The organism is Citrobacter sp. wls615 (genome assembly GCF_005281355.1).
Classification (GTDB): Bacteria; Pseudomonadota; Gammaproteobacteria; order Enterobacterales; family Enterobacteriaceae; genus Citrobacter; species Citrobacter werkmanii.
The window spans coordinates 1-45,361 of the sequence record NZ_SZXM01000021.1 but is presented as its reverse complement, the minus strand read 5'-3'; the positions used below and the strand labels follow the sequence as shown (position 1 = coordinate 45,361).

Sequence of the window (45,361 nt, the reverse complement as noted above, 5' to 3'; positions counted from 1 at the left end):
CTCCGGCTATGCCGGAGGATATTTATTGTCTGTCATTTCATTCTTCGGCGCGGGTTCCTGAAATATTGCAACGCGCTGCAACGCGTCAAATATTCCTCGTAGCTCGCCGTAGAAACCGAATTTCCCGCTCGTTATTCATTTTCCTCGCGCCATACTGGCGGCATGAAAAAACAACAAGGCTACACGCTTCTCGAAACCCTGATTGCGATGCTGATTGTCGCGGCGCTAGGCGCGTCCGGGTTGTATGGTTGGCAGTACTGGCAACAGCAACAGCGCCTGTGGCAGACCGCCTGTCAGGTGCGGGATTACCTGCTGCAACTGCGTGAAGATGCTAACTGGCGTAACCGCGATCACGTCATCAGCGTGATGCGGGATGGCACATCCTGGTGTCTGGTCAGTTCTGCGGCTTCACAAGGCGGGTGTAAACCGACTTCACCGCTGGTGTTTGCACCGCTATGGGACGATGTCGAAATGGCAGAGATAACGCCTTCACTGGCATTTTTTGGACTGCGTAATACGGCATGGGCTGGGCATATTCGCCTGAAAAATGCGACAGGGGAATGGCGCGTGGTGGTGTCAGGCTGGGGGCGAATCAGACTTTGCGAACGCGATGAGGCCAGGCCATGTCAGTAAACGAGCGGGGTTTTTCACTGCTGGAGGTGCTCATTGCTATGGCGATCACCAGCATTTTACTGCTTAGCGCTGCGCGATTTTTACCCGCTCTGCAGCGAGAGATCCTGCGCAATACGCGCCAGTTAGCGCTGGAAGATGAAATATGGCAGCGGGTTTATACCGTGGCAAAACATCTTCAGCGGGCAGGGTATTGCCGGGGAACCTGTGTCGGAGAGGGACTGGTGATGTCGGCTAAGGGCGACTGTGTCATTGCCCGTTGGGATGCCAACGGTAACGGCGTTTGGGAGAATAGTCCCGCGAAAGAGGCTGATGTCATCGGATTTCGTTTACAGGACAAAGTACTGGAGACCCTGCGGGGAGCAACTGGTTGTAATGGAAAAGGGTGGGAGAAAATGACCGATCCGGCCACCATTCAGATTGAGGCATTTCAGGTTGAGCGCGTGAATATTCGCGGATTTCAACCACTCCTTACGTTGCGTTTGCGTGGAGTGAGCAACGTCGAACCACAAAAAGTCATTGAAGCCTTTTACAGTGTGACAGGTTTCAACCTGTGAATAGTGAGCGAGGTGTTTCATCACTGGCGATGGTTCTGCTATTGCTGGTGCTCGGCAGCCTGTTACTGCAGGGTGTTAGCCGACAAGAAGCGAGCTTCGCATCGCGTGTTACATCGGAAAGTCGGTCTTTGCAGCGGCAGGCGGTAGTGCAATCGGCTATCGAATGGGGACGCATGCAGCCCTGGGGCTTACAACCGACGGTACAGTGTCGGCGTTATACCGGGCAGGATGTCGCGGTTTGCCTGCGACGACTTACTGAAAACTCCGTGCTGCTTATCGCTCATTATGAAGAGGTATCGCTATGGCGTCAGGGAGAGGTTATCGATGGCAATATCAAATTTTCGCCGCATGGCTGGAGCGATTTTTGTCCGTTAAAGGCGGTAGCGTTATGCCAGATCCCCTGAACAGACAACGTGGTTTTAGCCTGCCGGAAGTGATGTTGGCAATGGTGCTGATGATCATGGTTGTGACCGCACTATCGGGATACCAGCGGGCGTCGATGAACAGTTTTATCGTCAGAAACCAGTATCAGCAACTCTGGCATCACGCCTGGCAACAAACCCAGCTGTATCCGTTTTCACCACCTGTGAACTGGCAGGTTAACCGAATGCAGACAACGGGAGCAGGATGTGTCAGCATCAGCGTTAAAATTTCTTCACCCCTGGGCAGGCAAGGTCAAATGACACGTCTGCATTGCCCGAACCGTCAGTAGTCAGGAGCCGCTATGTTAAGGGTCTATCACTCCAATCGTCTGGATGTGCTGGAAGCGTTAATGGAGTTTATTGTTGAGCGCGAGCGGTTGGACGACCCCTTTGAACCGGAAATGATCCTGGTGCAAAGTACCGGTATGGCGCAGTGGCTACAGATGACCCTTGCACAGAAATTTGGTATCGCCGCCAACATCGATTTCCCGCTGCCCGCGAGTTTTATCTGGGATATGTTTGTGCGCGTGTTGCCGGATATCCCGAAAGAGAGCGCGTTCAGCAAACAGAGCATGAGTTGGAAGTTAATGACTCTGCTGCCGCAGTTGCTGGATAACGATGACTTCGCACTGCTGCGACACTATCTGACGGACGACACCGATAAACGTAAGCTGTTTCAACTCTCTGCACGCGCGGCGGACCTTTTCGATCAGTATTTAGTTTATCGCCCTGACTGGTTAACTCAGTGGGAAGCGGGGCGCCAGATTGAAGGACTCGGCGAGGCTCAGGCATGGCAGGCACCGTTGTGGAAAGCACTGGTGGAATACACCGCTGAACTGGGCCAACCGCGCTGGCATCGTGCCAATTTATATCAGCGATTTATTCACACCCTGGAAAATGCGTCTGAATGTCCGCAGGGGCTGCCTTCTCGCGTCTTTATTTGCGGAATTTCGGCGCTACCGCCGGTTTACCTGCAGGCATTGCAGGCGTTGGGTAAGCATATTGATATTCATCTGCTATTTACCAACCCTTGTCGCTACTATTGGGGCGACATTAAAGATCCCACCTGGCTGGCAAAGCTGCTGGCGCGTCAGCGTCGGCACAGTTTTGAAGAACGTCACCTGCCGCTGTTTCGTGATACTGAGAATGCGGCAGGATTGTTTAACAGTGATGGTGAGCAGGATGTAGGCAACCCGATGTTGGCCTCGTGGGGCAAATTGGGACGTGATTATATTTATCTGCTTTCAGAACTGGAAAACAGCCAGGAGCTGGATGCGTTTGTCGATATAACCCCAGACAATCTTTTGCATAACATTCAGTCGGATATTCTCGAGTTACAAAGCCGGGCCGTGGCGGGCGTTACGCTGGACGAGTATTCCCGGAGCGACAACAAACGACTGCTTGATGCGAACGACACCAGCGTGACTTTCCATGTCTGCCATAGCCCTCAGCGTGAAGTGGAAATTCTTCATGACCGACTGCTGGCAATGCTGGAAGCAGATCCCACGCTGACGCCGCGCGACATTATCGTGATGGTGGCGGATATCGACAGCTACAGCCCGTTCATTCAGGCGGTTTTTGGCAGCGCGCCAGCCGACCGTTACTTACCCTATGCGATTTCCGACCGTCGGGCGCGTCAGTCTCATCCCGTCTTGCAGGCCTTTATCAGTCTGCTGTCGCTGCCGGATAGCCGTTTTGTCTCTGAGGATGTGCTGGCATTACTGGATGTACCCGTGCTGGCGGCACGTTTCAATATTGATGAAGAAGGTCTGCGCTATCTTCGTTTGTGGGTCAATGAATCAGGTATTCGCTGGGGAATTGACGACGATAACGTGCGCGAGCTGGAACTGCCGCCAACGGGTCAGCATACCTGGCAATTTGGTTTAACGCGCATGCTGCTCGGCTATGCGATGGAAAGCGCCCAGGGCGAGTGGCAATCGGTATTGCCCTACGATGAGTCGAGCGGTTTGATTGCCGAGCTGGTAGGGCATCTGGCCTCGTTGCTGATGCAGCTTAATCTCTGGCGTCGTGGACTGGCGCAGGAGCGCCCGCTGGAAGAGTGGCTACCCGTTTGTCGGGACATGCTTAATGATTTCTTCCTGCCGGATGCGGATACCGAAGCGGCGATGACGCTGATTGAACAGCAGTGGCAGGCAATTATTAGTGAAGGACTGGGGGCTGAGTATGGTGATGCCGTACCGCTTTCCTTGCTACGTGATGAGCTGGCGCAGCGTCTCGACCAGGAACGCATTAGCCAGCGCTTCCTGGCGGGGCCTGTTAACATTTGTACGTTGATGCCGATGCGCTCCATTCCTTTTAAGGTTGTGTGTCTGCTGGGTATGAACGATGGCGTTTATCCGCGTCAGCTTGCGCCGCTGGGCTTTGATCTGATGAGCCAAAAACCGATGCGGGGCGATCGCAGCCGTCGCGATGATGACCGTTATCTGTTCCTCGAAGCGTTAATTTCGGCGCAGCAAACGCTCTACATCAGCTACATTGGCCGCTCGATTCAGGATAACAGCGAACGCTTCCCGTCGGTATTGGTGCAGGAACTGATAGATTACATCGGGCAAAGCCATTATCTGCCGGGCGATGAATCGTTGACCTGCGATCAAAGCGAGGCCCGGGTAAAAGCGCACATTACCCGTCTGCATACCCGTATGCCTTTTGACGCACAAAACTATCAGCCCGGCGAACAGCAAAGCTACGCCCGGGAGTGGCTGCCTGCGGCGAGCCTGTCAGGAAAAGCGCACACGGATTTTGTGCAACCTCTCCCCTTTGAAATGCCCGCCACGATAACGCTGGAAACGCTACAGCGTTTTTGGGCTCATCCGGTACGGGCCTTTTTCCAGATGCGTTTGCAGGTCAACTTTCGCGCTGAAGAAAGTGAGATCCCGGATACAGAACCTTTTGTTCTGGAAGGATTAACTCGCTATCAGCTTAATCAGCAATTGCTTAATACGCTGGTTGAAGAGAACGATGCTGAACAACTGTTTCGCCGTTTTCGTGCGGCAGGTGTGCTGCCCTATGGGCCGTTTGGTGAAATTCTGTGGGATACGCAGCGTCAGGAGATGCAGTCGCTGGCTGAACGCATTATCGCCTGTCGTCAGCCCTGTCAGAGTATGGAGATCGATCTTAACTGTAACGGCGTGCAAATCACCGGTTGGCTGCCGCAGGTGCAAGAGGACGGTTTGTTGCGCTGGCGCCCATCTTTGATAAGCATTGCGCAGGGAGTGCAACTTTGGCTGGAACATCTTGTCTATTGTGCCAGTGGCGGTACGGGAGAGAGTCGGCTGTTCCTGCGTAAAGACGGAGAATGGCGTTTTCCGCCACTGGCGGAAAAACAGGCGCAGCTGTATTTGTCGCAACTCATTGAGGGATATCGGGAAGGCATGTCATCGCCATTGTTGGTATTACCGGAAAGCGGCGGCGCATGGATAAAAACCTGTTATGACGCTGCAAATGATGCCATGTTAGATGACGACGATACGCTGCAAAAAGCGCGCAGTAAGTTTTTGCAGGCTTATGAAGGCAACATGATGGTTCGTGGCGAAGGCGATGATATCTGGTATCAGCGCCTGTGGCGTCAACTGGATGCCGAGACGCTGGAACGCATTGTTTTACAGTCACAGCGCTATCTGTTACCGATTTTTCGCTTTAACCAGTCCTGATAGCTGTATAAAAATTGCGCAATTCGATAGCTTCCACTATGATGCGCATTCTGTCACGGACTGATTCTTACAAAGAGAAGATGCTGACTTGTTCAGCACAAAGTCTTGCCCTGTTCAGGCCACGTATTGATACGTGGTTTGCAGTGAACAGGTGAATACGTTAATGATGAGGTTTGTGAATGCCCCGCAGCACCTGGTTCAGCGCATTATTGTTGTTCGTCGCCCTTTGGGTTCCCGTAAGTCAGGCAGATACCGGTTGGCAGCCTTTAGCTGAAACCATCCGTAAAAGCGATAAAGATACCCGTCAGTATCAGGCCGTGCGCCTTGATAACGGCATGGTTGTGTTGCTGGTATCCGATCCTCAGGCCGTGAAATCCCTTTCAGCACTGGTGGTGCCTGTTGGCTCGCTGGAAGATCCGGACGATCATCAGGGGCTGGCGCATTATCTTGAACACATGTGTCTGATGGGTTCGAAAAAATACCCGCAGCCTGATAGCCTGGCTGAGTTCCTGAAAATGCATGGCGGCAGCCACAACGCCAGCACAGCGCCTTACCGGACCGCTTTCTATCTTGAAGTCGAAAATGACGCGCTGGTGGGGGCGGTGGATCGACTGGCGGACGCGATCGCCGATCCGTTGCTGGATAAAAAATATGCCGATCGCGAGCGTAACGCGGTGAACTCCGAGCTGACGCTGGCGCGTACCCGGGATGGGATGCGTATGGCGCAGGTCAGCGCTGAGACGATCAACCCGGCGCACCCAGGCTCGCGTTTCTCCGGCGGAAATCTGGAGACATTAAGCGATAAACCGGGTAACCCGGTGGTGCTGGCCTTACAAAAATTTCATGAAAAATACTACTCCGCGAACCTAATGAAGGCGGTGATTTATAGCAATAAACCATTGCCAGAGCTGGCGCGGATAGCCGCTGATACTTTCGGCCGCGTACCGAACAGAAATATCGAAAAACCGGAAATTACCGTACCGGTTGTCACCGACGCGCAGAAAGGCATCATCATCCACTATGTGCCGGCAATGCCGCGTAAAGTCTTGCGCGTCGAGTTTCGTATCGATAACAACAGCGCAAAGTTTCGCAGTAAAACGGATGAACTGATAACCTACCTGATTGGCAATCGTAGCCCTGGTACGCTGTCCGACTGGCTGCAAAAACAGGGGCTGGTGGAGGGCATTCGTGCCGATTCCGACCCGGTTGTTAATGGTAACAGCGGGGTGTTAGCCATTTCTGCGACGTTAACCGACAAAGGGTTGGCGAACCGCGATGAAGTTGTCGCGGCCATCTTTAGCTATCTCAATCTGTTACGTGAGAAAGGCGTCGATAAACGCTACTTTAACGAACTGGCGCACGTGCTGGATCTCGATTTCCGTTATCCTTCAATCACTCGTGATATGGACTACGTGGAATGGTTGGCTGATACCATGATCCGCGTTCCCGTCGAGCATACGTTGGATGCGGTGAATATTGCCGACCAATATGATGCGCAAGCCATTGCGCAACGTCTGGCAATGATGACGCCGCAGAATGCGCGTATCTGGTATATCAGCGCGAAAGAACCGCATAATAAAACCGCTTATTTTGTCGATGCGCCTTATCAGGTGGACAAAATCAGCGACAAAACCTTTGCTGACTGGCAGCAAAAAGCACAGGGCATTGCGCTGTCTTTGCCAGAGCTGAACCCCTACATTCCGGATGATTTCACGCTGATCAAAGCGGATAAAAAATACGCTCACCCGGAACTGATCGTCGATGAGCCGGATTTGCGCGTGGTGTATGCGCCGAGCCAGTATTTTGCCAGCGAGCCGAAGGCTGATGTCAGCGTGATCCTGCGTAACCCGAAAGCGATGGACAGCGCGCGCAACCAGGTATTATTCGCCCTGAACGATTACCTGGCGGGAATCGCGCTCGATCAGTTAAGCAACCAAGCATCGGTGGGTGGAATAGGTTTTTCGACCAACGCTAACAATGGTCTGATGCTTAACGCTAATGGCTACACTCAACGTCTGCCGCAGCTTTTTCAGGCTTTATTGAGCGGTTATTTCAGCTACACCTCAACGGATGAACAACTGGCACAGGCGAAATCCTGGTACGCTCAGATGATGGACTCTGCGGAAAAAGGTAAAGCCTACGATCAGGCGATTATGCCGGTGCAAATGCTGTCTCAGGTGCCCTATTTCCCACGCGATGAACGTCGCGCGTTATTGCCATCCATTACGTTGAAAGAGGTGATGTCCTACCGCGATGCTTTAAAAGCGGGGGCGCGGCCTGAATTCCTGGTGGTAGGTAATATGAGCAAAGCTCAGGCTACAACCATGGCGCAGGATATTCAGAAACAGCTTGGCGCGAATGGTTCGCAGTGGTGCCGGAACAAAGAAGTGGTCGTGGACAAGAAGCAGTCCGTCATCTTTGAGAAAGCGGGCAGCAGCACGGATTCTGCGCTGGCGGCGGTATTTGTGCCAACTGGCTATGACGAATACAGCAGTTCAGCCTACAGCGCCATGTTAGGGCAAATTGTTCAGCCGTGGTTCTACAATCAACTGCGTACTGAAGAGCAGTTAGGCTACGCCGTATTTGCTTTCCCGATGAGCGTTGGTCGTCAGTGGGGTATGGGGTTCCTGTTACAAAGTAGTGATAAGCAACCGTCTTACCTCTGGGAGCGTTATAAAGCATTTTTCCCGACGGCGGAAGCGAAGCTGCGGGCAATGAAACCTGAAGAGTTTGCACAAATTCAGCAGGCGATCATTGCGCAAATGCTACAGGCGCCGCAAACGCTGGGGGAAGAAGCCTCACAGTTAAGCAAAGATTTTGATCGCGGCAATATGCGCTTCGATTCACGTGATAAAATAGTGGCTCAGATTAAACTGCTGACGCCGCAAAAACTTGCCGACTTCTTCCATCAGGCGGTGGTTGAGCCGCAAGGCATGGCGATACTGTCACAGGTTTCCGGCAGTCAGAACGGGAAAGCAGAATACGTGCGCCCGGAAGGCTGGAAAGTGTGGCAGACCGTCAGCGCGTTGCAGCAAACCTTACCCCTGATGAGTGACAAGAATGAATGATGCCGCTGAGTCCCTTGATCCACTGCGCTTGCCCCTGACGGGCGAGCGCCTGATTGAAGCCTCTGCGGGCACCGGTAAAACCTTTACCATCGCCGCCCTGTATTTACGTTTACTGCTTGGACTGGGCGGCTCTGCCGCCTTTCCACGTCCTCTGACCGTCGAAGAACTGCTCGTGGTCACCTTCACCGAGGCGGCCACCGAAGAGCTGCGTGGCCGAATTCGTAGCAACATTCACGAGCTGCGCATTGCCTGTCTGCGCGAAACCACCGACAACCCGCTATATGCTCGTTTGTTAGACGAAATAGCCGATAAAAAACAGGCCGCCCAGTGGCTGCTATTAGCTGAGAGACAGATGGATGAAGCGGCGGTGTTTACCATTCACGGTTTTTGTCAGCGCATGCTCAGCCTCAACGCCTTTGAGTCAGGCATGCTGTTTGAACAGCAACTGATTGAAGACGAATCACTGCTGCGTTATCAGGCGTGCGCGGACTTCTGGCGGCGGCATTGCTATCCGTTGTCCCGCGACATTGCGCAGGTTATTTTTGAAACGTGGAAAGGTCCTCAGGCGCTATTGAGTGATATCAATCGCTATCTGCAGGGGGAAGCGCCGGTAATCAAGGCTCCGCCGCCAGATGACGAAACGCTGGCCTCCCGGCACGAACAAATTCTCGTCCGCATTAACCTGATTAAGCAGCAATGGCGTGATTCCGTTGATGAGCTTGACGGTCTGCTGGAAGCCTCAGGGATCGACCGGCGTAAATTTAATCGCGGTAACCAGGGTAAGTGGATCGAAAAGATCAGCGCATGGGCGCAGGAAGAAACCCAGAGTTACCAGCTTCCTGACGCACTGGAGAAATTTTCACAGCGTTTTCTGCAAGAGCGCACCAAAACGGGTGGCGTAACGCCTCAGCACTCGCTTTTCGTCGCCATTGATGAACTGCTTAGCGAACCGTTAACTCTCCGCGATCTGGTGATTACCCGGGCGCTGGCGGAAATCCGCACCGCGGTTGCCGAAGAGAAGCGCCGACGCGGCGAGCTTGGCTTTGACGATATGCTCAGCCGTCTGGATGCGGCGTTGCGCAGTGAAAGCGGCGATGCGCTGGCGGCGGCTATCCGTACCCGTTTCCCGGTCGCGATGATCGATGAATTTCAGGATACCGATCCGCAGCAGTACCGCATATTCCGCCGGATCTGGCAGCATCAGCCAGAGACCGCGCTGCTGCTGATTGGCGATCCCAAACAGGCTATTTATGCGTTTCGCGGCGCGGATATCTTCACCTATATGAAGGCGCGCAGCGAAGTCAGCGCGCATTATACGCTCGACACCAACTGGCGTTCTGCCCCCGGCATGGTCAATAGCGTGAATACGCTTTTCAGCCAGATGGACGACGCCTTTATGTTCCGCGAAATCCCCTTTAGCCCGGTAAAATTTGCAGAGAAAAACCAGTCGCTACGGTTTGTTTTACACGGTGAAACACAGCCCGCAATGAGTATGTGGCTGATGGAAGGGGAAAGTTGTGGCGTTGGTGACTACCAGAACTACATGGCGCAAGTGTGCGCAACGCAAATTCGCGACTGGCTTAAGGCCGGACACTCTGGTGATGCGCAACTGGTGAGCGGTAAAGCATCCAGGCCGGTACGCGCCTCAGACATCAGCGTACTGGTTCGTAGCCGCCAGGAGGCGGCGCTGGTCCGCGATGCCCTGACGCAACTGGCGATTCCCTCCGTCTACCTTTCCAACCGTGACAGCGTATTTGAAACGCTGGAAGCGCAGGAATTGCTGTGGATGCTGCAAGGTGTGATGACGCCGGAACGGGAAAACACGCTGCGTAGCGCGCTGGCGACCTCAATGATGGGGCTGAATGCGCAGGATATTGAAGCATTAAATAACGACGAGAATGCCTGGGATGCGGTAGTTGAAGAATTCGATGGCTATCGTCAAATCTGGCATAAACGCGGCGTCATGCCGATGCTGCGTGCGCTGATGACAAACCGCCAGATTGCGGAAAATCTGCTGGCGACGGCAGGGGGCGAACGCCGCCTGACTGATATTTTACATATCAGCGAACTGCTCCAGGAAGCGGGATCGCAACTGGAAAGCGAGCATGCGCTGGTGCGCTGGTTGTCCCAGCATATTCTTGAACCGGACAGCAATGCGTCCAGCCAGCAGCTCAGACTGGAAAGCGACAAGCATCTGGTACAAATCGTGACTATTCATAAATCGAAAGGGCTGGAATATCCGCTGGTCTGGCTGCCGTTTATCACGAATTTCCGCGTCCAGGATCAGGCGTTCTACCACGATCGCAGCTCCTTTGAAGCGGTACTGGATCTCAGTGACGCCAGGGAGAGCGTTGAGCTGGCAGAGGCTGAACGCCTGGCGGAAGACCTGCGCTTGCTCTACGTTGCGCTAACCCGTTCGGTATGGCACTGCAGCCTTGGCGTTGCGCCGTTGGTACGTCGTCGGGGCGATAAAAAAGGGGATACCGATGTGCATCAGAGCGCCCTTGGCCGTCTGTTGCAAAAAGGTGAGTCAATGGATGCCGTGGGGCTGCGTGGCGCGATTGAAGCGCTGGGTTGTGACGATATTGTCTGCCTGACGCCAGGTCAACCTGACGGTGAGCGCTGGCAGGTTGCACAGCCGGTCAGCGCCACATTGAGTGTGAGAACACTGCAACGTACCCCCGGCGACGGCTGGCGCGTGACCAGTTATTCCGGCCTGCAACAGCGCGGACATGGAATCGCGCAGGATCTGATCCCGCGCCTGGATGTTGATGCCGCAGGCGTTGGCGAGGTCATTGCGGAGTCAGGACTCACCCCGCATCAATTTCCGCGCGGCGCCTCGCCGGGCACGTTTTTGCATAGCCTGTTTGAGGACCTTGATTTTACCCAACCGGTAGATCCGCATTGGGTCGAGGAAAAACTGGCCCTGGGCGGTTATGACGCGCATTGGACGCCGGTTTTGACCGCATGGCTGGACGCCATTTTGCAGGCGCCTCTCAACGAGACGGGCGTCAGTTTGAGCCAACTTTCCGCCCGTGAAAAACAGGTGGAGATGGAGTTTTATCTGCCGATTTCGCAGCCGCTGATGGCCAGCCGACTTGATGCGTTGATCCGTAAATACGATCCGCTTTCAGCGGGCTGCCCCGCGTTGGATTTTATGCAGGTACGCGGCATGCTTAAAGGGTTTATTGACCTGGTGTTTCGCCACCAGGGACGTTATTACCTGCTTGATTACAAATCTAACTGGCTGGGTGAAGACAGCGCAGCCTACACGCAGCAGGCGATGGCCTCAGCTATGCAGGCGCATCGCTACGACCTGCAATATCAACTTTATACCCTGGCGCTGCATCGCTACTTACGCCATCGCATTGCTGATTATGATTATGAACGCCATTTTGGCGGCGTTATCTATCTTTTCCTGCGGGGCGTTGATGGTCAGGATCCGCAGCAGGGAATTTACGCCACCCGACCAGACGGCGAATTGATCGCTTTGATGGATGAGATGTTTGCCGGTGCGGAGCTGGAGGAGATGTCATGACAATCCAGAAACGATTACTGCAAGCCGTTGAGCAAAAACAGCTCCGGCCTCTGGATGCCCAGTTTGCGCTGGCAGTTGCCGGAAATGACAATCCTGCGGTTGCGCTGGCTGCGGCATTGCTCAGCCGCGAAGCCGGAGAAGGGCACGTCTGCTTACCGCTTTCGCGATTATCCTTACGCGAAGATGCTCATCCTCTGTTAAGCGCCTGGCTTGCTGAGATGGGCGAGCCTGAAGACTGGGCTGAATGTTTGCTGGCCTCCGGGGCAGTAAGCCGTGGCGAGCAACCGACCCCGCTGGTGCTGTACGGCGATCGTTTATATCTGAACCGCATGTGGCATAACGAACGCGCGGTGGCACGTTTTTTCAGTGAAGTTAACCACGCTATTGAGGTGGATGAACAACGGCTGACCGACACGCTGGAGGCACTGTTTCCATCATCGGAAGGCGTTAACTGGCAAAAGGTGGCCGCTGCTGTGGCGCTGACCCGCCGTATATCAGTGATCTCCGGCGGACCGGGTACTGGAAAAACGACAACGGTCGCGAGGCTTCTGGCGGCGTTGATCCAGATGGCGGACGGTGAACGCTGCCGTATTCGTCTGGCGGCGCCAACGGGAAAAGCGGCTGCGCGTCTGACCGCCTCGCTGGGGGCGGCGCTGCGAGAACTGCCGCTTACCGATGAGCAAAAGAAACGCATTCCCGATGATGCCAGTACGCTGCATCGGTTATTAGGCGCTCAGCCTGGCAGCCAGCGCCTGCGTCATCACGCGGGGAATCCGCTGCATGTAGATGTGCTGGTGGTGGATGAAGCCTCAATGATTGATTTGCCGATGATGTCGCGCCTTATCGATGCCCTGCCGTCGCACGGGCGGGTGATTTTTCTCGGCGATCGTGACCAGCTTGCCTCCGTCGAGGCGGGGGCGGTGCTCGGGGATATTTGTGCTTTTGTCAGCGAAGGATTTACCCCGGAACGTGCCCGGCAGCTTAGTCGCCTGACCGGTAGCGCTATTCCGGCGGGAGTGGGTACTCAGGCGGCGGCGTTGCGTGACAGCTTGTGTCTGCTGCAAAAAAGCTACCGTTTCGGCAGTGACTCTGGGATCGGTCAATTGGCTGCTGCGATTAATCGCGGTGACAAAGCTGCGGTAAAAACGGTTTTCCAGCAGGGATTCAGCGATATCGAAAAACGCACGTTACACAGCAGTGAAGATTACGCCGCGATGCTGGATGAGGCGCTGGCCGGTTATGGGCACTACCTGGATTTACTGCACGAGGGCGCCGCGCCGGATGCCATCATTCAGGCCTTCAATGAGTATCAGCTGTTATGCGCTTTGCGGGAAGGCCCGTTTGGCGTTGGCGGTTTGAATGAACGCATTGAGCAGGTGATGACGCAAAAACGTAAAATTCGCCGTTCGACGCACAGTCGTTGGTATGAGGGAAGGCCGGTGATGATTTCGCGCAATGACAGTTCGCTGGGGTTATTTAACGGTGATATTGGCATTGCCCTCGAGCGTGGACAAGGGTTGAGGGTGTGGTTTGCGCTGCCGGACGGTTCGATTAAGTCGGTGCAACCCAGCCGCTTGCCTGAGCATGAAACCACCTGGGCGATGACGGTACATAAATCGCAGGGATCTGAGTTTGACCATGCGGCGTTGATTTTACCCAGCCAGCATTCCCCCGTGGTTACCCGCGAGCTGGTCTATACCGCCGTAACCCGCGCGCGCCGCCGTCTGTCGCTGTATGCCGATGAACGAATATTGGGCGGGGCAATTGTCATGCGTACGGAACGCCGCAGCGGACTGTCGGCGTTATTTAATGACGGCATGATGTAGCTGTAGGCCGGATGCGGCTGTTATGCCGCATCCGGCAACCACTCTTACCCCAAATCCGCCATCAGCACTTTTGAGCGCCGCTGATAGTTGTACATCTCTTTCTTGCTTTCCGGCAGCAGGTCGATATCCACTGGCGTGAAGCCGCGCTCCTGGAACCAGTGGATGCTGCGGGTGGTCAGTACGAACAGCTTACTCAGTCCCATTTGCCGGGCCTGCGCGGCGATCCGCTCCAGCAATACTTCCCCGCGTGACGAACTACGGTAGTCCGGATGTACCGCCACACACGCCATTTCGCCAATCCTCTCTTCAGGGAAAGGATACAGAGCGGCACAGGCGATAGTCAGGTTATCGCGCTGAATAATGGTGAATTTGTCGATCTCCATTTCCAGTTGCTCGCGGGAGCGGCGGACCAGAATGCCTTGTTGTTCCAGCGGACGGATCAGCTCCAGAATGCCACCGATATCGTTAATGGTGGCGCGGCGAATTTGCTCGGCGCTTTCCATCACGATTTGCGTACCGATGCCATCGCGGGAGAACAGTTCCTGCAGCAATGCGCCATCTTCCTGATAGCTGATCAGGTGGCAGCGGCGTACGCCACTGCGACAAGCTTTCACCGCACCGCGCAGGAAGCGCACCGTGCCTGAGCTGTAGTCACCTTTCTCTTCCTGTGACTCGACGCGCGCCTGGGCTTCGTTAGGGAACAATTCGGAAATAATATCGCCATCATCGTTGGTGACCCCCTGGGAGGAGCAAAAACCAATCATTTTCTCCGCTTTCAGTTTGATAGCCAACTGCGTGGCGACCTCTTCTGACGTCAGATTGAAGCTCTCACCGGTAACGGAAACGGCGACTGGTCCCATCAGGACTATCGCGCCACTGTCCAGTTGACGGTGAATGGCCTCTTCATCAATACGACGAATACGCCCGCTATGGCAGTAGTCCACGCCGTCATCAACGCCCAGCGGCTGGGAGATAATAAAATTCCCGCTGACCACATTGATATGCGCACCCTGCAATGGCGTATTATTCAGGCTCATCGACAGGCGAGCTGTAATATCAAGCTGAAGTAATCCCGCAGCCTGTTTGACCAGCTCCAGCGTTTTAGCGTCGGTGACGCGCGTATTTTTGTGGTACACCGGTTCATGATGATGCGCCGCAAGATTGGCATCAATCTGCGGTCGTGCGCCATAGACCACGACAAGGCGGATGCCGAGGCTATGAAGAAGCCCAATGTCATTGACGATACTGGAAAAGTTTTCATGCTCGATGGCTTCGCCGCCCAGCATAATGACAAACGTTTTTCCCCGATGGGTATTGATATAGGGAACAGAATGGCGGAATCCCTGTACCAGTTCGGTTCTACGCTCCTTCACCACGGCACACCCTCATTGCATTATTATTCGTAATTTGTGTATTTTTATTCTGTTTTGGCGCCGTGCGCAAGCGTAATTTTTACCCATGCCGCAGATTTTTTTCAGTAATGCCGTGAATATAAAAAGAATGTTTACCCTTTTATAGATGACAGATTATGCGTCATTCGCTAAAGTTTCCGGTCAATTCGGACGTTTTACGTATTACTTCAATAAAGATTTCTTTTGCTCGGGAGAAGCATGTCGGGATCCAATTCAGCAATTAGTCGCCGTCGTTTACTGCAAGGTGCGGGTGCTATGTGGCTTTTAAGCGTCAGTCAGGTCGGTCTGGCTGCCGTGAGTCAGGTCGTTGCCGTACGTATCTGGCCGGCGTCCAGTTATACCCGCGTCACGGTGGAATCCAACCGTTTGCTGAAATACAAACAGTTTGCCCTGAGTAATCCTGAGCGTGTGGTTGTCGATATTGAAGGCGTTAATTTGAACTCGGTGCTTAAGGGCATCGGCGCGCAGATTCGTCCTGACGATCCCTATATTAAGTCGGCGAGAGTCGGGCAATTTGACCCGCAGACCGTGCGGATGGTGTTCGAGCTGAAACAGAATGTGAAGCCGCAACTCTTTGCCCTGGCTCCCGTAGCCGGTTTTAAAGAGCGTCTGGTCATGGATCTTTATCCTGCCAATGCGCAGGATGTTCAGGACCCGCTGCTGGCGTTGCTGGAAGATTACAACAAGGGCGATCTGGATAAACAGGTGCCGCCTGCGCAAAGTGGTCCGCAGCCGGGTAAAGCGGGGCGCGATCGTCCGATTGTCATTATGCTGGATCCCGGGCACGGTGGAGAAGACTCCGGTGCGGTGGGGAAATACAAGACGCGTGAAAAAGATGTGGTACTGCAAATTGCCCGTCGCCTGCGAGCCCTTATTGAGAAAGAGGGCAACATGAAGGTCTTTATGACGCGTAATGAAGATATATTCATTCCGCTAAAAGTGCGTGTGGCGAAAGCGCAGAAACAGCGTGCGGACCTGTTTGTCTCTATTCACGCCGATGCCTTTACCAGCCGGCAACCCAGCGGCTCATCGGTGTTTGCGCTCTCCACGAAAGGGGCAACCAGTACCGCGGCAAAATATCTGGCCCAAACCCAGAACGCCTCGGATCTCATCGGTGGCGTTAGCAAAAGCGGTGACCGTTATGTCGACCACACCATGTTCGATATGGTGCAATCGCTGACCATCGCCGACAGCCTGAAGTTTGGCAAAGCGGTGCTGAATAAGCTCGGGAAAATTAACAACCTGCATAAGAATCAGGTTGAGCAAGCCGGGTTCGCGGTGCTGAAAGCGCCGGATATTCCCTCTATCCTCGTGGAAACAGCATTTATCAGTAACGTTGAAGAAGAGCGTAAACTGAAGACGGCGACCTTCCAGCAGGAAGTGGCGGAGTCGATTCTGGCAGGGATTAAAGCCTACTTTGCCGATGGTGCGACGCTGGCGAGAAGGGGATAACAAAAAAGCGCTGAAAAGCGCTTTTTTTAACGAACTACAGATACAAAAAAACACCCGTTAAGGTGTTTAATGTGTTGGTTGCGGGGGCCGGATTTGAACCGACGACCTTCGGGTTATGAGCCCGACGAGCTACCAGGCTGCTCCACCCCGCGTCCGTCTTTTTGCTTCGTATTTCAAACCACATCTGCGTTGGCTTTCCTCGTTCACCTCAGTCACTTACTGGAGTAAGCTCCTAAGGATTCACTGCGTCGCCGCCTTGCTGTGATTCGAACTACTTTGCAAAAATATTGCAGCAAATGTGATTGGTTGCGGGGGCCGGATTTGAACCGACGACCTTCGGGTTATGAGCCCGACGAGCTACCAGGCTGCTCCACCCCGCGTCCGTCATTACTCTTCCATCGAGTAACGTTACTGCTTCTGATTTTAATTGGTTGCGGGGGCCAGATTTGAACTGACGACCTTCGGGTTATGAGCCCGACGAGCTACCAGGCTGCTCCACCCCGCGTCCGTCATTACTCTTCCATCGAGTAACGTTACTGCTTCTGATTTTAATTGGTTGCGGGGGCCAGATTTGAACTGACGACCTTCGGGTTATGAGCCCGACGAGCTACCAGGCTGCTCCACCCCGCGTCCGTGGATGCGCACTATACTCTGCTCGCATTTTCATGCAACCCTTTTTTCACCTTGATCACGTTTTAAGGGTGAAAATGAACAAAAACAACGCATTCTGGATTGTTTTTTGCGCAAAATTTGCGTTCGGGTATGCATACGCATTTCATTAGGTACGGGGGTTTGTTATCTTCGTCTCGCATTCAGGCAACATAAGACGAGAACAATGAAAGGACGTTGGGCAAAATATCTTCTGGCGGGAGCAGTCGTTGCGATGCTCGCCGCGTGTTCCTCAAAACCCACCGATCGTGGGCAGCAGTATAAAGACGGGAAATTTACCCAGCCTTTCTCACTGGTGAACCAGCCTGATGCGGTTGGCGCGCCAATCAATGCCGGTGATTTCGCCGAGCAGGTTAATCAGATCCGCAGCGCTTCGCCGCGTTTGTACGGTAACCAGAGCAACGTCTACAACGCTATCCAGCAGTGGTTACGTGCGGGCGGTGATACGCGCAGCATGCGTCAGTTTGGTATTGACGCGTGGCAAATGGAAGGGGCGGACAATTACGGTAACGTTCAGTTTACGGGTTATTACACGCCGGTTATTCAGGCGCGCCACACGCGTCAGGGTGAGTTCCAGTATCCTATCTACCGCATGCCGCCAAAACGCGGGCGTTTACCGTCTCGTGCCGAGATCTACGCAGGCGCGCTAAGCGATAATTATATTCTGGCGTACAGCAACTCCCTGATGGACAACTTCATTATGGATGTTCAGGGCAGTGGCTATATCGATTTTGGCGACGGTAGCCCGCTTAACTTCTTTAGCTACGCCGGGAAAAACGGCCATGCCTACCGCAGTATCGGGAAGGTGTTGATCGACCGTGGCGAAGTGAAAAAAGAAGATATGTCGATGCAGGCCATTCGCCACTGGGGAGAAACGCACAGCGAGGCCGAAGTGCGTGAGCTACTGGAGCAGAACCCATCGTTTGTCTTCTTTAAGCCGCAATCTTTTGCGCCGGTGAAAGGGGCCAGCGCGGTACCGCTGATTGGCCGTGCATCCGTGGCTTCTGATCGCAGTATCATTCCTGCGGGTACCACGTTACTGGCGGAAGTTCCTTTGCTGGATAATAACGGTAAGTTCACCGGTCAGTACGAACTGCGCCTGATGGTGGCGCTGGACGTGGGCGGTGCGATTAAAGGCCAGCACTTTGATATCTATCAGGGCATTGGCGCTGACGCCGGACATCGTGCCGGGTGGTATAATCACTACGGCCGCGTATGGGTGCTGAAGTCATCCGGCAACGCGGGTAACGTATTTAGCGGTTAATTGCCGGATGGCGCTTCGCTTATCCGGCCTACATTACTGTGTAGGCCTGATAAGGCGTAGCCGCCATCAGGCAGTGATGCAGTCATCAAGGGCGGTATTTGTCCGCTCTTTTTGTTTTCTATATTTGAGGTTCTATGTCTGTGGTTATCAGTGACGCCTGGCGTCAGCGTTTTGGCGGCACGGCGCGGCTATATGGCGAAAATGCGCTGCAGTTATTTGCCGGAGCGCATGTTTGCGTGGTCGGGATTGGCGGTGTGGGATCGTGGGCGGCGGAAGCGCTGGCGCGTACCGGCATTGGCGCGATTACGCTGATCGATATGGATGATGTTTGCGTCACCAATACTAACCGTCAGATCCATGCGCTGCGCGATAACGTTGGTTTAGCGAAAGCTGAGGTGATGGCGGAACGTATCCGCCAGATTAACCCGGAGTGCCGGGTGAACGTGGTCGATGATTTTGTTACGCCAGATAACGTTGCTGAATATATGAATGCGGGATTTTCGTATGTCATCGATGCGATTGACAGCGTGCGCCCGAAAGCGGCGCTCATTGCGTACTGTCGGCGCAATAAGATTCCGCTGGTAACCACCGGCGGTGCGGGCGGGCAGATCGATCCGACGCAGATTCAGGTGGTTGATCTGGCAAAAACCATTCAGGATCCGCTGGCGGCCAAGCTGCGTGAGCGACTGAAGAGTGATTTTGGCGTGGTGAAAAACAGTAAAGGCAAGCTGGGCGTGGACTGCGTGTTCTCGACCGAGGCGCTGGTTTACCCGCAGGCAGATGGCTCGGTGTGTGCCATGAAGGCGACGGCGGAAGGGCCGAAACGTATGGATTGCGCCTCAGGGTTTGGCGCCGCCACCATGGTGACGGCTACCTTTGGCTTTGTTGCTGTTTCCCATGCGCTGAAGAAGATGATGGCGAAAGCGGCGCGCCAGAGTTGATTGTGTCGGATGGCACTATGCTTATCCGACCTACGGTTCGTGCGGTGTTGTAGGCCGGGTAAGACGCATCAGCCGTCGTTATCCGGCTTGCCGGGCAGCATCAAGAATCGCCTCGTTCAACGCATGCAGGCCCTGGCTCCGCGAGGCGCTGAGCTGCCCGCTTAACCCTAACTCGTCAAATAACGCCATCGGTGAATGCGCCAGTAACTCCGCTGCGGTTTTACCTTCAACGGCGGTGAGTAATACCGCCAACAGCCCGCGAACAATACGGCCTTCGCTGTCGCCGAAGAAATGCAGAGTGCCATTCTGGTGCAGGGTATATCCCAGCCAGACGCGGTTTTCGCATCCCGCAATCTCTTTTGCCTGCGCCCTTAGCGCCTCCGGCAGCGCCGGAAGCTGCTTGCCCAGCAGAATTAGCTGACGATATTTATCCTCCCACTGGGTGAGCGGGGCAAACGTAGTACGCAACGTATCTTCAGTTACGGTTGTGCCAAACGGGTGTCCGGCGAATAAAGGGCTTGTCATTAATCCACCAATATTTCCAGCGCGCGGTCAACGGCTGCGACCAACGCATCCACATCACTTTGCGTATTATAGGGCGCAAAAGAGGCGCGTAGGGTCCCGGATACGCCCAGCTCCGCCAGCAGTGGTTGTGCGCAGTGTTGCCCTGCGCGCAGCGCAATGCCATATTCGGCCAGCAGCGTCACCATATCACTGTGATGAACGCCAGCGAAATCAAAGGCTAACAGACTAGAGTCCTGACAACGGAAGGAACGAAAACCGGGACGTTTCGCCAGGGCGTCTTCTGCCAGCGTCGCCAGACCCCGGCTCCAGTTTTCGGCCTGCGCAACATCGACATCCGCCAGCCATTCGAGCGCCGCGCTTAACCCGATGACGCCAGCTACGTTAGGCGTACCGGCCTCCAGCTTCCAGGGGGCCGCCTGGGTAGTGAAACCGTCAAAGCTGACTTCGCTAATCATCTTGCCGCCGCCGAGCCACGGTGACATGGCTTCCAGTAATTCTGGCTTACCATACAGTACGCCAATACCGGTAGGGCCATACAACTTGTGGCCCGAGAAGGCATAGAAATCAATATCTAACTGCTGCACGTCGGCGGGGAAATGCACAATTCCCTGCGCGCCATCAACCATTACCACCATGCCAGCCGCATGGGCGAGCGTAATGGCGCGGGCTAAATCCGGACAACCACCGGTAACGTTCGACATCTGCCCCAGCGCCAGAATGCGACTGCGCGGAGTGATGAGTTCAACCAGACGCTCGACGTCCGGTAGCAAATGGGCGTTGAGCGGGAGTTTGACTACTCTGGCTCCCGTTTGCTGAGCCACCATCAGCCAGGGAACGAGATTGGCATGATGTTCCGCCACGCTGACGATAATCTCATCGCCCGGGCGTAAGCGCGGCCGCGCATAGCTTTGGGCAACCATATTGATAGCTTCCGTCGTGCCACGGGTCCAGACTATCGTTTTGTCATCCGGGGCGTTGATCAGGCGTGCGGCTTTTTCCCGCGCGGCCTCATAGCGCGCGGTCAGGCGTTGCGCTTCGGCAAACTGACTGCGATGCACGTTCCCGGCGCTCAGGCTATAGAATTGCTGGGTCGCCTCAATCACGGCTTGCGGCTTCAGTGCAGTAGCAGCGCTGTCGAGATAGACGCCGGCATCGTTGAGTGCGGGAAATTGCGCACGAAACTGCGCGGGATTAAATGCGTTCATGATCATCCTCAGTTCAATAAACCGATCGTCGCGCAAAACAGGCGCTGACACAAGAGTTGTGCTAACCATCGGAATACTCTGGATATCCTGGCAAAGTCCTCACAGTGTCTTATGCTAAATAGCGTTAGGCGAGCAATTTTGCCTGTTACGGAGTGTGTTTTTAATAGCATAAATCGCTTTAAGGAGAAGAAGATGAAAAAGACTGCCGCAATTATCTCTGCCTGTATGCTGACTTTTGCCCTGAGCGCCTGTTCTGGATCGAATTACGTGATGCACACCAACGATGGTCGATCAATCGTATCTGATGGCAAGCCACAGACCGACAATGAAACGGGAATGATTTCGTATAAAGACGCTAACGGCAACAAACAGCAGATCAACCGTACCGATGTGAAAGAGATGGTAGAACTGGATAACTAACCGGTCGCCATCGACATAAAGTCGGACAAAAAAAAGCACCGCAATTTGGCGGTGCTACATTAATCACTATGGACAGACAGGGTAAATGTACAGGAAGTGAAAAAGGGTAGCTTTGCTACCATGGTCTGAATCGCAGACCAATTGCAAACACAACAACACAACATCACAACCGTAAGCCAAAAGCCCACCAGAACACGCATTCCGATAAAACTTTTCGTTCCGGCTTCAGGAAGTGCCGCCACTATAGGTATTTGCTGGTAGAACCTCAACGGACAATTTATAATGGCTCAGATAAAAAAAACTAATAGGTTACATCCTGTTAGATAATTGTTAAATTCATTTAACATCAAAGCCTAAAAGTCATGTCAAAACGATTACCACCCCTAAATGCATTGCGTGTTTTTGATGCCGCAGCGCGCCATTTGAGCTTTACCCGCGCAGCGGAAGAGCTTTTTGTGACGCAGGCCGCAGTAAGTCACCAAATCAAGTCACTCGAGGATTTCCTGGGGCTGAAGCTGTTTCGTCGACGCAATCGATCTCTGTTGTTAACAGAAGAAGGTCAAAGCTATTTCCTCGACATCAAAGAGATTTTTTCGCAATTAACTGACGCGACGCGTAAACTTCAGGCACGCAGTGCAAAAGGTGCGCTTACCGTTAGTTTATTGCCCAGTTTCGCGATCCAATGGCTGGTGCCCAGACTCTCTAGCTTTAACTCAGCTTATCCGGGAATCGATGTCAGGATCCAGGCGGTGGACCGTCAGGAAGACAAACTGGCTGATGATGTTGATGTGGCAATTTTCTACGGACGCGGCAACTGGCCGGGTCTGCGCGTTGAAAAATTGTACGCAGAATATTTATTGCCGGTCTGCTCGCCGCTGTTACTCACCGGTGATAAACCACTGAAGACGCCGGATGACCTGGCAAAACACACATTGTTGCACGATGCGTCGCGGCGTGACTGGCAAGCCTATACGCGCCAGCTTGGCCTGAATCATATTAACGTACAGCAGGGACCTATCTTCAGCCATAGCGCCATGGTGCTACAGGCTGCTATCCATGGACAGGGGATTGCGCTGGCGAATAACGTCATGGCGCAGTCCGAAATTGAAGCCGGACGTCTGGTCTGTCCGTTTAACGATGTTCTGGTCAGCAAAAACGCGTTTTATCTGGTTTGTCATGACAGTCAGGCAGAACTGGGTAAAATAGCCGCCTTCCGTCAGTGGATACTGGCGAAAGCGGCCTCGGAACAAGAAAAATTCCGCTTTCGTTATGAACAATAAATTACGTAGGGTATTAACATGACCAGCCGTTTTATGCTGATTTTTGCCGCCGTAAGTGGTTTTATCTTTGTGGCGTTGGGCGCCTTTGGGGCACATGTTCTGAGTAAAACTCTTGGTGTTGTAGAAATGGGTTGGATCCAGACTGGCCTTGAGTATCAGGCGTTTCATACGCTGGCTATCTTCGGGCTGGCCGTCGCCATGCAGCGACGCATTAGCATTTGGTTTTACTGGAGTAGCGTGTTCCTGGCATTAGGGACGGTGCTGTTTAGCGGCAGCCTGTATTGCCTCGCGCTCTCTCATTTACGCCTGTGGGCGTTTGTTACCCCCGTCGGCGGTTTCAGCTTCCTTGTAGGCTGGGCGCTGATGCTAGTGGGCGCTATTCGATTGAAACGTAAGGGCGTTAGCCATGAATAAGGTTGTATTGTTGTGTCGCCCGGGTTTTGAAAAAGAGTGCGCCGCAGAAATTACGGATAAAGCAGGACGTCGGGAAATCTTCGGTTTCGCCCGCGTAAAAGACAATGCGGGCTATGTGATCTTCGAATGCTATCAGCAGGACGATGCCGAAAAGTTAGTGAAAGAACTGCCGTTTAGCTCGCTGATTTTTGCCCGTCAGATGTTTGTTGTGGGCGAACTGCTGCAATATTTACCGCCGGAAGATCGTATTACGCCAATTGTCGGCATGTTGCAGGGCGTGGTGGAAAAAGGCGGCGATCTGCGGGTCGAAGTCGCCGACACCAATGAAAGCAAAGAGCTGGTTAAGTTCTGCCGTAAATTTACCGTACCGCTGCGCGCGGCGCTGCGTGAAGCGGGCGTACTGGCAAAATATGAAACACCGAAACGTCCGGTGGTTCACGTTTTCTTTATCGCTCCTGGCTGTTGTTATACCGGTTATTCCTGGCCTGACAATAACTCCCCGTTCTACATGGGGATTCCGCGCCTGAAGTTCCCGGCCGATGCGCCGAGCCGCTCAACGCTGAAGCTGGAAGAGGCGCTGCATGTGTTCATACCAGAAGATGAGTGGGACGAGCGTCTGGCCAACGGCATGTATGCCGTGGATTTAGGCGCATGTCCGGGCGGTTGGACCTATCAACTGGTTAAACGCAACATGTGGGTTTATTCCGTGGATAACGGTCCGATGGCGCAAAGCCTGATGGATACAGGGCAAGTCACCTGGCTGCGCGAAGACGGATTTAAGTATCGCCCGAATCGTAACAACATCTCATGGATGGTGTGCGACATGGTGGAGAAGCCAGCGAAGGTTGCCGCGCTGATGGCGCAGTGGCTGGTCAACGGCTGGTGTCGCGAGACGATCTTCAACCTCAAGCTGCCGATGAAAAAACGTTATGAAGAGGTATCGCAGAATCTGGCCTATATCCAGGCACAGCTTGATGAGCATGGCGTCAATGCCCAGATGCAGGCACGTCAGCTGTATCATGATCGGGAAGAAGTGACCGTACACGTGCGTCGTCTGTGGGCGGCCGTCGGCGGTCGTCGGGACGAGCGATAACGCTAAACATAGATCGGATGGCGGCGTAAACGTCTTATCCGGTCTATGTTGTTTCAATCAGCTGTGTATCTGACACGATATGCGTCACATCATCCAGATGCCCAATCCGGGCCTCCCCGGAACGATTAAACTTACTTTTATCGATCAGCAATAAAGATTGCGATGCGCGCTTAAGCAGAATGGATTTGAATTCTGCGTTGGTGGCATTGGAGTCCCAGAGCGCGCCATCGCTGTCGATCCCTTCGCAGGAAAAAATAAACAGATCGATATCGAGGGATTTTAGCTGCGAGATGAGCGCGGAATTAACATAACAGCCGTATTTACGTTCAAGGCGGCCGCCAGAGCTGATGAGCTGAATGTGTTCGCGTTTAGCTAATTCCTGGCAAATGGGTTGGCTGTTGGTGAAAACGAGAATGTCGATGTCCGGTAGCTGACGCGCCAGATACCAGCAGGTTGAGCTGGCGTCTAAGGCGATCACCATTCCTTCTTCAATCCATGCCAGCGCTTCCCGCGCAATATCCGCTTTGTGCGCATAGTGACTTTTGAGTCGAATATGAAACGGGTCGCCACTGTCCTGATTTTTCCGATGAATGGCCTTGGCCCGCCCGTGATTGCGTAGCACTTTGCCCTGGGTTTGTAATTCACTGAGATCGCGGCGGATGGTCTCTTTGCTGACGTTTAGCTGCAAAGACAGGGCTTCGGTTGTCAGGCTTTTGTGGTGGGTAAGCAGATCTACAATTGCCTGCTGGCGCGCCGCTTTCATGTTCTGATCCTCATCTTATGCAGAATGCCCGTATCAGACGGGCATTCTGACCAGAGATTATGGCGTTACCCCTTTTTTTAAAAGAATATTCCCGTACTTTGCCCGCTCTCCTGTGATAACGATCGCAAACGCCTTTTGCGCGCGTTCGTAAAAGGCATAGCGGTCAATACGCGTGATGTCTGGGCAGGGGGCCTGCAAGGAAAGCGCCTGACGATAGCGAGCCTCGACGTCAGGATCGAGAGCGTCGCCTTCTACTGCGGCCATCATCACCAGCGGCGGGGCGTAGCTGTCCAGTTCAAAAAGCGGAATAATCGCCTGCAGCAGATCGCTGACCAGCAGACCGTCGGCGCGAATCACCTGCGGTCCCATGCTGTGAGCCGGAAAATGGGCATCGGAAAAGATAATCTCATCGCCGTGACCCATCTCAGCCAGCACCTTCAGCAGGTCGGGAGAAATTAAGGGTGATATCGTTTTGAGCATGTTACTCGACTCCTGTCAGTTCGGATTCGGTTTGCGGATAGAAGTAACGGTACTGGTAGCGCACCTGGGCACGAGCCTGTTCCGGGGAGGTAAATTCACCCATACCTGACCAGGCAAACATCGCGGCGCCTGCCACAGTGGTTTCGGCGTCATCCAGCACTTTGACAGGGATCCCGAGAACGTTCGCTTTAATCTGGTTCCACAATGCGTTACGGCTGCCCCCGCCAACCAATAACAATTCAGAGGCCTGGAAATGACCGATTTTTTCCAGCGTGTGCAAATTCCGCTGCAACTGTTCTGTCAGTCCTTCCAGCGCGGCACGATAAAAATGCCCGCGGGTGGTATTGAGCGTAACCCCTTGCCAGCCCGCATTCTGAGAGGTCAGCAGGTTGCAGTGCATCTTGACGCCTTCTGCGCCAGCAGGAATGGACCGGGCTTCGTCAATCAGCGTCTGCCAGGGCGTTTCGGCAGTCCAAAACAGCTTACGCACCCATTCGAGTACACCGGAGGCCAGCCACTGCATGCCGGGATTGTACAGTCCGGCCTGGCTATCTAATTCACAAGTGGAACCCGCATAACGGCTGAGCAGAGAGGTGTCCACCTGCGCACTGCGCACCATCAGAATTTCCCATGTACCGGAAGAGAGCACCGGTTCGTCTGGCTGAGCCCCCGCGCCAAACAGCGCAAACTGCGTGTCGTGCCCAGCAGATATCACCGGAATACCCACTGGCAGCCCGAGCAGGCTGGCGGCCTCGTGTTGCAGTGCCCCAATCTGTTCGCCCGCTTCCACCAGACGTGGAAACAGTCGGCGCGGTATGCCGGTTGCCTGCAAAATGTCATCACTGAAATCGCGTTGCTGGATGTTCAGCATCTGGCTGGTGCCCGCCATAGTGATATCTGTGGTGAACTCGCCGGTTAAACGGTGGTTGATAAGCGACGAAATAAACAGCCAGGCGTGTGCCTGTTCGAGCAGTTGTGGATGGTTTTCTTTCAGCCACACCAGTTTATACAGCGTGTTGAAGCTGAACGCGCCGACGCCGGAGATTTCCTGCAGTTGCTGGGGCGACATGTAGCGATGGATGTTTTCCATCACAGCTGCGGTGCGCGGGCACTTCCAACTGATTACCGGATATAACTGCCTGCCGTGTTGATCGACCAGCGCACCGTCTACGCCGAAGGTGGTGACGGCGATCCCGCAGATACGGCAATTGACCAGTTGCGTGGAGAGCCGCTGACAGCAGTCGGCGAAGCGTTGCAAAATGGCTTCCAGCGACCACTGATGCCAGGCGCCGTTCTCCACGGCAATATCACTGGCGTTGGGCGTTGAGGCGCGGGCGATAATTTTTCCCTGTTGGTCAACGGCAATGGCCCGCACGTTGGTTGCGCCACAATCGAGGACCAGAATAACGTCTTGTTTCATAATCGCTCCCGAGACGTTGCCGGATGGCGGCGTAAACGCCTTATCCGACCTACACGTTGTGCTCCTGTAGGCCCGGTAAGCTTGCGCCACCGGGCGGAGTCGCATTAACGCTTATACAGCGGGCCGTAGTTTTGGCAGGCACGATAATCCTGGCCTTCGCTATCCATACCGTGGGCCGCCCAGGCTGAAGGACGATAGATTTTTTCGTCTTCCACGTTGTGCATGCAAACCGGAATACGCAGCATGGCGGCAAGCGTAATAAAGTCCGCGCCGACGTGACCAATCGTCAGCACACCGTGGTTTGCGCCCCAGTTAGCCATGACGGAATAGACATCGCTGAATGGACCTTTACCGGTTAAGCGCGGGGCAAACCAGGTGGTCGGCCAGGTCGAGTTAGTACGCGCATCAAGCTGAGCATGCACCTCTTTTGGTAACTCCACGCTCCAGCCTTCGGCGATTTGCAGTACCGGTCCTAACCCTTTGATGATGTTGATGCGAGTCATGGTGAATGGCACACCGCCCTCGGTCAGGAAGCGAGAGGAATAACCGCCGCCGCGGAAGTATTCGTGAATAGCCGGACACCATTCGGTCGCCGCCAGACAATCATCAGCCTCTTTCTGCGAGATTTCCCAGTGCGGCTTCATGGTTGGTTTCCCTTCGCCATCGCGCTGCTTGCAGGAACCATCCAGTGCTGCCGAGCCGGAGTTAATCAGGTGAATAATGCCGTGCTCAGCCAGCCCGGTCAGCGGTTTACCCGTGACACGCTCCACCGCCTCTGGCGACCAGAAGGTGCGCACATCAGCAAAAACCTGTGCTGTACCGGTGAGCTGGTGACCAAACAGCATCGCTACGCCGTTGAGACTGTCGTTTTCAGTCGCGACAACGAACGGCTCACGCACGCCATTCCAGTCGAAGGAGCTATTCAGCAGTGCTTCGGCAGTGTCGCCGTTTGGATATTGATCCGTCCAGTGACGCTGGCCCTGGAAGCCTGCGGCAATTGCGTTGTAACCCAGCGATTCTTCAACACGACCTTTGTCTGCTAGTTTCTGATTGCCTTGCATCATGTCGCGGATGCACATCGCCATCAGCAGGCTTTCTTTCAGTACTGCGCGGCTCTGTTCTTCGTTACGCTTATACTGTTGCGCGTTCTGATCTTCGCCGTAGCGGAAATGCTTGTCTGCCCACGCCAGTGCGATATCCAGTTCAGCTTCGTCATAAATTTTCTGGTCAATTCGACGGCGAAGTTCAGTCATATCAACAGGTTGAACCTTCATTCCCAGCCAGGATTCAAAGAAGTTATGATCGACAATAGAACCGGCGATGCCCATAGAAACGCCGCCTACGGATAAATAGCTTTTACCTTTCATGCTGGCAACGGCTAAGCCCGCCCGGGTGAAACGCAGCAGTTTTTCTTCGACGTCGGCGGGGATGGTGGTGTCGCCGGCATCCTGTACGTCGTGACCGTAAATGGAGAACGCGGGCAGACCTTTTTGATTATGCGCAGCCAGCGCGGCAGCAAGATAAACGGCGCCAGGGCGTTCTGTGCCGTTAAAGCCCCAGATAGCTTTCGGACGCATCGGATCCATGTCGATGGTTTCGCTGCCGTAGCACCAGCAAGGGGTAACGGTAATCGTTACGCCAACATTTTGGCTGCTGAACTTTTCTTCACAGGCTGCGGATTCCGCCAGACCGGCAATACAGGTGTCGGCAATTACACATTCAATTTGTGCGCCACAGGCATGGCGAAGTTTTTCCGTAATAAGCGCGGCGGTGGCTTTCGCCATATTCATGGTTTGCTCTTCAAGCGACTCACGTACCCCCATACGACGACCATCAATAACCGGGCGGATACCAATCTTCGGTAAGCTATTTTTTCTCATTCGAGGTTCCTCATCTCACTTTGTGCCGTGCTGCAAAAGCGGATGTTGGACACCACTGTCGCAGTTGGCTGAATTACCCATTTTTGCTAACTCGAGTTAGCTTAGGTATTGGAGAGTTTTTTACACAACTTTTTTGTTATGGAACTGTGAGAGGCTTCACGAGAAGTGGTTAAAATTCGATCTGCGTCAAATAAAAAAACATGCAGATTTTTAATAAAAGCCTTTTAAATCATGAATATATAATAAATTGTCTGTTCAGCATCACAGTTTTAAACCAAATGATTTGGCTAATTTGAGTAGCTAAAATAGCTTTAAAAGGCACTTCGCTAACTCGAGTTAGCATGATTGATAAAACGCATATGAACTTGTAAGTAGTATTCGCATTAACGGTGACGATGGCTCTCTGGCAATCTTGTTTTCGCCTGATTCACTGACTGCAGTTTCTGTATATTGAGGAAAGCAGCAATGTCTGAAACATTTTTACAGATGAGTCATATTACGAAACGTTTTCCCGGCGTATTAGCGTTGAGTAATGTGGATTTTGCTTTACGCAAAGGTGAGGTTCATGCGCTGCTGGGTGAGAATGGCGCAGGAAAGTCTACGTTGATGAAGATCTTATCCGGTGTTTATCAGCCTGATGAAGGGGATATTATTTTTGAGGGGCAGCCGGTTACTTTCGCTAACCCGTTAAGTGCACAAAGTGCAGGTATCACGATTATTCATCAGGAATTTAACCTCTTCCCTGAACTCACCGTTGAAGAAAATATATTTATTGGCAGGGAGTTTTGCAAAAATAATCGCTGGCGTCTGGATGAAAAACAACAGCGACAGGCTGCTATCGATATTTTGCAAAAGTTAAACCTGAATATCGCGCCAGATACGCTGGTTGCCGATTTGACCGTTGCTCAACAACAAATGGTTGAGATAGCTAAAGCGATATCGGTCAATGCCAAGATTCTTATTATGGATGAACCTACGGCAGCACTTACGGAAACGGAAATCGACAGCTTATTTCAGGTAACCCGTTTATTGAAAGAACAGGGGACTGGCATTGTTTACATCTCGCACCGACTGGAGGAGCTGGCGCTGATAGCCGATCGCGCTACGGTAATGCGCGATGGGCAGTTTATTGCCACCGTGGATTATGATGCGGTCAAAATTAGCGACCTGATTGCCATGATGGTCGGGCGCGACCTCGGTAATATTTATCCTCGCCGTAAACCTTTGGCTCAACGTAAGCCCGTGTTGGAAGTGAGTGGGCTAACGCGCAATGGTGTATTGAACAATATCGATTTCACGCTTTACCAAGGAGAAATCCTGGGCTTCGCCGGCCTGATGGGCGCAGGGCGTACTGAGCTGGCACGGGCGATTTTTGGCGCGGATCCCATTGATGGTGGAACCCTCAAGCTAAACGGTAAAGTTACGGTGATTAAAGATATTCCTGATGCTATCCAACAGGGTATCAGCTATTTAACCGAGGACAGGAAAAAAGAGGGACTGGCATTAGGACTGTCCGTTGAGCGCAATATTATGTTGGGCAATTACCCTGAGTATTCCGATCGTTTTGGCAATGTGGACAGCACACGTTGCCAGAAAACCAGCGAGGAACAGGTTAAAGCCCTACGCATTAAAACACCACATTTAGAGCAAGCTGCCTTGAATTTAAGTGGTGGTAATCAGCAGAAAATTATTATTGCCCGATGGGTGTGTAAAGACACCGATATTCTCATCTTTGATGAACCCACTCGCGGGATTGATGTGGGGGCCAAACTTGAAATTTATGAATTAATGAATCGGCTGGTGGCAAAAGGGAAATCAATTATCATGATCTCCTCTGAATTACCGGAAGTGCTGGGTATGTGCGATCGCATTTTAGTGATGCGTAATGGGCGTATTACCGGAGAGCTAGCTTCTGATGACGCCACACAAGAAAAAATCATGCAATATGCGACGTTAGAGGACTAACTTATGACTATCTCTGTAACCTCTTCAGACAGCAATAATAAGAAAATAAAAATTAACAAAGAACTTTTAATGCGCCTTGCGCCACTTTTAAGTCTGATTATTTTGGTGATATTTTTTAGTTTTGGTTCGCCATTTTTCTTTAACACTGAAAACATTATGACAATTGCCCTGCAAACCTCGGTGATTGGCATTATGGCGATTGGCGTTACCTTCGTCATTATCACTTCAGGGATCGACCTTTCTCTCGGTTCAGTCGTGGCATTTTCTGGTGTCGCGGTAGGTATCTGCGCCACGCTAGGTCTGCCTCTGCCCGTCTGTATTTTTGCGGGTGTACTGGCTGGAGGATTATGCGGCTATATCAATGGTCTACTGGTCACCAAAATGACTATCCCGCCTTTTATCGCCACGCTGGGTCTGATGATGTCCGTCAGAGGTATCAATATGGTGATGACCGATGGCCGCGCGATTTACTTCGCTGATTACCCCACCTTCAAAATGCTGGCCCAGGGACGGTTGTTTGATGTGCTGCCATATCCTGTCTTTTACCTGGTGGTTGTGGCGCTCATCGCCGCCTACATCCTGAAGAAAACGGTGATAGGCCGCTATGTTTACGCAGTGGGCAGTAATGAGGTGGCGGCACATCTTTCCGGGATTAAAGTGCAACGCGTGAAAATTTTCGTCTACGCCTTTTGTGGTCTGCTGACCGGGATTGCCGGGGTGATTCTGGCTTCTCGTTTGAACTCTGGTCAGCCGACGGTCGGCGTGGGTTATGAGCTGGAAGCCATCGCGGCGGTCGTTATTGGCGGTACCAGCCTGATGGGCGGGATTGGCACCATCGGCGGCACTATCATTGGCGCATTCATTATGAGTGTGTTGAAAAATGGTCTGAACCTGATGGGAGTTTCCCAGTTCTGGCAAATGGTGGCCATGGGTGTAGTGGTCATTGCAGCGGTTTATCTCGACACTTTACGCAAAAAAATTCGTTGATTTACGCTCCCGGAAGTCACGGGACATCATAACCCTGACGTTTAGGGTGACTCACTCAGAACGGAGTAAAACAATGAGAACCAGGAATTTTGTCTATGCGTTATCCCTGCTGGCCTGTATGACATCCAGCGTTTTGGCTAAAGATATGAATCTTCCCGTGGTCAGTAAAGGTTTCCAGCATGAATTCTGGCAAACCGTAAAAATGGGGACGGAAGCGGCAGCAAAAGAGTTGGGTGACAAAACCAGCTATGTGGGCCCGGCGGATGAAACTCAAATTGCCGAGCAGATTCAGTTAGTTGAAAACGCGATGGCGCAAAAACCCAATGGACTATTGCTGGCCGCGTTAGATGCCAATGCGCTGGCGCCATTAGTTGAGACCGCAAATTCACGCGGCATTAAAGTTGTGACCTTTGACTCCGGTGTGAATTCTGATATTCCGGTCAGTTTTGTCGCCACGAATAACCGTAAAGCCGGGGCTGAAGCGGCAGACGCGCTGGCAGCAGAAGTGGGCAACAAAGGAAAAGTGGGCATTATTGCGCACGTAGCAGGGACCTCCTCAGCGATTGAGCGTTCAGAAGGGTTTATTGCCCGCATGAAGGAAAAATATCCGGATATCCAGGTGCTACCGGTCCAGTACAGCGATGGCGATCCGCAAAAAGCGATGGATAAAACCATCGATATGATCCAGGCCAACCCGGATATTGCAGGGATTTATGGCACGAATGAAGGCTCAACACTCGGCGTAGCAAACGCAATTGATAGTCAAAACCTGAAAGGCAAAGTGAAGGTGATTGGTTTTGATAGCACCGAGGCCATTATTGCCTTCCTGAAGTCCGGGGTGATTCAGGGCTTTGTTGTGCAGGACGCCTACCAGATTGGCTATCAGGGTATCAAGACGCTGAATGCGGCGGTATCCGGTCAGTCTGTACCAAAAGAGATTGATATTCCGGTTAAATTCGTTAGTGCGAAGAACATTGATACCCCAGAAATTGACAAGCTGTTACACCCATTCGGTAAAAAATAAGAGCGTTGGGGCGAGGTACTCGCCCCACTATTAGCTAACGTCAGGGAGTTACTATGAGCAGTGGATATTTCCTCGGTGTGGATGTCGGCTCTGCCAGTGTCAGGGCGGGTGTTTTCGATGCCAGCGGCAAACGTCTGGCCTTTGCGACACGCCCTATCTCGCAGTTTCGACCCGGCCCCGCTCGGGTTGAGCAGTCATCTGCAGAAATCTGGCAGCAGGTTTGCGATGCGGTTAAGGGGGCGGTATCGTCATCCGGGATCTGCATTGAGGATATCCGTTCACTGGGATTCGATGCCACTTGTTCATTGGTGGCTCTCGACGAGCAAGGGCAGGGCCTGGCGGTTTCACCAGGCGAACCATCAGACCATAACATCATCATGTGGATGGATCATCGCGCGGTGCAGGAAGCTCAGCATATTAACGCTACACAGGATCCGGCTCTGCGTTACGTTGGTGGTGAAGTCAGCGTCGAAATGGAGCTTCCCAAGGTGCTGTGGCTAAAAAAACACTTTCCTGCAACCTGGCACAGTGCGCATCGTTTTTACGATTTGGCTGACTACCTTGTCTGTAAAGCCACCGGGAGTGACGTGGCCGGTCTGTGTACGCTGACCTGTAAATGGAACTATCTGGCCCATGAACAACGCTTTAGCCACACTCTGCTCGACGCCGTAGAGTTAACGGATTTAACGGGCAAAATTCCGTCGCATATTCTTCCGCCTGGTGCCGCCGTGGGAACGCTTAGCGCCGATGCGGCCCAGGCGTTGGGGCTGACGACTGCAGTTGTCGTCGCCAGTGGGATGATTGATGCCCATGCAGGCGGTTTGGCGCTTGCTGGCGTTGAGCCTGCGGGAACGTTAGCGTTGATTAGCGGAACGTCAAACTGCCATATGCTGTGCAGCGAACAGGAAATTTATACGCCGGGCGTATGGGGACCGTATTGGTCTGCCATGCTGCCAGGCTACTGGTTGACGGAGGGAGGGCAAAGCGCCGCTGGGGCATTGGTCGACTGGACGCTCCAGGAATCAGGCGCGAGTGCCGAGCTATTTCGTAAGGCCGAGGCGCGGGGTTGCCATCCGATCGTTTTAGTCAACGAATGGGTTGCGGAACTTGAGAGGAAGGAGTCTGAACCTGGTCGTTATTTGCATGTGCTGGCCGATCACCATGGCAATCGCTCCCCCCGCGCGCGACCCGATGCCCGGGGCAGCCTCTGCGGCTTGACTCTTGAGCGAGGCGAGATGCAGGTGGCTCGCCTGTACCTGGCGACATTACAGGCGATTGCCTGCGGTACGCGGCATATTATGGAAGTGATGCGTGAAAACGGCCATACCATTTCCCGACTGGCGCTGTGCGGCGGCGCAACGCATAACCCGCTGTGGATGCGGGAGTATGCCGATGCTACCGGATGCGATATTCATCTTATGCAGGAGGAAGATGCAGTGACGCTAGGGGCAGCTATCACCGGCGCGGTAGCAAGCGGCGCGTGGGCGAATATTCCATCTGCATGCCAGGCGATGGTTCGCTCCGGCGAGGTTATCAAGGCTAATCCGGCACGGCGGGACTTCTATGACCGCAAATACCAGGTCTATCTGATGATGTGGGATCAGCAGCAGGCGATTAACCAACTTATGCAGTAAGACAAAAGTTTAAAATACTTTTATGATTGGAGATTGACGTTTTTGGATGTGGACTGGGGCATATAAATGGCTAAAACAGTAGAACAGATAGCCAGCGATCTGAATTTATCGGTTACGACCGTACGACTGGTGCTGAACGGGAAAGCAGAGCAATATCGAATCAGTGTCAAAACCCAAACGCGTATTAATGAATATGTTGAGCGCTATGGTTACGTCATAAACCATTCGGCCCGCAGCCTGAAATTGAATAAAACGGATACATTGGGACTGATTGTTCCCAATATTTCCAACGTCTTCTTTGCCACTCTCGCCGAGAAACTTGAGCAACGCTGTCGTCGCTCCGGTTATCAGTTAATGATTAGCTGTACCTATGATGATGTTGATTACGAAAATAAATTGACCAAAGCATTAATCGCTCGCAATGTAGATGGCCTTTTTATTGTTCCCTCAACATTGGAGAATCAGCAACACCATTTACGCCAGGTCAGAAAGCCGATGGTGTTACTGGACCGTGATTTTAAGTATACCGATAACGCGCTGGTTGAAAGTCATAATATTCTAGGCGGCGAAAAGTTGACGCAAAGTTTGTTTGATGCCGGAAAGGCTCCGATCTGGTTTTTAGTCGGAGATACCGGATTACCCAGTATTGGCGATCGTTTGCAAGGTTACCTTAATTCTTTGAAGAATAATGGTATTCATCACCGTGATTGGGTGCGTGAAGGTCCTGACAACACCCCTGAAGGTGGTTTTCAACTGATGGATAGATTGATTGGTGAACAGGGGCAGCCGCAGGCGTTTATTGCCTCATCATTACCCGTGCTGGAAGGTGCTATTAACGCTGTTCGCCATCGTTTCGGCACAATTCCACCTGATATTAATATTGGCACATTCGATGAACATCCGATGCTGGGATTTCTCGCCAATAATGTCTGGTCAATGCAGCAGGATGAAAATGTTTGGGCGGAAAAAGCATTCGATATGATGATGAGTGCCATTGACGACCAACCTATTAAAGAAACTGTAAAAGTACCGATGAAACTTATTAAGCGCGTAAGACAACAATAATACGTTGCTATAAATAAATCGGCCAACTGGATCTGAATAAACACATTCAGTGGCTGCCCATATCTGAAACCTGACCCGTCTTATTCTGCGGCTACATTTTTCGCAATTAAAGACGAGGAGAAACTGTACCCGGAGAATCATTATGGAAAGAATGCGTTTGTCACGAGAAATCATTGAAACCTGTCTTGAAATGACCAGCCTTGGATTAAATCAGGGGACGGCGGGAAATGTGAGTGCGCGATATGAGAATGGGATGTTGATCACGCCCAGCGGTATTCCTTATGAAAAACTTACTGAAAACATGATCGTGTATGTAGATAACGACGGAAAATATGATAAAGGTCAGTTACCCTCCAGCGAATGGCGTTTTCACCTGGCGGCTTACCAGACGCGTCCGGACGCCAATGCGGTTGTCCATAACCATGCTGTGCACTGTACGGCCGTTTCTATTCTCAACCGTCCAATTCCGGCAATCCATTACATGATTGCGGCGGCGGGGGGAAACTCTATTCCGTGTGCGCCTTATGCGACGTTTGGTACACGAGAGCTGTCAGAGCATGTGAGCGTCGCCCTGAAAAACCGTAAGGCAACGCTTTTACAGCACCATGGGCTGATTGCTTGTGAAGCGAATCTGGAAAAAGCACTGTGGTTGGCGCATGAAGTAGAAGTTCTGGCGCGCCTTTATCTGAGCACCCTGGCCATTGTTGATCCGGTTCCGGTGTTAGACGATGAGGAGATCGCGATTGTGCTGGAGAAATTCAAATCTTACGGATTACGAATTGAAGAGTAATTTCGCATAGCGAAAAGGAGAAATACGATGGCGAACAGAATGATTCTGAACGAAACGGCATGGTTTGGCCGGGGAGCTGTTGGTGCATTAACCGATGAAGTCATCCGTCGTGGTTATCGCAAGGCGCTGATTGTGACCGATGAGAATCTGGTGCGGTGCGGTGTTGTCGAGAAGGTGACGTCCCGGATGGACGCAGCAGGTCTGGCGTGGGAAATCTATTCAGGCGTTATTCCTAACCCAACCATTGCGGTGGTACAGGAAGGATTGGAGGTCTTTCAGCAAAGTGGCGCAGACTATCTGATAGCTATTGGCGGAGGCTCCCCGCAGGATACCTGTAAAGCGATTGGTATTATCAACAATAACCCTGAGTTTGCGGATGTACGCAGCCTCGAAGGGTTATCCCCGACGCGCTGCCCGAGCGTGCCGGTTATGGCTATCCCAACCACAGCAGGGACGGCGGCGGAAGTGACCATTAACTACGTGATCACGGATGAAGAAAACCGGCGTAAGTTTGTTTGTGTCGATCCACATGATATTCCGCAGGTGGCGTTTATCGATGCTGACATGATGGACGGCATGCCTGCGGCGTTAAAAGCGGCCACGGGTGTTGACGCCCTGACCCATGCCATTGAAGGATACATCACGCGAGCAGCGTGGGCGCTTACCGATGCGCTGCACATTAAAGCGATTGAAATTATTGCCGGGGCTTTACGCGGATCGGTCGCGGGCGACAGCCAGGCGGGCGAAGCGATGGCGCTGGGCCAGTACGTTGCCGGAATGGGTTTTTCCAACGTTGGCCTGGGATTAGTGCATGGCATGGCGCACCCGCTGGGCGCGTTTTATAACACCCCGCACGGCGTCGCGAATGCCATTTTGCTACCGCATGTGATGCACTATAACGCCGAATATACCGGGGAGAAATTTCGCGATATCGCCCGGGTGATGGGCGTGAAGGTTGAAGGACTGACGCTGGCAGAAGCACGGAAAGCGGCAGTGGATGCGGTATTTGCCCTTAACCGTGATGTTGGGATCCCGCTGCACCTGCGCGATGTAGGCGTACGCAAAGAGGATATTCCTGCACTGGCGCAGGCTGCATTTGATGATGTCTGTACCGGCGGAAATCCGCGTGAAGCGAGCCTGGGCGATATCGTTGAGCTGTACCATACCGCCTGGTAATCACCCGGGGTTTATCCGGCCTACAGGGTTGTACGGTAAGTAGGCCGGATAAGGGGTTTGCCCCACCATCCAGCAATAAGACTACCGCGCCAGCCGTAACTGCTGTAAATTCCCGTCGATATGTAAGTCCGTTTGCAGTCGCGCGATATCCCGACACAGAAACGCCATCTCCCGATGTTCTTCGAGTTTCTTGCGCCACTTATCCGGGACCTTATCCAAATGTTCATACAGTGCTTCCAGCGTGGGGAACTGCGTCAGCAATTGCGTGGCGCTTTTCGGACCAATACCTGCGACCCCCGGTACTTTAGAACTGCTGATCCCAGCCAGCCCCCAGTAATCGGGCAGTTGTTGCGGCAGCACGCCGAACTCTTTCTCAATGAACGGCGCGTCCAGCCAGCGCTTCTGAAAATAGTCGCGAATACGCAGCGTCGGGGAGAGCAACTGACAGTAGCCTTTATCGGTGGAGACGATGGTGGCTTGATGTCCTGCCTGGCAGACTTTAATCGCCAGAGTAGCGGCTAAATCGTCGGCTTCATTACCGCTGGAGACCCAGCAGCAGACGCCGCGCTGTTCAAAAGCGGCGCGTAAGGCGGGCATTTCCTGATACAAGTCTTGTGGCATTGGCGGCCGACCGGCTTTGTAGTCAGGCAGTCTTTGGTGACGCCAGCCGCTGTTGCGCGCTTCGTCATCAAAGACCGCCACGGCGTGTGTGGGCTGACTGTGCACAATTAATTGATCGAGCGCGTGCTGGCACGTCTCCACGCAAGGAGATCCCTGTACGGCGTGAATACGGCGGATAAGATTCAGTGCATCGACAATGAGCAGGTGGACGGCCACGGTGTTCTCCCTAACAGATCAGTCTGTAGGGTAACATTCACGGCGGGGGGAGGCGAATATCTGAAATCAACATTTTGCCGGATGGCGGCTGACGCCTTATCCGGCCTACAAATGACAATGGAACTGTAGGCCGGATAAGTTGGGCTTTAATCGCAGGTGACAATCTTCATCGCCAGACCGCCGCGAGAGGTTTCGCGGTATTTGGCATTCATGTCTTTCCCGGTTTCGTACATGGTCTCGATGACTTTATCGAGGCACACGCGCGGTTCACTGGTACGGCGCAGCGCCATACGCGCGGCGTTTACCGCTTTAACCGAAGCAATGGCATTACGCTCAATGCACGGTACCTGAACCTGGCCGGCAACCGGATCGCAGGTCAGACCCAGGTTGTGTTCCATACCGATTTCCGCCGCAATGCATACCTGCGTTGGGCTACCGCCCAGCAGCTCGGCCAGACCGGCAGCTGCCATGGAGCAGGCTACGCCGACTTCACCCTGACAGCCGACTTCGGCGCCAGAGATAGAGGCGTTCATCTTATACAGCGAGCCGATGGCGCTCGCGACCAGCATGTAGCGTGCCAGCGAGTTAGCGTTCACTTCACGGATAAACTTGTCGTAGTACGCCAGCACGGCAGGAACAATCCCGCATGCGCCGTTGGTTGGCGCAGTCACCACGCGTCCACCGGCAGCGTTTTCTTCGTTCACGGCCAGCGCGAACATGTTGATCCAGTCAACAACCGCCATCGGGTCAGTGGTGGTTTTGTCACTGCTGACCAACATACGACGTAGCGCCGCCGCACGACGCGGAACGCGCAGTTTACCAGGCAATACACCTTCGGTGGTGATACCGCGCTCAATCCCGCTACGCATCACTTCCCAGACGTTGGCAAAGTGCTGTTCCAGCTCTTCTTTGCTGTGCAGCGCCAGTTCGTTTTGCATCATCAGACCGGAAAGCGACAGGCCGGTTTCCTGGCAATGACGTTGCAAGTCCGCCGCAGATTTATACGGATACGGTACGTTTACCGGAGAGTTGTTCGGTAAACCAAAGTGTTCTTCATCAACGATGAACCCGCCGCCAATGGAATAGTAGGTCTGGCTGTAAATGGCTTTTTCGCCCGCCAGTGCGGTAATACGCATCCCGTTTTCGTGCAGGGACAGATTGTCCGCATGGAAATTCATACACTTGTCGACCGGGAATTCGACCTCATGTTGACCGTCCGCCAGCAGTAAACGCCCATGAGTGTTCACATCCTGGATAAAGGCCGGGATGGCATCAATGTCTACGGTATCCGGCAGATTACCCGCCAGACCCATAATAATCGCGATGTCGGTATGGTGACCTTTGCCCGTCAGGGACAAAGAGCCATAAACATCAACCACTACGCGGGTTACATCAGTGAGAATTCCGCGTGCAATCAGGTCATCCGTGAATTGTTTGCCTGCTTTCATCGGGCCAACAGTATGGGAGCTGGAAGGGCCAATGCCGATTTTGAAAATATCGAATACGCTAATCATGAGGCGTCCATTGTGTATCGAGGTGCGCCGCCCCGAGGAGCGGCGCAGGGGAATTAACTGAACAGAGAGTAGAAAATAGCGGAGATAGCGATCAGGCCCATAATCACAACGAAGACGTTGCTGATATGGCCGCTGTATTTACGCATTGCCGGTACCTTCTGAATGGCATACATCGGCATCAGGAACAGAATCATCGCGATGATTGGGCCACCCAGGGTCTCAATCATACCGAGGATGCTCGGGTTCAGCGTTGCCACAATCCAGGTGGTTACCAGCATGAACAGCGCAGTGATTTTGTTCAGTTTGTTGATTTCGATGGTTTTGCCTTTGCCGCGCAGAGACTTAATCACCATCCCGTTGAAGCCTTCACGTGCGCCCAGGTAGTGGCCGAGGAAGGATTTGGTGATAGCGATCATCGCGATGATCGGTGCCATCCAGGCAATAATCGGCGCGTTAAAGTGGTTCGCCAGGTAAGACAGGATAGAGATGTTCTGCTCTTTCGCTGCGGCCAGATCTGCCGGAGTCAGGCTGAATACACAGCTGAAGACGAAGAACATAACGGTCAGTACCATCATGATGTGAGCGAATGCCAGAATCTTGGAGCATTTCTTCTCAGCTTCATCACCGTACTCTTCACGCTTCGCCACGGCGAAGGAGGAGATGATCGGGGAGTGGTTAAAGGAGAACACCATTACCGGAATCGCCAGCCACAGGGTCAACAGCAGGCCGTTGCCGGTGGTTGCCGCAGAGTCAAAAGACATGGTTTCCAGAATCGCACCGCTCCACTGAGGGATCAGATACAGCGCCAGCAGCATCAGGGCGGCAACAAACGGGAATACCAGGATGCTCATCGCCTTAACGATCATCTGCTCACCGAAGCGCACGATGGTCATCATACCGACAATCAGGATCAGAGACAGAATGGCACGCGGCGGCGGAGTAATCGCCAGCTGGTGAGCCAGGAAGCTTTCAACGGTGTTGGTGATTGCTACGCTGTAAACCAACAGAATCGGGTAGATAGCGAAGAAGTAGAGCAGGGTAATCAGTTTACCCGCGCCAACGCCAAAGTGTTCTTCTACAACTTCAGTAATGTCTTCACCCGGATTTTTACCGGACAACACGAAGCGGGTCAGGCCACGGTGTGCAAAGAAGGTCATCGGGAAGGCAAGGATCGCCATGATGATCAGCGGAATCATACCGCCTACACCTGCGTTAATCGGCAGGAACAATACACCCGCGCCAATCGCCGTGCCGTAAAGGCCCAGCATCCACATGGTATCTGTCTTGCGCCATGCGCTGCGGGTCTGACCCGTAACGATAGTGCTGGTTTGAGTGTTTTCCATCTATTTCTCCTGGAGGAAGCTTAAAAAGTCGGGTTTGGGGTCAATCCAATGAGAAAGAACCCGACTGTAAATCGAAATTCGTTGAGCGATTTTTTATATAATTTTTCGCCGTAATAATTTGCGGGCGGAAAGATACATTTTAGTAATGAATGTATCAGTGATCGCGATCCCAAATGCAATAATCCACCTTTTATGTGGATAAATTTGGACCATTAATCTGTTAAAAAATAGTCAAAGCGAATTTACGGGCGCAGAGGCTAACATTAACGACATATCTCATGAAAGCGAAGGCGCGAAGATACGAGCGTTGCGCTGTAAAAACTGTTGTTTTTAGAGGATTTTGGCGACTAATAATAATTTCCTAAGATAAATGACGGTTGGTTTTTAAAGGTAATCGTTTGCGTGGCGCGTTATATTTAACGACATATCATTGGTATTTATATAATCGTCTGAGCTATGTGACTGGTATCACTAAAAAAAGCCGGGAGGCGCATGCGCCAAACCCGGCTTTGATATGGACAAAACTGTCACCGCGGTAGCGTCTGCTATCGGGTGTTGAAGGTCAGGCGCAGATCTCGTAGCAAGGGATGTACGCGGAGCCTGGCAACTTCATGCGATGCTGCGCAACGAAGCCCTGCAGGAGATCGTCCATGCGGCGCATCATTTCGCGGTCACCGTGGATTTTGTACGGGCCAAACTCTTCGATGGCGCGAATGCCGACCTCCTTCACGTTACCGGCCACAATACCCGAGAATGCACGACGCAGGTCGGCCGCCAGAACTTCAACGGGTTGATCCGGATACAGTTTCAGGTTAGCCATGTTTTCATGGGACGGCTCGAACGGCATCTGCAAATCAGGTGCGATACGAATCGACCAGTTAAAACTGTAGGCATCTCCGGTGTCGCGACGGTTCTCTTTTACCAGCGGCATCGCTTTTTTCATTAAACGCGCAACTTCCGCCGCATCGTCAATGATAATGCGATAGTGTCGGCGGGCTTCTTCCCCCAGCGTGTGCACGATAAATTCGTCCAGCACGCGGAAGTAATCGGCACTCTCTTTTGGTCCGGTCAAAATCAGCGGTAGCACCTGATCTTTGTTAGCCGGGTTCATCAGGATCCCCAGCAGATACAACAGCTCTTCCGCAGTCCCGACACCACCCGGGAAGATGATAATGCCGTGGGCGATACGCACGAACGCTTCCAGACGTTTTTCAATGTCCGGCATGATGATCAGTTCGTTAACCAGCGGGTTAGGCGGCTCAGCGGCGATGATTGACGGTTCGGTCATACCAATAAAGCGGCTGTCTTTGTAACGCTGCTGGGCGTGACCGACCGCAGCGCCTTTCATTGGCGCTTCCATCGCTCCCGGACCGCAGCCGGTACAGATGTTCAACTCACGCAGGCCCAACTGGGTGCCGACGCGACGCGCATACAGGTATTCATTTTCGTTGATTGAGTGACCGCCCCAGCAGACAACCATGTTCGGCGCTTCACCGACGTGTAGCGCCCGGGCGTTACGCAGGATCGAGAACACCAGGTTGGTAATATGCACCGAACTTTCGAGATCCAGATGCTGAAAACGACCCGCGTTATGGATCTGACCATTGACGAACAGAATGTCGCGCAGCACGGCAAAAAGGTTGGCTTGTAGCGCACGAATGATGCGCCCATCAACAAACGCATCTTCAGGCGGATTAATCAGTTCCAGCTTCACGCCTCGTTCGCGGCGCAGCACGTTAATGTCGAAACTTTCAAAGCGGGACAGCAGTTCTTTGCTGTTGTCGGTCAGACTGCCGGAGTTCAGAACGGCAAGTGAACAGTTACGAAACAGTTGATACAGGTCGCTGCTGGCCGTGCGTTTAAGTAATTCGACTTCCAGCTGCGACAACATGTCCATTGAGCCAAGTGGGCTAATATGTGTAATCAAGTAGACTCCTTATGGGACGCAAAACGTCATTCCCTGGTAGTTACAATAGCCCTGGCTGATGGCCTTTCACAACCTTGCGCGCGGAATCCGACACGCAAAATTGAGAAAAAAGATTACTGACGTACCAGTCGGCCCGTAGCTGGCGTGAAATCGGTATTGGTGCGCCATGGGTTAATGTCCAGACCACCACGCCGCGTGTAGCGCGCGTAGACGCTCAGTTTCTCCGGCTGGCAGAAGCGCAGAATGTCATTGAAAATGCGCTCCACGCACTGCTCGTGAAATTCATTATGGTGGCGGAAGGAGACCAGATAACGCAGCAGCTTCTCCCGGTCGATTTTGCGTCCACGATACTGAATTTGTATGGAGCCCCAGTCGGGCTGGTGGGTGATCAGACAGTTGGATTTCAGCAGGTGGCTGACCAGCGTCTCTTCCACCGCTTTTTCGCCGCTCACGGCATTTTCCAGATATTCAGTGCTGAACTGGTAGTTATCAATGACGATATCCTGATTATCGATACAGGTGCCGTTAAAGTGGGCGATCGGTTGTCCTTCCAGTTCGTCAAGGCGGTATAGCGCCACGCTGACATCGCCCTGAGCGCAGGCGCGCAGATCGTTTTCCAGCGTCTGGCGTACCGCCTCCCAGGAGTCAAAACGCGTCTGGTTAAAACTGTTCAGGTACAGCTTAAAGCTTTTCGATTCAATCAGATTTACGCTGGTGTAATCCAGCTCCACATGACCGACCGCAACCTGCGGTAAGCCGTTGGCATTCAGCCACGACAGTTCATACAGCGTCCAGATATCGGCACCGTGAAAAGGCAGATTATCGGCCTTTAGATCCAGCGGGTCGCGGTTGAGGCTGCGCGGAACGCCCTGCAACAGACTGGCATCGTAATTGTCCCGATAATCCGTTGATTTACCGAGAGTCAGGCCGTCAAGCGCCCGATGATTTTCATAAGAAGACATGTTTCACCGTCATAAACCAGATACACTATGCGACAAGTGTATCCTGGCTTTTGTGAAGAGAGAAATCAGTGGACGAATTGACAGTGCAGGCGTTGACAGCCTTTACGACGCGTTATTGCGACGCGTGGCATGACAAAAACAACAGCTGGCCGCTCAGCGAAGAGCTGTATGGTGTACCGTCACCGTGCATCATTTCTTCCACTAACGATGCGGTTTACTGGCAACCGCAGCCTTTTGTCGGTGAAAAAAACGTCAATGCGGTTGAACGTGCCTTTGACATTGTGATACAACCTGCCGTTCACGCTTTTTACACCACCCAGTTTGCCGGGGATATGCACGCGCAGTTTGCGAATGAAAAGCTGACGTTGCTGCAAACCTGGAGTGAGGATGACTTCAGGCGCGTTCAGGAAAACCTGATTGGTCACTTGGTTACGCAAAAGCGACTCAAGCTCTCGCCTACGCTTTTCATTGCCACTCAGGACAACGAACTTGATGTCATCTCGGTGTGCAACCTGTCCGGTGAAGTTTGCAAAGAAACGCTGGGAACACGTCAACGAACGGTGCTGGCAGCCTCGCTTGCGGAATTCCTCACTCAACTTAAGCCAGTTCTGTAATCCTGTTTGCCCTCAATCGTGTGAGAGATCTCTTACAAACCCTGTAGGACATTGCCAGGTAATAAGTGAAGACTTAATGAATTGAAAAACTATTAATTACTTACAATTCAATTTGTTAGTGTTTTATTGTCAACTTTCATATGAAAATTACCTTAAGTGTTTGTCTGTAAGTATCTTGTAAGACAAAGCGAAACAGGCGATTCTATATCTGTCGACAAGGAGTCGCACAACGAAGTGAACATCAGGATGATGGCTCTTCGGCAGGACACACCAGGATGGTGTTACAAGGACAGGCTTCAGGATGAAGCAAAGCGGAAAGCGCGGGATGCGTTAAAGGACACCTCCAGGATGGAGAATGAGAGCCGGTCAGGATGTTCGGCGGGTCAGGATGGCCAGGACACTTCAGGATGAAGTTTTCACATCGGGGTGATGTGAGCAGGATGCAAAAGTTCAGGATGAACAAGGTCGCAAGACCACAGGAAAAGTTGTCACGGATGAGCAGGGAGCACCAAAAGTAGCTGGAATGCTGCGAAACGAACCGGGAGCACTGTTTTTACAGTGCTCCCTTTTTTGTGCACAGAAAACCCCCAGCT

At 52.9% G+C, this 45,361-nt stretch carries 35 protein-coding genes and 4 tRNA genes; 23 read left to right on the top strand and 16 right to left on the bottom strand.

Annotated features, from left to right (window positions below):
• The first annotated feature begins 162 nt into the window (after positions 1–162).
• From FDX04_RS07015 to recD, 8 genes are all read left to right on the top strand, one after another.
• Complete coding sequence (locus FDX04_RS07015; RefSeq protein ID WP_137361268.1) at positions 163–633, top strand: prepilin peptidase-dependent protein; 471 nt, start codon at positions 163–165, stop codon at positions 631–633.
• Positions 624–1,187 (top strand): prepilin peptidase-dependent protein, encoded by a 564-nt coding sequence (locus FDX04_RS07010; protein ID WP_042310778.1) that lies wholly within the window; start codon positions 624–626, stop codon positions 1,185–1,187. The genes FDX04_RS07015 and FDX04_RS07010 overlap by 10 nt, the downstream gene beginning before the upstream one ends.
• Positions 1,184–1,591, top strand: coding sequence for a DUF2509 family protein (locus FDX04_RS07005; protein ID WP_137361267.1), 408 nt, complete (start codon positions 1,184–1,186; stop codon positions 1,589–1,591). The genes FDX04_RS07010 and FDX04_RS07005 overlap by 4 nt, the downstream gene beginning before the upstream one ends.
• A complete protein-coding gene (locus FDX04_RS07000) occupies positions 1,576–1,899 on the top strand; it encodes a prepilin-type N-terminal cleavage/methylation domain-containing protein (protein WP_137361266.1) in 324 nt (107 codons plus the stop codon). Before FDX04_RS07005 ends, FDX04_RS07000 begins: the two co-directional genes overlap by 16 nt.
• Positions 1,900–1,911: 12 nt before the next feature.
• Positions 1,912–5,280 carry an exodeoxyribonuclease V subunit gamma gene (gene recC / locus FDX04_RS06995; protein WP_137370686.1) on the top strand — a complete coding sequence of 1,123 codons (3,369 nt, stop codon included), beginning with the start codon at positions 1,912–1,914 and terminating at the stop codon, positions 5,278–5,280.
• A 179-nt stretch (positions 5,281–5,459) separates the two neighbouring features.
• Complete coding sequence (gene ptrA / locus FDX04_RS06990) at positions 5,460–8,348, top strand: pitrilysin (RefSeq protein WP_137370685.1); 2,889 nt, start codon at positions 5,460–5,462, stop codon at positions 8,346–8,348.
• Complete coding sequence (gene recB, locus FDX04_RS06985; protein WP_137370684.1) at positions 8,341–11,886, top strand: exodeoxyribonuclease V subunit beta; 3,546 nt, start codon at positions 8,341–8,343, stop codon at positions 11,884–11,886. Before ptrA ends, recB begins: the two co-directional genes overlap by 8 nt.
• Positions 11,883–13,712: an exodeoxyribonuclease V subunit alpha gene (gene recD / locus FDX04_RS06980; protein WP_137370683.1), complete on the top strand. Its 1,830-nt coding sequence runs from the start codon at positions 11,883–11,885 to the stop codon at positions 13,710–13,712. Before recB ends, recD begins: the two co-directional genes overlap by 4 nt.
• 44 nt (positions 13,713–13,756) lie before the next feature.
• Here recD and argA read toward each other — a convergent pair whose 3' ends face one another.
• The gene (gene argA / locus FDX04_RS06975; RefSeq protein WP_061382378.1) at positions 13,757–15,088 is read right to left on the bottom strand and encodes an amino-acid N-acetyltransferase; all 1,332 of its coding nucleotides are present in this window, start codon (positions 15,086–15,088) and stop codon (positions 13,757–13,759) included.
• 234 nt (positions 15,089–15,322) lie between these two features.
• Between argA and amiC the strand changes: the two genes are divergently transcribed.
• Positions 15,323–16,576 carry an N-acetylmuramoyl-L-alanine amidase AmiC gene (gene amiC / locus FDX04_RS06970; RefSeq protein ID WP_042310761.1) on the top strand — a complete coding sequence of 418 codons (1,254 nt, stop codon included), beginning with the start codon at positions 15,323–15,325 and terminating at the stop codon, positions 16,574–16,576.
• Positions 16,577–16,651: 75 nt separating this feature from the next.
• Here amiC and FDX04_RS06965 read toward each other — a convergent pair.
• The 4 genes from FDX04_RS06965 to FDX04_RS06950 all read right to left on the bottom strand — a co-directional run bounded on the left by FDX04_RS06965 (position 16,652) and on the right by FDX04_RS06950 (position 17,206).
• Positions 16,652–16,728 (bottom strand) — tRNA-Met (locus FDX04_RS06965).
• 151 nt (positions 16,729–16,879) lie between these two features.
• Positions 16,880–16,956 (bottom strand) — tRNA-Met (locus FDX04_RS06960).
• Between the two features lie 48 nt (positions 16,957–17,004).
• Positions 17,005–17,081: transfer RNA gene (locus FDX04_RS06955), tRNA-Met, on the bottom strand.
• A gap of 48 nt (positions 17,082–17,129) precedes the next feature.
• Positions 17,130–17,206, bottom strand: a tRNA-Met gene (locus FDX04_RS06950).
• A gap of 205 nt (positions 17,207–17,411) precedes the next feature.
• Between FDX04_RS06950 and mltA the strand changes: the two genes are divergently transcribed.
• Positions 17,412–18,509 (top strand): murein transglycosylase A, encoded by a 1,098-nt coding sequence (mltA, locus tag FDX04_RS06945; RefSeq protein ID WP_137349455.1) that lies wholly within the window; start codon positions 17,412–17,414, stop codon positions 18,507–18,509.
• A 134-nt stretch (positions 18,510–18,643) separates the two neighbouring features.
• Entirely contained in the window at positions 18,644–19,450 is an 807-nt protein-coding gene (gene tcdA / locus FDX04_RS06940; protein ID WP_042310757.1) for a tRNA cyclic N6-threonylcarbamoyladenosine(37) synthase TcdA, read from the top strand.
• Between the two features lie 78 nt (positions 19,451–19,528).
• On the opposite strand, the gene csdE is transcribed toward tcdA, so the two are convergent.
• Positions 19,529–19,975 (bottom strand): cysteine desulfurase sulfur acceptor subunit CsdE, encoded by a 447-nt coding sequence (gene csdE, locus FDX04_RS06935; RefSeq protein ID WP_137361261.1) that lies wholly within the window; start codon positions 19,973–19,975, stop codon positions 19,529–19,531.
• The gene (gene csdA / locus FDX04_RS06930; RefSeq protein ID WP_137361260.1) at positions 19,975–21,180 is read right to left on the bottom strand and encodes a cysteine desulfurase CsdA; all 1,206 of its coding nucleotides are present in this window, start codon (positions 21,178–21,180) and stop codon (positions 19,975–19,977) included. Before csdA ends, csdE begins: the two co-directional genes overlap by 1 nt.
• 192 nt (positions 21,181–21,372) lie before the next feature.
• Here csdA and FDX04_RS06925 point away from each other — a divergent pair, with 192 nt between their 5' ends.
• The 4 genes from FDX04_RS06925 to rlmM all read left to right on the top strand — a co-directional run bounded on the left by FDX04_RS06925 (position 21,373) and on the right by rlmM (position 24,387).
• Positions 21,373–21,600, top strand: a complete 228-nt coding sequence (locus FDX04_RS06925) for a YgdI/YgdR family lipoprotein (protein WP_016154261.1) — start codon at positions 21,373–21,375, stop codon at positions 21,598–21,600.
• A 362-nt stretch (positions 21,601–21,962) separates the two neighbouring features.
• Positions 21,963–22,880: a glycine cleavage system transcriptional regulator GcvA gene (gene gcvA, locus FDX04_RS06920; protein ID WP_038633269.1), complete on the top strand. Its 918-nt coding sequence runs from the start codon at positions 21,963–21,965 to the stop codon at positions 22,878–22,880.
• An 18-nt stretch (positions 22,881–22,898) separates the two neighbouring features.
• Complete coding sequence (locus FDX04_RS06915) at positions 22,899–23,294, top strand: DUF423 domain-containing protein (RefSeq protein WP_003034037.1); 396 nt, start codon at positions 22,899–22,901, stop codon at positions 23,292–23,294.
• The gene (gene rlmM, locus FDX04_RS06910; RefSeq protein ID WP_038633266.1) at positions 23,287–24,387 is read left to right on the top strand and encodes a 23S rRNA (cytidine(2498)-2'-O)-methyltransferase RlmM; all 1,101 of its coding nucleotides are present in this window, start codon (positions 23,287–23,289) and stop codon (positions 24,385–24,387) included. Before FDX04_RS06915 ends, rlmM begins: the two co-directional genes overlap by 8 nt.
• Before the next feature lie 43 nt (positions 24,388–24,430).
• On the opposite strand, the gene fucR is transcribed toward rlmM, so the two are convergent.
• The 4 genes from fucR to fucI form a co-directional block, all read right to left on the bottom strand.
• Complete coding sequence (fucR, locus tag FDX04_RS06905) at positions 24,431–25,150, bottom strand: L-fucose operon activator (RefSeq protein ID WP_137361259.1); 720 nt, start codon at positions 25,148–25,150, stop codon at positions 24,431–24,433.
• Positions 25,151–25,207: 57 nt separating this feature from the next.
• A complete protein-coding gene (gene fucU, locus FDX04_RS06900; RefSeq protein WP_003840383.1) occupies positions 25,208–25,630 on the bottom strand; it encodes an L-fucose mutarotase in 423 nt (140 codons plus the stop codon).
• Position 25,631: 1 nt separating this feature from the next.
• Positions 25,632–27,050 carry an L-fuculokinase gene (fucK, locus tag FDX04_RS06895; protein ID WP_137370682.1) on the bottom strand — a complete coding sequence of 473 codons (1,419 nt, stop codon included), beginning with the start codon at positions 27,048–27,050 and terminating at the stop codon, positions 25,632–25,634.
• Positions 27,051–27,154: 104 nt separating this feature from the next.
• Positions 27,155–28,930 carry an L-fucose isomerase gene (gene fucI / locus FDX04_RS06890; RefSeq protein ID WP_061382374.1) on the bottom strand — a complete coding sequence of 592 codons (1,776 nt, stop codon included), beginning with the start codon at positions 28,928–28,930 and terminating at the stop codon, positions 27,155–27,157.
• 465 nt (positions 28,931–29,395) lie between these two features.
• On the opposite strand from fucI, the gene FDX04_RS06885 reads away from it, so the two are divergent.
• The 7 genes from FDX04_RS06885 (at position 29,396) to fucO (ending at position 37,571) form a co-directional block, all read left to right on the top strand.
• Positions 29,396–30,895 (top strand): sugar ABC transporter ATP-binding protein, encoded by a 1,500-nt coding sequence (locus FDX04_RS06885; RefSeq protein WP_061382373.1) that lies wholly within the window; start codon positions 29,396–29,398, stop codon positions 30,893–30,895.
• Between the two features lie 3 nt (positions 30,896–30,898).
• Positions 30,899–31,882 (top strand): ABC transporter permease, encoded by a 984-nt coding sequence (locus FDX04_RS06880; RefSeq protein WP_042310741.1) that lies wholly within the window; start codon positions 30,899–30,901, stop codon positions 31,880–31,882.
• A 73-nt stretch (positions 31,883–31,955) separates the two neighbouring features.
• Positions 31,956–32,906: an ABC transporter substrate-binding protein gene (locus FDX04_RS06875; RefSeq protein WP_061382372.1), complete on the top strand. Its 951-nt coding sequence runs from the start codon at positions 31,956–31,958 to the stop codon at positions 32,904–32,906.
• Between the two features lie 53 nt (positions 32,907–32,959).
• A complete protein-coding gene (locus FDX04_RS06870) occupies positions 32,960–34,540 on the top strand; it encodes an FGGY-family carbohydrate kinase (RefSeq protein WP_137370681.1) in 1,581 nt (526 codons plus the stop codon).
• A 66-nt stretch (positions 34,541–34,606) separates the two neighbouring features.
• The gene (locus tag FDX04_RS06865; RefSeq protein ID WP_137370680.1) at positions 34,607–35,605 is read left to right on the top strand and encodes a LacI family DNA-binding transcriptional regulator; all 999 of its coding nucleotides are present in this window, start codon (positions 34,607–34,609) and stop codon (positions 35,603–35,605) included.
• A 142-nt stretch (positions 35,606–35,747) separates the two neighbouring features.
• Positions 35,748–36,395, top strand: a complete 648-nt coding sequence (fucA, locus tag FDX04_RS06860) for an L-fuculose-phosphate aldolase (protein ID WP_137370679.1) — start codon at positions 35,748–35,750, stop codon at positions 36,393–36,395.
• Between the two features lie 27 nt (positions 36,396–36,422).
• The gene (gene fucO / locus FDX04_RS06855; protein WP_042310736.1) at positions 36,423–37,571 is read left to right on the top strand and encodes a lactaldehyde reductase; all 1,149 of its coding nucleotides are present in this window, start codon (positions 36,423–36,425) and stop codon (positions 37,569–37,571) included.
• An 81-nt stretch (positions 37,572–37,652) separates the two neighbouring features.
• Here the strand turns inward: fucO and xni are convergent, their stop codons facing one another.
• From xni to queF, 5 genes are all read right to left on the bottom strand, one after another.
• A complete protein-coding gene (xni, locus tag FDX04_RS06850; protein ID WP_137361254.1) occupies positions 37,653–38,408 on the bottom strand; it encodes a flap endonuclease Xni in 756 nt (251 codons plus the stop codon).
• A gap of 146 nt (positions 38,409–38,554) precedes the next feature.
• Positions 38,555–39,922 carry an L-serine ammonia-lyase gene (locus FDX04_RS06845; protein ID WP_137361253.1) on the bottom strand — a complete coding sequence of 456 codons (1,368 nt, stop codon included), beginning with the start codon at positions 39,920–39,922 and terminating at the stop codon, positions 38,555–38,557.
• 53 nt (positions 39,923–39,975) lie between these two features.
• Complete coding sequence (locus FDX04_RS06840; protein ID WP_042310730.1) at positions 39,976–41,265, bottom strand: HAAAP family serine/threonine permease; 1,290 nt, start codon at positions 41,263–41,265, stop codon at positions 39,976–39,978.
• A 562-nt stretch (positions 41,266–41,827) separates the two neighbouring features.
• The gene (gene ppnN / locus FDX04_RS06835) at positions 41,828–43,192 is read right to left on the bottom strand and encodes a nucleotide 5'-monophosphate nucleosidase PpnN (protein ID WP_042310728.1); all 1,365 of its coding nucleotides are present in this window, start codon (positions 43,190–43,192) and stop codon (positions 41,828–41,830) included.
• A 113-nt stretch (positions 43,193–43,305) separates the two neighbouring features.
• Entirely contained in the window at positions 43,306–44,154 is an 849-nt protein-coding gene (gene queF / locus FDX04_RS06830; protein WP_038633229.1) for an NADPH-dependent 7-cyano-7-deazaguanine reductase QueF, read from the bottom strand.
• Between the two features lie 68 nt (positions 44,155–44,222).
• Here queF and syd point away from each other — a divergent pair, with 68 nt between their 5' ends.
• Positions 44,223–44,768: a SecY-interacting protein gene (gene syd / locus FDX04_RS06825; protein ID WP_042310725.1), complete on the top strand. Its 546-nt coding sequence runs from the start codon at positions 44,223–44,225 to the stop codon at positions 44,766–44,768.
• The last annotated feature ends 593 nt before the right edge of the window (positions 44,769–45,361 follow it).

Coding starts and splice junctions, on each gene's coding strand:
- FDX04_RS06870 (WP_137370681.1), top strand. CDS start 32,960: ATGAGCAGTGGATATTTCCTCGGTGTGGATGTCGGCTCTGCCAGTGTC.
- FDX04_RS06865 (WP_137370680.1), top strand. CDS start 34,607: ATGGCTAAAACAGTAGAACAGATAGCCAGCGATCTGAATTTATCGGTT.
- csdA (WP_137361260.1), bottom strand. CDS start 21,180: ATGAACGCATTTAATCCCGCGCAGTTTCGTGCGCAATTTCCCGCACTC.
- recB (WP_137370684.1), top strand. CDS start 8,341: ATGAATGATGCCGCTGAGTCCCTTGATCCACTGCGCTTGCCCCTGACG.
- mltA (WP_137349455.1), top strand. CDS start 17,412: ATGAAAGGACGTTGGGCAAAATATCTTCTGGCGGGAGCAGTCGTTGCG.
- gcvA (WP_038633269.1), top strand. CDS start 21,963: ATGTCAAAACGATTACCACCCCTAAATGCATTGCGTGTTTTTGATGCC.
- amiC (WP_042310761.1), top strand. CDS start 15,323: ATGTCGGGATCCAATTCAGCAATTAGTCGCCGTCGTTTACTGCAAGGT.
- FDX04_RS06885 (WP_061382373.1), top strand. CDS start 29,396: ATGTCTGAAACATTTTTACAGATGAGTCATATTACGAAACGTTTTCCC.
- FDX04_RS06880 (WP_042310741.1), top strand. CDS start 30,899: ATGACTATCTCTGTAACCTCTTCAGACAGCAATAATAAGAAAATAAAA.
- fucU (WP_003840383.1), bottom strand. CDS start 25,630: ATGCTCAAAACGATATCACCCTTAATTTCTCCCGACCTGCTGAAGGTG.
- FDX04_RS06840 (WP_042310730.1), bottom strand. CDS start 41,265: ATGGAAAACACTCAAACCAGCACTATCGTTACGGGTCAGACCCGCAGC.
- FDX04_RS07010 (WP_042310778.1), top strand. CDS start 624: ATGTCAGTAAACGAGCGGGGTTTTTCACTGCTGGAGGTGCTCATTGCT.
- fucK (WP_137370682.1), bottom strand. CDS start 27,050: ATGAAACAAGACGTTATTCTGGTCCTCGATTGTGGCGCAACCAACGTG.
- queF (WP_038633229.1), bottom strand. CDS start 44,154: ATGTCTTCTTATGAAAATCATCGGGCGCTTGACGGCCTGACTCTCGGT.
- recD (WP_137370683.1), top strand. CDS start 11,883: ATGACAATCCAGAAACGATTACTGCAAGCCGTTGAGCAAAAACAGCTC.
- tcdA (WP_042310757.1), top strand. CDS start 18,644: ATGTCTGTGGTTATCAGTGACGCCTGGCGTCAGCGTTTTGGCGGCACG.
- csdE (WP_137361261.1), bottom strand. CDS start 19,975: ATGACAAGCCCTTTATTCGCCGGACACCCGTTTGGCACAACCGTAACT.
- FDX04_RS06925 (WP_016154261.1), top strand. CDS start 21,373: ATGAAAAAGACTGCCGCAATTATCTCTGCCTGTATGCTGACTTTTGCC.
- FDX04_RS07000 (WP_137361266.1), top strand. CDS start 1,576: ATGCCAGATCCCCTGAACAGACAACGTGGTTTTAGCCTGCCGGAAGTG.
- FDX04_RS07015 (WP_137361268.1), top strand. CDS start 163: ATGAAAAAACAACAAGGCTACACGCTTCTCGAAACCCTGATTGCGATG.
- rlmM (WP_038633266.1), top strand. CDS start 23,287: ATGAATAAGGTTGTATTGTTGTGTCGCCCGGGTTTTGAAAAAGAGTGC.
- fucR (WP_137361259.1), bottom strand. CDS start 25,150: ATGAAAGCGGCGCGCCAGCAGGCAATTGTAGATCTGCTTACCCACCAC.
- fucO (WP_042310736.1), top strand. CDS start 36,423: ATGGCGAACAGAATGATTCTGAACGAAACGGCATGGTTTGGCCGGGGA.
- fucA (WP_137370679.1), top strand. CDS start 35,748: ATGGAAAGAATGCGTTTGTCACGAGAAATCATTGAAACCTGTCTTGAA.
- FDX04_RS06875 (WP_061382372.1), top strand. CDS start 31,956: ATGAGAACCAGGAATTTTGTCTATGCGTTATCCCTGCTGGCCTGTATG.
- ptrA (WP_137370685.1), top strand. CDS start 5,460: ATGCCCCGCAGCACCTGGTTCAGCGCATTATTGTTGTTCGTCGCCCTT.
- FDX04_RS06845 (WP_137361253.1), bottom strand. CDS start 39,922: ATGATTAGCGTATTCGATATTTTCAAAATCGGCATTGGCCCTTCCAGC.
- fucI (WP_061382374.1), bottom strand. CDS start 28,930: ATGAGAAAAAATAGCTTACCGAAGATTGGTATCCGCCCGGTTATTGAT.
- recC (WP_137370686.1), top strand. CDS start 1,912: ATGTTAAGGGTCTATCACTCCAATCGTCTGGATGTGCTGGAAGCGTTA.
- FDX04_RS06915 (WP_003034037.1), top strand. CDS start 22,899: ATGACCAGCCGTTTTATGCTGATTTTTGCCGCCGTAAGTGGTTTTATC.